The organism is Microcoleus sp. D2_18a_B4 (genome assembly GCF_036702475.1).
Classification (GTDB): Bacteria; Cyanobacteriota; Cyanobacteriia; order Cyanobacteriales; family Microcoleaceae; genus Microcoleus.
Genome location: NZ_JAUBTL010000027.1, coordinates 1 through 57,671 on the forward strand (window position 1 = coordinate 1; position 57,671 = coordinate 57,671).

Consider the following 57,671-nt stretch of genomic DNA (forward strand, 5'->3'; position numbering starts at 1 on the left):
GCCCGCCATCGAGGAGCAGCCCACTGATGAGCCCGCCATCGAGGAGCAGCCCACTGATGAGCCCGCCATCGAGGAGCAGCCCACTGATGAGCCCGCCATCGAGGAGCAGCCCACTGATGAGCCCGCCATCGAGGAGCAGCCCACTGATGAGCCCGCCATCGAGGAGCAGCCCACTGATGAGCCCGCCATCGAGGAGCCCGCCATCGAGGACACCGACACCAACGGAAACACCGACACCATCGGAAACACCGACACCATCGAGGACACCGACACCATCGGAAACACCGACACCATCGGAAACACCGACACCATCGGAAACACCGACACCAACGGAAACACCGACGCTAACGGGGACACCGACACCATCGGAAGCACCGACACCAACGGAAACACCGACACTATCGGGGACACCGACACCATCGGAAGCACCGACACCATCGGAAACACCGACACCATCGGAAACACCGACACTGTATCGACACCATCGGTAACGCCGACACCATCGGTAACGCCCACGGCATCGGTAACGCCCACGGCATCGGTAACGCCCACGGCATCGGGAACGCCCACGGCATCGGGAACACCGACTCCATCGGGAACACCGACTCCATCGGGAACACCGACTCCATCGGGAACACCGACTCCATCGGGAACACCCACGCCCACGGCATCGGGAACACCCACGCCATCGGGAACACCCACGCCATCGGAAACACCGACACCAACGGGAACACCATCGGTAACGCCAACACCAACAACCAACAACATCCCCAACGATGACTGCATCTGCGATGACATTGCTTATCCCAACTTAAACCAACCCAATGCAGTTGAAAACACCATACTTGGTGTATCGGGAATTCAAATAGGCACTGCCCAAAACGATGAATTTGTCGGCACTAACAACGGCAATATATTCGATGCAAAATCCGGGAATGACAACTTATATGGTGGTGCCGATAATGACATCTTTAATGGCAACCAAGGCAATGACTTCATCATCGGAGGCAAAGGTGACGACATCCTCTATGGAGATGAAGGAAACGACATCGTTCTTGGCGAATTGGGCAACGATTTAATCTTCGGAGGCAAAGGTAATGACTTGTTACATGGCCGCGAAGGCAATGACATCATTTATGGCAACAAAGATGATGACTTCATCGATGGTGGCAAGGATAATGACGTTTTATATGGAGGCAAAGGTGACGACATCATCCTTGGTAGTCAAGGTGATGACAATCTGTTTGGACAGTTAGGTTCGGATACTATCTGCGGCGGTGAAGGCAATGACTTAATCAACGGTGACGCCGGAGCAGATATTCTCGGAGGGTGCGAAGGAAATGATACTCTGTTCGGAGGCGCCGATAACGATACTCTCACTGGTGGCACAGGCAACGATATCCGGTTCTACCGAACCTCGTATGTAAAACTAACTAGCAAAATGCCAATGTAAGAAGCTCCTAAGAATAAAGTTGTCAAAATTTCTAAACCCATAGCCTTTTCTTTTGATGAGCTTTAATTTGTTATTAATTCCTTCCACAACTCCTTGAGTAGTCCTCCGAGCAAAATACGCAATAATTTCTCCAATCCACCTAATAATTGTCCCACAGCTTTTGGGGAAAACGGAAATTGCATCTTTTAACCAATCACTTAAACTCAATAATCCTTCTACCCAATCTTTTGGGGCTTCAAAACTTTGTCTAAACTCTTCTTTCATTTGATGCATTTTTTGTAATGTAGGAGCAACTTTTTTGAGTGATTCTAACTGCTATTTTTCGAGGTCAGTGAGATCCTCTTCATTTTTTAGTAAGACATATTTACTTTTTTTTATTCCGGAGAGTAGTCGATCTTTTTCCGAGTTATTTTTTAAGGCAACGGCTGCTTTCTTAATCTTTTTTCTAGCTCCATCTAATTCTTCATTTACTTGCTTCATAACATGAAATCTATCGGCCACAACTTCTGCTTGTGGCATTAAAGCTTCTGAGACATTTTTATAAGGTTTCCACATATCTATACTGACTTCTTCTATTTGGTCTAAAACCTCTTCTCCCCAGGCTTCTAGGTATTTTTGTATTTCCACTTGAGTTCGATTTTTGACCATTCCTACTATAATTTTTTTATCGATATCTACTAAAACTACACAATAATTTTTCTGTCCTTTTACTACAGCAATTTCATCAATTCCTAGCCTTTTTAATCCTGATGGTTTTTGTCCGAGCAATTCCTTTCCCCATTCTTTTAACATGGTTTCTATTTCTTGTTCGCTGACTCCATTCCTTTGAGCCACATTTTTAATATCGCTTTCTAATAATTCTGACAAAATCTTTTTTTTCAACCTCTCTGTATAGGTTCTAGTTTTTTTAACAAATTCTAAGTCTTCACTAAATTTTTTTGGGCAACCTTCACACCTCATCTGACGGCGATTTACTTGTAAATATACTTTTTGCTCTCCAAACGGCAAATCCCTCACTAGATAATAATGATTTTGATGGAGTTTATCAGTTTTCTGACCACAGTCGGGACAAATGGCTTTTTTGTTGTTATTATCTAAGTAAATCGTGATTCCTATATTTTCAATAATCTGATAACTTTTGACTGTCACTCCCTCAATATTAAGGAGTTTCGTCATTAGATGAAGTTGAGGATTGGAAGCCATAGGTATAATTTTTATCTTAATTTCTCTAAAATCTAACTTTATTATACTACAAAAAGCCCTGTAAGTCAATATATAACTGCTTTGCCAGCGCCTAATGTTTATATTTTATAGTTAATTTTTATAAAAATTATTAACTTTTTTACATACTAGGTTCGGTAGAGCCCGATATCCTTGACGGAGGCATGGGAAATGATAGTTTGATTGGCGGTAGCGGCAACGATATCTTTGCCTTAACAACTGGTCAAGGATTTGATATCATCGCTGATTTTACCATCGGTCAAGACTTGATTGGATTAAGCGGAGGTTTGAGTTTTGGTCAGTTAGCAATCACTCAAAATACTCAGGGAACTCTGATCAAAAATGTCTTGACAGGAGAGGAGTTAGGTGTGATGCTTGGAGTGAGTGCCAATGCGATAACATCCGCTAATTTCCGGCTGATTTAAGGAAATAATGAAAAGTACGATCGCCCCTTCGATCCAAAAGGGCGATCGCACTTCCAGAAAAGCCGATCGCAAAATTCGATCGCACTTGAAAACCCCGACTTCTTTAAGCAGTCGGGGTTCTCGCCTTCACAGCCAACCTTTTCTAAACTGTCTTAGCCCACTCGATCCAAGTTTCCATCGGGCGGAAACCGACTGATTTGTAAAGCTTGGTCGCCCCCGTCAAACTGTCAGCATCGACGCTGAGTTTCGCAGTATTTGCACCCGCCGCTTTCAACTTATGCAAACCAGCTAACAGCATCGCTTTTCCTAAACCCATTTTCCGAAACTCGCGCCGCGTACCCAACAATTCAATCCAACCGTCTTTTGTGCCGCTGCGGGCGTTTTTTTGGAGTTTGATCTGACAGTCGCAGAAAGCTGCAAATTTGCGATCGCCCGAAACAGCAATCAAATCTAATTCCGGCTGATAATTGGCGTCTTGCATCCAGTAACGCACCGTTTCCGCAGTTAAATCGTGGTGATTCCAGTGATCGATAAATGACTGGTTGAACATCTCTACCCAAGGTTGGATGTCTTGTTCTCCTGATACGTGTGTCAGCGCAAAATCTGCGGGAAATTCCGGTGTTGGTATTGGTTCTGCGAGGGATCGGGCCATTGTCCAAAAATAGCGATCAACCTCAAAGCCCTGTTTTCGTAACAGCCGCATCTCATCGGTTTTATCCTCCCGGCTGTAGGTACGCAATTTCGCGGGCAAATTCCGTTCTTTCGCCACTTCGCGCAGCCGCTTTTCTCCCCACTTAATTATGTCTTTTTCTAAACCTTCGCTACGGACATTTGGATGCACGTAAAACCAGAGAGAAGCGTCTATTTCCTCTGGAGAATCGGGCATATCTAGGAGTGACAAACCGATCAGTTTGTAATTACCATCTTCCCACAACTGCACGTCGCGGGCTTGGTCTAGTTTGGGTGCATCAAGTATTAGCTTGAGTTCAGTTGCGGAGACTTCTTCGCCGAGTCTATCCACTGCTTCGCAAGCATCGATTAAATTTGCGATCGCGCACCAGTCAGTTTCGCCCTTGTAGGAGCGTGTTGTCAAGATATTCATAAAAAACTTGCAATCCGTAATTTCGGACTGTTCCTCTTAATTGGTATGGGCAAACAAGTACAGTAATTCAGACATTTTGCACAAATGTCAGTAACAGGCAAGATGCCTGTTCCACAAGAAATAAATGTTCTTGTGGGGCGGGTTCGCGTGACCGCACCTAAACCGCTTTTAGTATTTGAGAATGGTGTCGATAAAACTCAGAAACCTGTTTATATCACCCAGGCTTTCAGGTTTTATCTTATAGCGCAATCATAAAAATTGGTTTGCCTTTTTGGGCTAGTTTTGTATTGGAGTTTATGGCTGGATGTCGATGAGTCGCGCTCTCTTTCGTTACCAAGCTTGGTGCTTCAGTAACTACTATTGTTTGAATAAAGTTTCTACAGCTAAGTAAAGAAGTTGTCACCCCCACCGGGTAGTTGATTTTTACTTTTGCTCTGTTTTACAATAAATCCTTTTTCATGGATTTTTGGCTCCTCCTGTTAACTCGCCCGATCGGGGGAGGGGAGAAATTGAACTTATTTAAAAGTTCCCTATTTCAACTATAACCTGAGCTGTTTTTTTTTGCAAGTTGGAAATCGAGGGATTCTTGCTAGTATTAACGAGGGTGGCATTTGATTGCAGGAGCGATCGGCTTTTAACCAGCCGTAACTGTAATTTTTATAACGTTTTCCCCTGAATTGAGGATTTAATTTTATCCAAACGTTAAACTAACGTTAAACTGTTTTTTACAGATTAATATGAGGTAAATATGCTCGACAACCTCGATTTAGATATTTCCCTGGATAAAGAAACCTATGATGCCAAGATAGAAATTTTAATGCAACAGTTGCGATCGCTCCAACTGGCCTGCAGGGAAAAAAAATTGCCCGCAATCATCGTCCTCGAAGGCTGGGCCGCCGCCGGTAAAGGCGCGCTGGTCAAAAAAATGGTGGGGTACATGGACCCGCGCGGGTTTGCCGTCCACCCGATTTGGCCGCCGTCAGATGCAGAAAGGGGCTATCCTTTCCTGTGGCGCTTTTGGCAGAAACTCCCCGCCCGCGGCAAAATTGGCTTTTTTTATCACAGTTGGTACACTCACATTTTAGAAGACCGATTGTTCGATCGAGTCTCCGACGCAGAAGTACCGACAGCCATCAGGCAAATCAACGCCTTCGAGCGGCAGATGGTAGATGACGGCGCCGCAATTGCCAAATTTTGGATTCACTTGAGCAAAAAAGAACTCAAGCATCGGCTCAAAAAACTAGAAGACGACACCTTACAAGCTTGGCGAGTGCGGCCCGAAGATTGGAAACAAGCCAAAAAATACCAAGAATACACAACTTTTGCCGAAGAAATGGTAGCCCAAACCGGCACGGGCCCCGCACCTTGGACGCTAGTAGAAGGCGATTGTCAACGGTGGGCAAGAGTCAAAGTTTTAACGCAAATGGCAGCGACAATTACAGAAGCCTTAGACAGACTGCCGACGCAATCTGCACCCGTGAAATTGCCACCTCAAGAAAGCTTGCAACCCACCGAACCAGACTTGCTGGCCCAAGTAGATTTAACTCAATCGCTGTCGCCCGACGAATACAAACAGCAACTTCGCGAGGAACAAACCCGTTTTGGCCAACTGCAACAAAGCATCTACGAAGAGGAAATCCCCGTGTTAGTCCTGTTTGAAGGTTGGGACGCGGCCGGTAAAGGAGGAGCAATCAAACGCTTGACAGACATATTAGACCCCCGCAGTTACATCGTTAATGCCTTTGGGGCGCCGACAGACGAAGAAAAAGCGCATCACTACCTCTGGCGGTTCTGGCAGCGGCTGCCAACGGCTGGTAAAATCAGCATTTGCGATCGTAGTTGGTATGGTAGAGTGCTGGTCGAGCGAGTCGAAGGATTTGCCTGCGAACCCGAATGGCGCCGAGCTTATCAGGAAATCAACGAATTTGAGGAGCAACTCACCAGTTTCGGTTGTGTTTTAGTTAAATTCTGGCTGCACATCAGTCCTGACGAGCAACTAAAGCGGTTTACAGAGCGGCAAAACAATCCATTTAAACAATACAAACTCACCGAGGAAGATTGGCGGAATCGCCAAAAGTGGAATTATTATGAAGTGGCGGTGAATCAAATGATTCAGCGCACCAGCACGCCGCTTGCTCCCTGGACGCTAATTGCGGCCGATAACAAGTATTATGCTCGTGTTAAAGTAATTCAAACGGTAACGCAGGCAATTCGGAATCAACTGAAGCGCCGATAAATTGGGATTGGTGAATCGGTAACAGGTAATGGGGAAAAAAGTAGGCAGAACAAAGCAGGCTTGAATTGTCAATTCCACCTGCGGCGTGCTCGATCCATTACCAATTACCAATCAACTATTACCAGTTATCAATTACCAATTAACTGTCAGCAATCTGTGACTCGAAGTAGCGGGTTTCACCCTGCAACCAATGGTTGATAGCTGACCGGAAGCGAGCATCAGGATAAATGCGATCGGACTGCGTTATTCGCGAAAGTTAAAAACCCACCGATGCCCGTATTTCCTCCCGCAGCTAAATTCGCGCTCGTTTCCAAACTTCTGTACTAATTTATGAAGACACAGAATATTGCAAGATGCCAGAACTGTTAGCTCGCATTCTATTTCTATTCCTCCTGTTCTCACTGATCAAATCGTGGTGGGATCAATCAGGAGGCAAAGACAATCCCTTATTAGACCGGCTGCGCGTTTTGCTGCTGATCAGCCTTTTGATCCTAGCTTTTTTTGCACCAGACACCCCGGTCGGAGCAGCGATTTTCGGGCTCATAGCCTTCTTCTTTAAGCCGCTGGGTTTTTCCATCACTCTGCTGGTGATTGCATCGGCGCTGATCACGAACGGGGGCATCCGCAACCCGGCGCCGAGAATGATCCTGGCAGCGCTGCTAGTTTTGATCCTTTCGAGTATGCCAGTTGTCGCTTACTGGTTCGCGGAGCAAGCAGAACGGGACGCCGCAGCAGCCGTCCGCACAGCTTGCTGCGATGAAACCGCAGCGGCGATCGTCCTCTTGGGCAAGGGAACCACTCAGCCTCACATCCCCAACCGAGTAGCGATTCAACTGACAGATACAGGCAATCGCCTGCCCTATGCAGCCGTTTTGTACCGCCAAAAAGTGGCACCGATGGTCATCGTTACCGCTGGCCCCAGACCAGAGTTGGAGGGTTATGTTGGCGAAGCTAAGGATATCGAGACTTTGCTGGCAAACAACATGGGCGTGCCGCGCAGCAGTATCGTTCTCGACGATAACGGCAGCAACATACGCACCAGCGCCCAAGAGGTGAGAAAGATACTCGACACCCGTGGCGCCCCCCGCAAAGTAATCCTGGTAACATCTGCGATTCAGATGCGCCGTGCCAGCCTCGCTTTTGCGAATATGGGAATCCAGGTGATTCCTAGGGCTACCGACTTCTACACTTTTCAACCCACATCAGGAGGGAAATCTAGTAGACTCCGCTTAGACGCGGGAGATTTTTTGCCTAGTGCAGAAGCTTTGGTAACTACGACGCGAGTATTCGATGAATATTTCGGGTCTTTCTATTACTATTTGCGCGGCTGGCAGGCTCCCAGAGCCTAAAGTGGCAAGTTGCTGGTGTTTTTCTGAGGCAACAGCGACTGCTCCCCAGATTGGTTTAACATCTGATGAGAATGAGACCTTTGTGGGGAGCTGTTTTTTCTCATTCCGGCGGGGTCGCCGACAATCAAGTTTGCCATGAATGCAAACAATACCCAAAAGATAACTGGCTCCCACTGGGATTTTTTGGGCGGTGCTTCTGCCGCTTTGACAGATTCAACATTGACTTTGATGTCTAGTTTGCCTTCAATTTCTTTGCCTTTGAGAACTCCGTCGCTGCACACACCCTTAAAAGTCATTGGAGCGGGTTTTGGTGCTTCTGGTTTAGCTTCTGCCATTTTTTTATCCTGGTTTTGGTAAATCCGGTTGGATAGTACATTCTCAGAGGTTCGGGGGTTTTCCGGACAGGATTTGGCCAACTCTGAAAGAATTAAGTTAAATATGCACCCCGCCCCTTGCTGGGGCTTAAATATAAGAATCTGAAGGCATTTCCAGCTAGTGCTGGTTTGTTTTGGCTAGCAGCGTTGCCTTGAAGCTGCCGTCGCAAAGTAAACGATTTCTGAGAAATTCTTTGTAAATCCTTGTAAAACCTTATATTCTCTACTGATAACAAAAATACCACCTAGCGATGACCAGATATGTCACACCGCCAGAAGCTTGCAAAATCCTGCAAGTCTCAGACAAAACCCTTAGAAACTGGGAGCTTGCCGACAAAATATCAGCAATCAGAACCCCCTCCAACCAGCGACGCTACGACATCGACAGCGTTCTCGGAACCGGACACGACCGAATTACAGCCATCTACGCCAGAGTCAGCAGCTACAAACAACGAGAAGACCTCGACAGACAAGTTAGCTACCTCCAAAGCCTCTATCCGCAAGCTAAAGTCTTCAAAGACATCGGAGGCGGACTCAGTTTCAAAAGAAAAGCGCTGCTTGCCCTTCTGGGACAAGTCATGTCAGGAGATATCTCAACAGTTGTGGTGGGACACCAAGACAGACTCCCAAGGTTTGGTGGAGATATCATCAAATGGATCTGCGAACAAAACAATTGCCAACTCATGGTTCTCCGCAGAAACGAGCTGTCTCCAGAACGAGAAATGGTTGAAGATATCCTTGCCATCATCCACGTCTTTAGTTGCCGACTCTACGGCTTGCGAAAATACAAATCTGCTATCAAAGAAGATTCGAGTTTACCCGGAAACCAAGCTAGCAGCAAAATGGAGGACTTGGATTGCAGCAAGTAGATGGTGTTACAACCAAGCGATTGCTATCCTTAAAAACGAAAAAATTGGCAAGTATGACTTAAGAAAGAAAATAATGGATTCGGCGCCTAATTGGGTGTCCGAGCAACCCTACAATCCGCGACAAATGGCAGTATTTCAAGCTTTTGAAGCACACAAGGCAGCTAAAAAGACAAAAGGAACGGCAAAATTCAGAAGCCGTTTTGATACATCGGAGACTATCCGGTTTCAAACATCTAACTGGAAGTTAGGGACTTTTTACCCACTTTCTACTAAAGGGCTAACATTTAAAGCCTCGGAACCCATCATCGAGGTAATGCAGCACGAACCAACACTCAGCTTGATTAACAGGCAGTGGTTTATCTGCTATGCAATTGATGTACCAAAAATAAAGCCGATTGATAGCGATTTGGTTATAGCCTTAGATCCTGGCGTTAGAACTTTCCTTACTGGTTTTGACGGCAGTGGCTTTGTCGAAATAGGAAAAAACGATATCGGTCGCATCTATCGGCTAGCAAGACATCTAGACAAATTGATGTCCCGTATTGGACTAAGTAAAGGGAGGCAATTCAAGCGACTGAGGTATTGTCTACGAAAATCAGCAGCAAAAATTAGAATCAAAATCAAAAACTTAGTCAATGAATTGCATAAAAAAACTGCAAAATATTTGACAGGTAAGTACAAGTTAATTTTCTTGCCAACCTTTGAGACACAACAAATGGTCAAGAAAGGTAAGCGCTCTTTAGCAACTAAAACCGCTAGAGCGATGGTCACGTTGAGTCATTATCGTTTTAAACAAATGTTGAAGCATCAAGCCACTAAGCACGGTGGTGTTGTAGTAGACGTAACGGAAGAGTACACATCAAAAACCTGCTCAAAGTGTGGACACATTCATACTAAATTAGGCGGGTCTAAAGTCTTTAAATGTCCAGGGTGCGGACACACCCTGGACAGAGACAAAAACGGTGCTTTCAATATTTTGTTGAAAGCTTTGAGAGATACCTCCTTGATGGGAGAGCTTGCTGCTTTCTCTATCTTGCCATACACGGTTATTCCTGGCGAGCGTCCGGGATTTACCGGGTTAAATGTATCTGCTACTTATATATCCGGGTGAAGGGGAGATTTTTATGCAAAGTACGGGTTTTTTATGAAAAATTTATTTGCTCCCGGCGGCCCCAAACGTCAATAGCCTGAAGTTCGAGCTTGGTTGAGATCCCCGAAGAAACCCAGTTTCTTCCCGCAGCAGGCCCAAGTGACGCAATTCGGTTAATAAACGGGGCTTATGGCTCAATATCGCGCCAGGAATGCCAATTTAAAATCTCCAATAATCGAAATAATCGAGAGTGAAAATATCCACCAGCCAACTATCTTCCTTGGAACCGGAACAACTGGCAGCTTGGGCAAAAGAGGCAATTAATCGCAGTAAATCCGGTCAAATCCCTGCGTACATACCTCTCCTAGCGCAAGCCGATAGACAAGGGTTTGCCGTGCAAATTCGGGCAATTGACGGTCAATTATTGAGCTGGGGTAGCATTGCTCAAACATTCCCGCTGATGAGTGTAGTCAAGCCCTTTGTGCTGCTTTATTTGCTGTGCGAATTGGGCGAAAAAACGGTATTTGACTGCGTTGGCTGCGAACCTTCGCAACTGCCTTTCAATTCCCTTACTCAACTCGAAATAGACCAAGGGAAGCCGAGAAACCCGATGATTAATAGCGGGGCGATCGCCCTAGCGTCTTTGATTCCCGGTCAAAATGCTGTTGCGCGCTGTCAAAACTTGCTCGATTGGCTGAATCAACAGGCAAACAGTCAGTTATTTGTTGACGAGTTAATGCTCGATTCAGTGCAGACAAATCCGAATCAAAACAATTGGAATCTCGCCTTGAAAATGGTAGAATCTGGTTGTATTCAAAACTCGAAAATTGCTTTAGAAACTTACAATCGCGTCTGCTGTTTGTCGGGAACTGTGGAGGATTTAGCTAAGTTGGGGATGGTTTTGGTAAATAGTGGCGATCGAGCAATGGGGGAAAACTGCCGTACTGTCAAAGCGCTGATGGCAACTTGCGGTTTGTATGAAGCATCGGGCCGCTTTGCGCTGCGGGTGGGACTGCCGGCTAAGTCGGGAGTTAGCGGGGCAATGCTTTCGGTAATTCCGGGTCAAGGTGCGATCGGCTTTTACAGTCCGCCCCTGGATAAAGAGGGAAATTCTGTCGGTGGCTTATTTCTGTTAGAAAAAATAGCTAAAACTCTGCGGCTAAGCGTATTTGATTAGATTGGGAATTGGGAATTGGGAATTGGGAATTGGGAAACAATATAATTCCGTAGGGGCGAGTTTTACGACAATATCTAATCAGTACAAACAAGCTTTATAAACCGGCCCCCACACCGCTAATAATCTACATCAACCAACAGGGGCGATCGCCTGAAAAAAATGTATATTTCGATTTACCGTGGGGCGGGGGCGGGTTTTTGAGATTATTTGTTTGAGGCGTAGATTGTCGAAAAACCCGCCCCTACAACCAATATTTTAATTCCCAAGTATGAAGTAATTGGGCCTAATTAACAAGACATAATATCACAACTAATGAGCAATGCCCCATGCCCCATGCCCCATGCCCCATGCCCCATGCCCCATGCCCCATGCCCCATGCCCCATGCCCCATGCCCCATGCCCATGCCCCATGCCCCATGCCCCATGCCCCATGCCCCATGCCCCATGCCCGATAACTAATGCTTTTCGCCCAAAATAGCATAAACCACAGTCTCTTCTTTTTTGCCGCGCAATTGAATCGAGCCTACTTTTTGGCCTTCGTAGCGATCGCGCACGTAAGCAAAAGTCCTCGCCGTCACCAACAAATTAAAAGGACTGTCAGAAACAATTTCCTTATTCATCGCCTCCAATCTAGCAGCAACGTTGACAGCATCGCCGATCACAGAATAATTCAAACGCCGGGAACCGCCCACGCTACCAGCAACTAACTGTCCGGTATGCAAACCGATGCCAAACTTAATTAAAGGTTTGTGTTCAATTCTAAGCTGCTGATTAAGTTGGTGCAGCCGTTCGTGCATCGCAATACAAGCCGCAACTGCATTCAAAGCATCTTGTTGAATTTCTCGATATTCGGTATGGCAAAAAGGCACTCCAAAAACTGCCATAATTGCATCACCGATGTATTTATCTACAACGCCGCCGTGATCCATAATACAGTCAGTCATCGCTTCCAAATAATTGTTCAACCAGGTGAGTAAATCTCGCGGCGGCATTTTTTCTGAAATCGAAGTAAAACTACGAATATCCATAAACAGCACCGTTGCTGTAAGTTCTTGAGGTTCCAGTTCTCCCTGTTCAAATATCTCCGCTTTGCGTTCCCAAATAAGCTGAGCTGTCTCTGGAGCGACGTGCTTTTCAAATAACCTCATCAACTGCTGCTTTTCGTACTGTTCCCGCAGTTGCAAAGCAGTCCCAGATAAAATGAGGGTGCCGATAGGTGCGGCAATCGGAACCCACCAAAAAAAGAAGCCAAATAACAATGCACCAGCCCCAATCCAAATTATAGGCAAACCGAGAGCGATCGCAATTCTCTCCTTAACACCTCGGTTGCCCAGAACCAAGGCCGTAAGCGACCCAATCCCCAACAATAACAAAATTTCTACGAGTACCGGCAGCCGCCGTAGCAAGCGTTGATTGAGCAAATTGTCAATCAACGCTGCATATAAATAAACCCCAGCCGTAGTCTTGTCGAGAGGTGAAGATATCGGGTCTAAACCGGTAGCAACTATGCCCACTAAAACTAACTTATTAGTCAGAGCATCTGCGGGAACTCTACCTTCTACGACATCAACAAAAGCATAGGTAGGTAGATTTTCTGTTTTCCCCGGCCAGTTAACCCAGACTTTTTTTTCCTGCTTATTTTTGGACTGTGGGAGCAATACTGGATCTTGGGGATTAGCAGCATTGTACCTGTGAATCATTGCTAAACCGAAATTAGGAATCCCGTTGAGAAAGATTTTTGACTCGCGGCTAATACCGTCGCTATCGGGTTCCTGGCCGATGTGGCCGACACCTGCGGCGGCTGCTATTAAAGATGCTACGGGTTCTTCTTTGGTGGTTCTAGCGAGTACAACTTTGCCGTTGGCGGCGATTGCAGCGGCTAAAATATCATCTTTCGGACTTGGATCGAGGAAAAGAATGTCAAAACCCACGGCTGTGGGGGGAGATTCTTTCAGTGCTTCTAGCAGTTGGGCGTAGCGGTTGCGAGGCCAAGGAAATTGACCGTATTCTTGCAAGGAATGCCGTTCGATCGCAATTACCGCAATTCTCGAATCCCATCCGGGATTTGGCAAAATTCCCGATTCTCGAATTTGAAATAGCATTTTGTATCCCAAATATTCAAGGGGTTTCCACATTCCAAATTGCAGCATGGCTACAGACATTATACCTACTACTGCCCCTGTCATCCAGGGAGGATTTGTGAATATATATTGCCGCAGGCCGAGCAGGTGATTTTGTTTGAGATTATCGATCCATTCTTTCAACTTCATGCAATTAATTTGACGCAATAATTGACATTCGAGTCCGAACTTAGAGAGGAGTGGGAGTCAATCGATTTTAGATTTTAGATTTTAGATTTTAGATTGACCCCACGGATAAATTCGGGGGCTCCTTTATCGGATACAGGTTTTTTATTTGTGGGTCCTGAGTCTGCGAAGGAATGAATCCGGGGGCTTGTATCCTGGATGCTTTCGGTCATGAAGTTTTACGATACCGTAAGGGCGAAGGGTGGGGGCAAAATTTATTTATTTTGACTACCGAGATTCCCGGCAAAATGCTTCGCACCTACACAAAATAATCGGGAGCATCTCAATGAAAGCAGCAAAGCTCGAAATTGGAATTAGGAGTCAGGAGTCAGGAGCCAGGAGAAAAGAGTTATAAGGAAGAAGAAAGAAGTGTTTTTGCAAATATGAGATGCTCCCAAATAATCAACCCAGATAGGACTTAGGATCTAACTCAAGTCCTCAGAGACTGCCCGCGTACATTACTCGCGACGATAGGTTGTTTAGCGAACTGCGAAGCTGTAATGCCTTTCTGTGACTGACGGGCCTCGCACTACGATTTTGAGGCGGCGACTTGGAGGTAAAATTCCTTGGATTTTGAAGTTGCCATTTCGATCGATCTTAATTTCTTCGTTGTGGACATAAACTGTGTCGATCGGGTTAATTTGACCGCTGAGGCGATAGATATTGCCACTGACTCTCAACAAACTGCGGACTTTGAGTTGAGCTAGGCGAGGGCTCGCTGAGGGCGCCACGGGCGGGGTTTGAGGGAAAATAGTCGTGGAGTTGCCGCTGTTGAGAACTACTTCCGAGTCGGTGTTGCCGGATACTACGACTTGACCTTCAATAGTTTCGACTGCGGTTTTGCCGCCGCCGACGCTGACGCCAAAGGAGGTACCGCGGACTCCGGCAACGCCTTCTGGGGTTTCAACCCTGACTGGGGCCCTTTTGGCAGAACGGGTTTTTTGGGCAATTTGACTGGATTTGCCGAGTCCGCTGAAGGTATTGAGGGCGACTATTTGGTTCGGCGGGATAATTGTTGAGGTGTTGGCTGCGGGAGTTGTCGCAGCAGTTTTGCCGATCGACAACCTGACTCGCCCCCTGCTGACAAAAATGGCTGTGTCTTTTTCGCCACCTGCACTGCTTGACAAATTGGATATTCTGACTGCGGTTTTTTCGGCAACTTCCACGGTGCCGATGTTGTTGTCGATGCCTAAACGGGCTGTGGAATTGGGGCCGGTGATGATTTCGTCTCCGGGGGCGAGGAGCCGATCGCCCACAACCGCTGGCCGCCCTTTAAAGCTGACTGTACCGCGAATTTCTTCTATTTCGAGCGATCGTCCCGTCGCTGTTCCCTGAGCCTTTATCGTCTCTGCTGGGGATGAATTCGCCGCCACTGTTGCCGTATTTGTTTGAGATTGGGAGGCGGTTGGCAATGCTGGCGGTCGATCGACTGAGACAATTTTAGTAGGGTTCGACGGCTGTTTGGGGGATGGAGAAGGCGGACTGGCGATCGTCCCACGAAAGGGCGACAGACTCGCGAGCACAGCCAAGGACAAACTTAGGAGCGGAATTTTGGTCGATCGCCCACACGTAAAAATTTTATTCATAATTTCAGTTTTGTGATCTTGAAGTTCCTTGACTTCCTTTCCTCTATTAGACTCCTTAAATCCGGCAATCGTTCCATTTTTTATGCCGTAACACAGCAGCAAAAATAAACTTTATCAGCCTGAAAGTTTAGCATTAAAAATTCTTTTTTTGGTCAGATTTTAGTAAACTGTTACAACATGGCATTTTACTAAAATCTGAGCTTCGGGAAATTTTGCCAACCCGACTCAAAGTCCTTTGCTGCATGAAGTTTCGCCGCTGTCAACATCAGAGAGGGCAGATTTATATATAGCCAACATAAAATTAATTACTGCTTTTGAATGCCTTTTGGCTTCTGCCTGAAGGATGACTAATTTGGGATAAATTCTGTAGTTGTGGCAATTAATAAAAAACTTCTTTTTGCGAAGCAATAAAAAATAATTATCTAAGTGGTGAACAGCCTCTGCCAGTGGAGCTTGCCGCTGTGAAACCTTATGAAGCAAACCCAAGCGAATCAGGGTAGACGATCGACGCACTCCGACTAGAATACCGTCTTTTAGGGAAAGTTGGTGGAAATTTCGATGGAAAATCATAGGGAGCGATCGACGGAGGGTGTTGCTGTTCCGAAGTAGACGCCAAACTGTAAAATAAACGGTTGTATAGAGCAGGAGAACAATTTCAGTGGCAATAGAAGTAGGTCAGAGAGTTAAGGTGCGCCGTCTCAGAGATCGGATACCTGCAAATATAGTGGGCAAGATAAAGGAGAATCCAGTAGGCACTGTTGACGGATTCAGAATGGTTGACGGTAGCGGAGTAGGCGTGGTTGTCAAGTTTGACGGTTTTGCGACTTGGTTCTTTGAAGATGAGCTAGAACCCGTTTAACAGATGTAGAAGGAAGAAGGAAGAAGGAAGAAGGAAGAAGGAAGAGGAAAAATTTTCCCAATTCTTCCCCTCTCCCACTCTCCAACTCACCGACTCTCCTCTTCCTCCACTCTGCCCCCTCCCCGACTCTGGCTGAAGGTTGCGCGTGAAATACCTAGCACTGACCTTCGGTGAGTGTGTAGGCTTCGTGTCTCGTCTGCCGTTGCTCTATTGGGGATCTCATTGCTGAGATTCGACATCTAAGCCGATCGGAGTCTTACACCGCATTTCTGGCTTTGCAGCCTTTATCCCTTCATAGGGAACCCACGCAGAAGTCCTGTTTCCCAAGACCAAAAAACCTTTCTTCGTACAGCAAACTTGGCTTATTTTTTACGGCGGGACTTACCTTACCAACCAGCGGTCTGCTTTTTCCTCCTTTCTCTGGCAGTTTCCCGGTAAGCATACTATTGCTACTATGACCGTTCTGTATTTCAGCCGAGTGAGTGGGTCGCAACCACTTATATCTTAAACGTTTTTGTTAGAAATTCAGGGAATTGGATATCTTTGTTATAGACCTTGCTTGGCTTATATCCCAACGCCCAATTGAGTACAATTACAGCGTGGGACTTACGCCAATTGAGTTAAATATTAAAGAGTAAGCTTTGGCAGTGAGAACAGAAAATGGCTTTGATTTTGACATTTTTGGGCAAAGGCGGCACTGGCCGCAGTACGATCGCGATCGCAACAGCTAAAAAATACGCGGCTCAAGGCAAGCGAGTTCTGCTGCTCGGCCAAGATCCGGGCCCTGCATTGGGTATTCTGCTAGGGGTTCCCCTGACTCTGTGCCCCCAGGAAATCGCCCCCAACCTCAAAGCAGTTCAGGTGCAAAGCGCGCCGCTGGTAGAACGCAGGTGGGACGAAATTAAACAACTAGAAGCTCAATATGTCCGTACTCCGTTTTTCAAGCAGATTTACGGCCAAGAATTAGGAGTGTTGCCGGGAATGGACAGCGCGCTGGCGTTGAACGAACTTCGGGAATACGAGGACAGCAAACAATACGATGTAATTGTTTATGACGGCAATGGCGGCATGGATACGCTGCGGATGCTGGGAATGCCGGAAATTCTGAGTTGGTACATCCGCAGGTTCCGTCAAGCTTTGGTAGATTCGGATTTGGGGAAAGCGCTTTCACCTTTTATTCAACCGGTTGTCAGTACCGTGTTGACTGTGGATTTGTCGGGAGACAATGCTTTTCAATCTACTAAGCAAGTCGATAATCTTTTGGATAAGGGTAAGGAAGCGCTGGCAGATCCGAACCGCACGGCGGCTTTTTTGGTGACGACTGGGGATGCAAGTGCGATCGCAACTGCTCGCTATCTTTGGGGAAGTTCTCAACAAGTTGGTTTGACTGTGGGCGGTGTCATTGTTAATCAAGCATCTGTTACAGAAGCTATTAATGCCGATTTTGAGCCTTTGACGGCTGTTTCGGTTCCGGCGCACAGTGACAATAATTGGCAGCCGCTAATTGATGCTTTGCCCGATTTTTCTCAGGCGGCAAAAGCTCCTCAACCTATTAACATCAACATTGCACAGCGTCAAGTTAGTTTGTTTTTGCCTGGGTTTGACAAGAAAGAAATTAAATTGATTCAATCCGGGCCGGAAGTGACGATCGAAGCGGGCGATCAGCGGCGCAATATTTTGCTGCCTCCGGCGCTAACTGGGAAGTCTGTTACTGGTGCTAAGTTCCTGAATGGTTACTTGATTATTTCTTTTTAGGGTAAGGAAGAAGGCACGACACGGATTTTGACACAAATACACGGATGAATTATCGAGTTCTCTAATATCATGTCTCGTTGATTCGCGATCGTATAATTTGTGCGATCGTAGATACTGTCTTGACCGGTCAAGACAGTATCTACAAACGAAATGTACATTGGAATTGTAATTTTAATCGCAATGTACATTCAGATTTACCGTGGGGCGGGGGCGGGTTTATTTATCCTTTGAATTCTTCCCAAGATGGTTGGTGAAACCCGCCCTTACAGCTTAACTTTTAGCGTTACCGTTTCCATTGCCGCCAGTCGTTAGCAAAACCCGCTTAGCTAAAGGTTCCGGCACTTCTTGCAATCGATCGAACTCCCAATTAAAAAATCCTACTCCCATTGTCTGCGATCGCAATTCTACGATCAAATTCTGCATTTCTGCGATCGGCAAATAAGCAGAAACTGCATCCCATCCCTTCCAGTCTTTCTTACCTTCGTAGCCGAGAATTTGGCCGCGGTGTCCGCTGACCAACTGCAACACCTTTGATGTACACTCGTTCGGAGCGCAAATTTCAACTTTGGCGATCGGCTCCAGCAATGCCGGTTCGCACTTGGCCATTCCCTCCTGCATCGCCAAACGCGCCGCTTGCTTGAAAGCTTGTTCGGAACTGTCAACGGTATGATAGGAACCGTTCGTCAGCGTCACCGCTACGTCTACCACCGGGAAACCCAGGGGGCCGCGATCCAAATACTCGCGCACTCCCACTTCCACGCCGGGAATGTACTGTTTTGGGACGACGCCGCCGACTATTTTGTCGCTAAAGGTGAAACCTTCTCCGCGAGGCTGCGGTTGAATGTCGAGGTACACGTCGCCAAACTGTCCGTGCCCGCCGCTTTGGTGTTTGTAGCGCCCGTGGATGGAAGATGCAGGTTTGCGGATGGTTTCTTTGTACGGCACTTGCGGTAAGTGAGTTGTCATCGGCAAATTATACTTGCGGCGCAACCTGTCTAAGGCTACTTTCAGGTGGATTTCGCCTTGACCCCAAAGTATAATTTCGTGAGTGTCGCCGTGCTGTTCCCAGACTAAAGATGGGTCTTCTTCTAGCAGTTTAGCTAAAGCGGAGCTCAGCTTAACTTCATCGTTGCGCTTTTCTGGGACGATCGCCCGTGCGTAGACAGGCGGGATGATTTCGGCTTTTGGCAATTCTTCCTCAGAACCCAGCGTATCGCCTGTTTTCAAGCCTTCTAGCCTTCCCAAAGCCACAATTTCCCCGGCGCTGACAGACTGCAAACTTTGCGTTTGCTGGCCGGTCAAGCGGTACAAACCGTTAACTCGAACGCCGTTCAAATTTGCTCCGTCTGCCAGCGTCCCCCGCCACATTCTCACTAACGATAGTTTGCCTCCTTGCGGTGTGTAATAGGTTTTGAGGATTTGAGCCAGAACTTTGTTTTCACTTTGTATAATGCCACGGCGATCGGCTGTAGTTTCCGGTGTCGGCGCTTCCCTCAGCAAAGCTTCCAGCAGAGGCCGCACGCCGAAATCTTGTTCGGCGATGCCGATGAATACTGGCACAATTAAATCTGCGCCTAATTCCATCTTTAAATCGCGGGTAATTTCTTCGGCGTCGGGATTGATTTCTTCTAGCAATTCTTCGAGTAAATGGTCGTCAAAATTCGCCAATTCTTCGAGCATTTGCTGCCGCGCTGCGCTTTCTTCTGCTTTGAGGTGTTCTGGAAGCGGGACGGGATCTGCGGCGGCGCCCGGATGGTAGTGGTAAGCTTGTTCGGTTACTAAGTCGATAAAACCGATGATTTGTTCGTTTTTGCCGATCGGATATTGGTGAGGTACGATCGGTCTACTGGAAACGGATTTGAGCGCGTCGATCACCTCGGTGAAGTTGCTGCCACAAGTAGTTTCGTCTGTGTAAGCTCGATCGATCTTGTTGATGAAAACTAAGTGGGGAATTTCCCAATCGTCGAGGAATTTAAACAGGGGTGCGAGGGTTAAAGTGCGATCGGCAACGGGTTCGCAAACAATTATCGCCGCATCCACACCTATGAGTGCATTGTAAGTTTCTTGGGCAAATTCTACCGATCCCGGACAGTCGAGAAATGTGAAGCGGACGCCTTGATATTCAGCGGTGGCGGCGTTTACTTCTACGCTCATTTGGCGATCGCGTGCTTCCGGCGAACTATCACCTATTGTGTTACCCTCTTTGACATTTCCTTTGCGGGTAATTGTCCCTGTCACCGACAGCAAACTTTCGAGCAGTGCGGTTTTCCCGCTTAAATAAGGGCCAACAATTGCAACGTTTCGCGTGGCCCCAAGGACTTTGTGGTTCATAATAGCCTCCAACAGAAAACTTGTTTTCTATTGCTCTTGGTGCAATCAGTTCTCTATCATTTTCTAGACTTTTTCTAGGTTAATTTTTATTGCAGTTTCGAGCAATTTCAGATTTTGGTATGATTCTATACTTTTGACGGTAGCGTGTTTTGAGTGACGCAAACACAAATTGTAGTTTTTCTTAATATTTGGATTTTTTAACCGCAGAGAACGCAGATCGGATTCTCGTTCCCAGGCTCGGCCCATTGGTAACAGCTTAAGACTGAAACTCATAATAAATGTCGCTTGTAGTTGAGTCTAGATCCCCCTAAATCCCCCTTAAAAAGGGGAGTAGGGGTTGACTTTGAGAAGAATCTTGTCCCCCCCTTGTTAAGGGGGGTTAGGGGGGATCTAGGCTTCGATATAAACAAGAGAGACGGTTAGTTTAACATTAAAGTGTCACCAATGGGCTTTGCCTGGAAACGAATTTAACTCTTGCTCTGCCTCGATTAAATCGCGGTTTTTTCGTGTTATCTAATTTCTCAGGAGTCGCAAACCGCTTAATGTTACTATTACTGTAGAGCCTTCGTGACCGATTACGCCGAAAGGCATGGTGATATTTCCGAAAAAATTAGCCGCCAATAACAGCACAATGCAACTGAGTGCAAAAACAATGTTTTGTTTGACAATTTTTTGAGCGCGGCGGCCTAAACTAATGGCTTTAGCTAGTTGCTCTAATTTATCTGCCATTAATACGATATCAGCAGTTTCTAAAGCAACATCGCTGCCGGAAATTCCCATCGCAATGCCGACGGAAGCTTGAGCGAGGGCGGGGGCGTCGTTGATGCCGTCTCCTACCATTGCTACAGTTTGATACTGGGTTTGCAGTTGTTTTATTGCCTGCACTTTGTCTTCTGGCAAAAGTTCGGCGTACACTTCTTTGATGCCTAATTGATGGGCGATGTGTTGAGCTGTTTTCTCGTTGTCGCCTGTTAGCATAATTATATGTTCTACGCCTAATTTTTGCAAGTGTTTTACTGTTGCTGCTGCTTCGGGGCGGAGGGTATCTGCTACTGCAATGATTCCCAAAAGCTGAGCGCCCTTTGCTACCCAAACAACGGTTTTACCTTCGGCTTGCAACTGCTGGCTGAGTTGAGCTAATTCGGAAGTTGCTTCGACAAATTCGGCTTTACCAATGGCAATAATTTGATTGTTGACTTTGCCGACAATTCCTTGACCGATTTTTGCTTGTACGTCGGTAGCGGTTGACAATTGTAATTGTTGCTGCTGGGCGGCGCTGACAATTGCAGAGGCGATCGCGTGTTCGGAATGAGCTTCTAGGGCCGCAGCCAATTGCAGAACTTCTGTTTCAGTATATCCGGCTGCTGGTACAATTTGGATAACTTCAGGTTTTCCCGTGGTGAGAGTTCCGGTTTTGTCAAAGGCGATCGCCCTTACTTTACCAATCATCTCTAATTGCGCGCCACTTTTAAACAAAATCCCTTGTCTCGCCCCGTTAGCAATTCCCGAAAGCAGCGCGGGCATAATCGAAGCCATCAGCGCGCAGGGGGATGCGACTACTAGGAAAATCAGCGCCCGATAGATTGTCTCTTCCCAATTCCAGCCCAAAACAAAGGGCGGCAAAGTTGCCAGCAGCAAGCCTAAACCGACGATTAATTTAGCATAACCGCGCTCGAATTTTTCCACAAACATTTGAGAAGGCGGCGCTGCTGTTTGCGCTTCTTGGACTAGCCGAATCACTCGCTGAATCAAGCTGCTTTCTGGAGTTTTATGAACTTCGAGTTTCAGCGCGCCGACACCGTTGATTGTACCTGCATAGACTTCATCGCCGCTGGTTTTTTCCACGGGCATCGATTCGCCGGTAATCGAGGCTTGGTCGATCGCACTGTAGCCTTCTATAATTATCGCATCTGTGGGAATGATTTCTCCGGGCTTGACTAAAATGTAATCGCCAATTTCCAATTTGTCGATCGCAACGAACCGTTCCCCGCCGTACATTACCACCCTAGCAGTATCCGCAGTCAAACTCATCAAACTGCGGATGCTGCGTTCAGTCCGCTGCATAGCATAACCTTCAAGCGCGCCGCTAATTGCAAAGATTAAAATCAACACCGCACCGTCAACAATTAAATGATATTCTTGCCGCCATAGCCCTAAACCGGCCGCGCCCAAAGCAGCGACTATCATTAACAAATCTACATCTAATTCGCGTTCTTGAAAAAGCGTAGTTAAGCCTTCGCGGGTACTGGAATAGCCGCCGATAACATAAGCTGCGGGTAAGATTAAGACGGCTACGCCCAGCCAGCCGAATTGCAGGGCTAGCGAACCCAAGATTACTAGAATTCCGCACAGGGCGGCAGTCACAGCATCTGGATGTTCTTCTGCGAGGCGCCAGATGCGAGAAATGGGGAGGGAATTGGGAGTCATGGGGGAAATTGATTTGGTAGATGACTCCTTTAGCCTAAACCTTGACATTAATGTCAATGTCAAGCTTTTGGCCCGGACTCCTTTCGGGTAGGAAAACAGCACTGCCGTGTCCTGTATTTCCTAGAATTGAAAACCCCTATTAACTGTCGGTAAAGTCGATCGCACTCAAAACAAGTTCTACCCTGGTATCTGTCCCAATCGAGCCCTCAATTCATCAGCCGATAACTGAGGCAGTTGTTGTAACAACAATGTCAATTCTTCGACAGGTAAAGCCAGTAAATTAGTAACGAGTGCAGGCAAACTCTCGCCCGATTCATTTAACCGCACTGCCAAGACATTTTCGGCTAATAATCTCACCGCTTCTTGCCTTCCTGCTGCATCCACTGTGAGCATAGATATTCCTAGTAAAATCATCGTAAACTCCGCAGCAGGTATCGTCGAGACTGGAGAGAGAAACGCTATCATCAGCGAGTCTAATTCTCCAAATCTCACTCGCAGAAAATTCTCTAAGATTAAGCGCTGTTGTTCTTCTTTACCTTGTTGCTGTGCCGCTTGTAACTGTTCTTGAAAAAGAGGTGCGATAGTCATAATTAACTCCCGGTCTTCTGTTTCTATTTCCTGTTCTAAATCTGCTACTAAGTTTGATTGCAGTCTGTACAGCAATTCTAACGCATTAATTCGCAGGGGATTATCTGTACTCAAAGCGCTCAACTGGGTAACTGCTCTTTGCTGCACTTTTCCTTTACCCAAAATCCTTAGCCACAAGGTTTCGGGAATTTCTGGCAACTGATGGATGACCACAATTGCCGATCGCAAATATTCCCCCAAAAAATAGATTCCCGGCATCCAATTGGGTTCGTCTGGTTGTGCGCGAAACCCGTTCACCAGGGATTCTGAGGCTGTCGGAGTCAGAATCCACAATTTAGGCAATTCACTTTCGTTAAATCCAGTATTTTCTCTTCGAGATTGTCGCTCTAGTTTACCGCGAACGTCCCACAATTTGCTGAGGCAACTGATAACTTCGCTGACACTTACCGGGTTGCGGAACGGTTCAAAGATTGCTGTCGAATTTGCCAGTCTTCCCAACAATCCCAAGCTTTCGATGTATTCTGGGACTGCGGCGTTCGGAGTAAAGTAAACATCGATTTCGCGCACTTCGGAAGTGACATCGCGGCCGATATCAACTATCCCTGCTGGAGAGAGCAGTTCTTCTAGGTATTCTTTGGCAAAGCGATCGTGAATGAATCGCGTCATTCGATTTTAAAGGGTAGATTTTAGAGGGATTTCCTCAAATAAATATTATCACACGTTAAAGAATTATGGCTGTTTTCAATTATATGAAATACCGTAGGGACACGGCACTGCCGTGTCCGGGCGGCAATAGGTCAAATAAAAACCGTTAGCTTGAAAATTTAGGAAAATTAAAAAAATGCTACCCTCATAAGTATTTTAATAATTATTAAAAATCGCCGATTCCCGCGCGGGACAGGACAAGGCCGTTTCCCTACATATCGCGTACAATCTATATTTATCTCTACTTTTTATAATTGGTATTATGCAACAAGAATATCTGACAATCAAACAACTTACAGAAGCGGTAAAAGGCACAATTACCCCTCGGATGGTGCGACATTATCACGCTTTGGGGCTGCTATCTCCGGCGGTACGATCGACCTCTAACTACAGATTGTACACCCGCAGCGATGTGCAAAGGCTGCAAAGAATAGTCGCACTCAAGCAGCAAGGCTTTCAACTGTCTCACATCCGCAAACTGTTAGAAACTGATGCGGATGCTTCGCCTGACGCGCTGATGGCGACTCTGCAACGGCAATATCTGTCGGTTATTCAGCAAATTGTTCGCCTCAGAGAAACGGCTTCGGCGCTTGAAGGATTGCTGGGGCGGGATATTTCCTGTCAAGCGGTGCAAGCGGACGCCTTGGCGCAATTAAGGCTGTTGCAGGCGGAAACTGAGGGGGGGTTGGATGAGTTGGAACAACTTTGGGAGGGTTGGGATGCGGGGGCGCACACTCACCCGGAGGTTTTTGGGGAGTCGTTGCAGCTTTTGTTGCCGGATTTGGCCGATCGCTCGGAAATTGAGGTAGACTTGCTTTCTAAACTGGTGTTAGCTTGCGGAGATTGTTCGCTGCTGCCGTTTGTGAAGTTGAGCGAAACGGCGATTAAATCGGCGCGGGATGCTTTGAAAAATCAGTGTCAAATTGTGGCTGATGTGCCGCCTGTTTTTGCGGCTTTGGATGGGACTAGATTGGCGCATTTGGGAACAAGTATTGCAACTTTAATTGATGACCCGCACATTAATGCTGCGGCGGAAGCGGAACAGGAATTCTGGCGGCAGGGTGAGTGGTTTGATAAGTTGTTGAAACTGGAAAAAGGATGTATATTGGTGATAGGATATGCGCCGTCTGTGCTGATGGCGGTTTGCGAGGCGATCGAGTGTGGGCAATTGCAACCGGCTTTGGTAGTGGGAATGCCGATCGGTTTTAGTCATTCTCCGGTGGCGAAACGGCGGTTAGTGCGATCGGGCGTTGCTTATATTACGACTGTGGGAACTTTTGGCGGCGGGTTGTTGGCGGCGGTTGCTTTGAATGCTTTGGTTGAGTCTTTGATTGAAAAGCCGAATTGTCATTGTCATCTTAAGTGAAGATGGGATTGAGGTTGGTTGTGGCGAAGAAGGAGTCAGGAGTCAGGAGAAGAATACTCTCTTTCCTCCTGTCTCCTCTTCTGGTGAATACTTCCGAAAGTTTCAATCCCTGATAGGGAGTTTGGTTAATTGCGGCGTTTATTGGAAGCAAAGGATTGGGTTTCCCGTTTAGAGTTTCAATCCCTGATAGGGAGTTTGGTTAATTGCGGCCGATATCTCCAGGCTTACCGGCTAGCCTAATGGTGTTTCAATCCCTGATAGGGAGTTTGGTTAATTGCGGCACGATTCGGACACATAATTGCCGCCAAGGGCTATGTTTCAATCCCTGATAGGGAGTTTGGTTAATTGCGGCTCAGATTTTACTGAACCGCTAGCCAAAGGCTTAAACGTTTCAATCCCTGATAGGGAGTTTGGTTAATTGCGGCTCCGGGCGATCGCTCGATAACTTTGTCGCCATCGTTTCAATCCCTGATAGGGAGTTTGGTTAATTGCGGCTAACCCAACAGCCTTCAGATGCTACCGTGCATGAGGTTTCAATCCCTGATAGGGAGTTTGGTTAATTGCGGCTCGACTGCCTTACGGCTGGAAATGGTTCGCGAAAGGTGTTTCAATCCCTGATAGGGAGTTTGGTTAATTGCGGCGGTTCTTTGTACCCCAACGCGGGGAAGTTGAGTTTCCCCGTTTCAATCCCTGATAGGGAGTTTGGTTAATTGCGGCCATCATCTTCAACCTCCGTTCAAGAAGCTTTTAGTTTCAATCCCTGATAGGGAGTTTGGTTAATTGCGGCTCTACCGCATAATATACCAATCTTTAATATTTCTTGTTTCAATCCCTGATAGGGAGTTTGGTTAATTGCGGCAATTTCGGAATTCAAGGTAACAAAGCTGCCCGTGACGTTTCAATCCCTGATAGGGAGTTTGGTTAATTGCGGCTCTTTCTCTAGATTTTGCCTTTCTGTTGGCGACATCACTGGGTTTCAATCCCTGATAGGGAGTTTGGTTAATTGCGGCTCGCTAAGACCTCCCCATATTGCAGTTATCCAAATGGTTTCAATCCCTGATAGGGAGTTTGGTTAATTGCGGCCAATGTGCGGATCTGCTGAGTCACCCAAATCCGAAGTTTCAATCCCTGATAGGGAGTTTGGTTAATTGCGGCGGGTAAAATGCTTGGATCGAACGCTGTAATTTTAGTTTCAATCCCTGATAGGGAGTTTGGTTAATTGCGGCTCTACGCCTTCTGCGTCGTTCCCGTACCCAATTCGCCTAGTGTTTCAATCCCTGATAGGGAGTTTGGTTAATTGCGGCTCACCATCGAAAACCGTCGTAATAATTGCCATTAAGTTTGTTTCAATCCCTGATAGGGAGTTTGGTTAATTGCGGCCATTCACCTCTATATCCTAAGCACATTGTGTGAGGGTTTCAATCCCTGATAGGGAGTTTGGTTAATTGCGGCGTACTTGCTCCGGCTTGACATCCAAGTAGCGCTGCGTTTCAATCCCTGATAGGGAGTTTGGTTAATTGCGGCTTGCTCACCCTTCAAGCGCGCACCATCCCAAATTGATTTGTTTCAATCCCTGATAGGGAGTTTGGTTAATTGCGGCTCAAGCGGCGATCGTCTGGATGTGGGCATTGCCTACTGTTTCAATCCCTGATAGGGAGTTTGGTTAATTGCGGCTTTCATTATCAGCAAGTTATTGTAAAATAAGGATTTACCAAGTTTCAATCCCTGATAGGGAGTTTGGTTAATTGCGGCGGTGCTACAAACACCCAGGGCTGACCGTTAATTCGTTTCAATCCCTGATAGGGAGTTTGGTTAATTGCGGCTATAGCCACTTGGTATTTTATAGGATTTCGGATCTGTTTCAATCCCTGATAGGGAGTTTGGTTAATTGCGGCTCGTTTAATTCCCCGAATGGAAATAGATACTCTGTTTCAATCCCTGATAGGGAGTTTGGTTAATTGCGGCAGGCTGAGTATAAGCGCTTAGTCGGGGAGAACTAGGTTTCAATCCCTGATAGGGAGTTTGGTTAATTGCGGCGCGCTGCGCCCTGGTTACGCGCGCCTTGGACTTGGCATCGTTTCAATCCCTGATAGGGAGTTTGGTTAATTGCGGCGTTAGGGGAGTCAGCCAAAGTGCGATCGCAGTTCCCGTTTCAATCCCTGATAGGGAGTTTGGTTAATTGCGGCGCTAGTCCAAGACACTGTAATGGGATTAGAAGTAGGTTTCAATCCCTGATAGGGAGTTTGGTTAATTGCGGCAGCTACCATCAAGAAAAAGTGCTGCAACTATTAGTTTCAATCCCTGATAGGGAGTTTGGTTAATTGCGGCTAGAACTAAAAGACCTCTAGAAGATGGCACAAGTTTCAATCCCTGATAGGGAGTTTGGTTAATTGCGGCTTGATAGAGAGTGAAATCAGTGCAGACAACAGCTTAGGTTTCAATCCCTGATAGGGAGTTTGGTTAATTGCGGCTCTAAAATCAATAAATTCTTGTACTCAATACCTTTATGTTTCAATCCCTGATAGGGAGTTTGGTTAATTGCGGCTAGGCTGTTTAACCGGGTTCAGGGTAGCTAGCGGACAGATGGGTTTCAATCCCTGATAGGGAGTTTGGTTAATTGCGGCCAAAGAATTTATCCTTATGTGGGATTAAGTAATGTGTTTCAATCCCTGATAGGGAGTTTGGTTAATTGCGGCAAAAGTAGTATTGCTTGTACTATATACAGGACTATTCAGTTTCAATCCCTGATAGGGAGTTTGGTTAATTGCGGCTGATCCAATTTCTTCTTGATGAAGGGATCGAAGTAGTTTCAATCCCTGATAGGGAGTTTGGTTAATTGCGGCTTTGACTAGAGACGAATTAGTTATCTACTACGGAAAAGTTTCAATCCCTGATAGGGAGTTTGGTTAATTGCGGCGCACTAACCCAAAGGAGCCGATCGAGAATCAAGTTTGGGAGTTTCAATCCCTGATAGGGAGTTTGGTTAATTGCGGCTGAGGATCTAAAACAATTACTTCATGCCCAAGTGCTGTTTCAATCCCTGATAGGGAGTTTGGTTAATTGCGGCAGTTACTCCAAACACAAGCTAAAGCTTAGGAGTTAGTTTCAATCCCTGATAGGGAGTTTGGTTAATTGCGGCGAAAATCGGATACTCGCTGGCGGGGTAGGCCGTGGAATTCGTTTCAATCCCTGATAGGGAGTTTGGTTAATTGCGGCCCGAGAACGCACACAGCAAAGCCAACCGATGCCAAGCTGTTTCAATCCCTGATAGGGAGTTTGGTTAATTGCGGCGCTAATTTTTTTGTCAAGCGCGGTGAGTGGAGTTGTTTCAATCCCTGATAGGGAGTTTGGTTAATTGCGGCATCCGAGGCCAGAGACCGAGAACACACACAGCAAGTTTCAATCCCTGATAGGGAGTTTGGTTAATTGCGGCATTGACACTGGCACACAGCAAAACAGAAAGTGGTTTCAATCCCTGATAGGGAGTTTGGTTAATTGCGGCTTCAGTCTGTAACTGGTTATCTGCAACCGTGGGTGTTTCAATCCCTGATAGGGAGTTTGGTTAATTGCGGCGCGGAATTAACCCGGTTTGCTCATCCCAATCTGTGTTTCAATCCCTGATAGGGAGTTTGGTTAATTGCGGCTTGGGTTCTGGTTTCTTCAATCCTGTGCTTAATAGTTTCAATCCCTGATAGGGAGTTTGGTTAATTGCGGCAAAACCCCCGCAACTCCCAACCGCTGCGGGTTTCGTTTCAATCCCTGATAGGGAGTTTGGTTAATTGCGGCGGGTCGTTAGTCGCAGATAATTTGCCCGCAGCGGTCTGTTTCAATCCCTGATAGGGAGTTTGGTTAATTGCGGCTTCAGCAGCAGAATTACCAGTCCCGCCGATGCTGCTGAGTTTCAATCCCTGATAGGGAGTTTGGTTAATTGCGGCTTACCGCCCTCTAGCTCTATCAGCCCCTGTATGTTTCAATCCCTGATAGGGAGTTTGGTTAATTGCGGCCTTTCCATCAATAGTGCAGTCATTTAAGCACTCAAGTTTCAATCCCTGATAGGGAGTTTGGTTAATTGCGGCATTATCCGCTAGCAATGATGGCTCCCACGCGATCGTTTCAATCCCTGATAGGGAGTTTGGTTAATTGCGGCTTTACACTCTCGCCCACTCCCACAGAGCCCACACACAGGTCAGTTTCAATCCCTGATAGGGAGTTTGGTTAATTGCGGCGATAGCGGCTGCAATTAGTTAGTTCGATGTTTTGTTTCAATCCCTGATAGGGAGTTTGGTTAATTGCGGCATTGCACCAGCAGCCGATCACTCTCACCGTTATTGATGTTTCAATCCCTGATAGGGAGTTTGGTTAATTGCGGCTCAGATTGTAGCCAATTTGTCCCATTACTTAATTCGTTTCAATCCCTGATAGGGAGTTTGGTTAATTGCGGCTCTACCCGCAAACAGAAAGCGATCGCCTCCACAAATAAAAGTTTCAATCCCTGATAGGGAGTTTGGTTAATTGCGGCCAAAATACGCTTTTCGATTCCTTGCTCACACTCAATGTTTCAATCCCTGATAGGGAGTTTGGTTAATTGCGGCTTAGGAGTATAGTGTGCTTCTGGGTACGTAAAGTAGTTTCAATCCCTGATAGGGAGTTTGGTTAATTGCGGCATGTCGGAGGTTTTGATATTTGTATTCGGGTCGCCCGTCAAGTTTCAATCCCTGATAGGGAGTTTGGTTAATTGCGGCAAGCATGGATTTAGTATGAAGCCCCCAACCAAAGTTTCAATCCCTGATAGGGAGTTTGGTTAATTGCGGCCCAAAGATGTTAGATTCAATGGGCTTACCCCACATCCTAGTTTCAATCCCTGATAGGGAGTTTGGTTAATTGCGGCTTGAGTCAATGGATTGTCATTTGGTGTAGCAAATGTTTCAATCCCTGATAGGGAGTTTGGTTAATTGCGGCTTTAGGAGAAAAGGTCACCGAGGGGCTTGCGGGTGTTTCAATCCCTGATAGGGAGTTTGGTTAATTGCGGCTAAAATTTTCACCCTAAATTCTGGACTGTCATCGTTTCAATCCCTGATAGGGAGTTTGGTTAATTGCGGCGTTCCCGGAATTAACAGCGCTTCACCAGTACCGGGATCGTTTCAATCCCTGATAGGGAGTTTGGTTAATTGCGGCCTTATATCCCCGATGACACCCCGCCCGATGTATTACGTTTCAATCCCTGATAGGGAGTTTGGTTAATTGCGGCTTAGCAGGCCCTCCACCAACCTTGCAGCCGAGTTTCAATCCCTGATAGGGAGTTTGGTTAATTGCGGCTCTGGCTGGAGCCCCTTGATTTCATCCAGTGACTCGTTTCAATCCCTGATAGGGAGTTTGGTTAATTGCGGCCGCCCGTTCCAGAAGCTTTGCTGTATTTGGTTTTCAACGTTCATTTGCGTCTGCATAAAACAAAAGTACCATTTCAGCCTTCGACTTGTCAATACCCAAATTTTCAGACAGCCCTCAAACCATTGTCCCGCATACATTTCAGCGATTGCGTCTACCATTTTATTGCTTGAAGTGCCTCTAACCCTTAGAGCATCTACATTATAGCCCCCCAATTTAACACCTCGATTTTTACACCTACTCCTAGACGCATTTTCCACCCAAAAACAGACATCAACCGAATCACCACTTACCCAAAGCCCCCCAAACAGTACCCGAAACCACGCCCCAAATCGCCCCCAAACCAGCCCCCACGATCGCCCCCGCCACAGGCCCCAACTGCACCGGCACCCCAGCGCTAACAGCCGGAAACATCGCAGACACCAGCGCCCCCAACACAGCACCCGCAAAAGTCCCCAAAAAACTGCCCCAAATGGCCCCCAAAGCCCCACCCTTCAAGCCCGAAGGCTGAAACGAAATCGGCAACTTCGGCGAAAACCCGCCAAAACCCAACAAACCCCCAGAAACCACACCTCCAACAGAACCCACACCAGCCGCCACGATCGCCACACCCAGCAGCAAACGCGCAAACTCATCCACCGGCCGCATCTGGACACCGTATTGCTGCCAAACCACCAGCCCAGCCCCCAAAAAAACACCAGCCAGAGTCCCCACAAACGAGCCCCAGACCGCCCCCAAATACCCTCCCCGCCGGCCCCACACCCTCCCCGCCGGCAGCGCCAGAGGAGGCCGAAAACTCGCCCAAACACAGCCCCAGACAGTACCAACCCCCGCCCCAGCCAAAATCCTCTCCCCGATTCCCGGAGTGCTATTAATCGCCCCAAACACCGCACCGCCGATCGCCGCCAACAAAAAAGCCCCCCAAGCCGCCCCCACCAAAACTCCCCCCCACTTTCGCCAAATCTGATTCGGCGGCAAAGTAAAAACGCCCCACATCATCCCAAAAAAACAGCCCCAAATCGTACCAACAAAAATCGCCCCCAAAATAGCCCCGCCGCCCTCAGCTATTACCGAATAAATCCCCCCGATCGCCGCCAAACACAAACTACCCCAAACACCTCCCCAAGCAGCATCCTGAACAATGCGCTCAAACTTGCCCACGGGAAGCTGAGGCGCAGGAGTCCGACTCCGAGAAGACATCGGCATCGGTAGCAACGGCACTGCGTACTGGCCGATTGGGCGCGAAAGCCCCGTGGCGGGCTGTTGCCGGCGCACTGCGGGCTGGGGTACGACAGGGGGTGGTTGGGGCTTTTTACGCTTGATTTTCGCGGGCTGCAAGTGCAATCCGTTGCTGACTGCTTGCCGCGAAGGAAACGGATCGCGGCCTTTGAGGAGTTTTGCCCGATCGCACCAAGGGCACCGACTGAGATGATTTCCGTACTTATGCTGACTGTTTTTGCTGCAAGTTACCAAAGCATCTTCCGCTTCCCGAATCGCATTCACCCAAGTTTTCGCATCCGGGCGCGCGGAAGGATTGCCGTGCCCTTCCTCAAAACAGCGGATAAACATCTGCCGCAGCCGCGGATGCAGCATCTCGAAAGGAGGCGCAGCCGGCATCGGGCGGTAGCGGGCGGGCACGGGGGCACCGCCCCTACTGCATCCGGGGACATGGCCCGATCGAATTCTCGCTTCCAAAGACGGCGGTTCATCGCTACCGAGATAAACTCCCGAAAACGGATGCGTACCTTCCATCAGCAATTGAAAAATTAATACCGCTAAACCGAACAAATCGTGCTCTGGAGATCGATCGATATCGCGGAAAGTCTGCCCCTGCAACTCCGGCGGCGTAAACTCCGGTTTCCCCACGGGACACCGATAAACGTAACCCGTATAAGGATCGCGCACTTGAAACGAATCGGTGTCTACCAGCGTTACCAACGCCGTATCCGTCACGAGAATGTTCGACTCGTTTACGTCGCCGATGACGTAACCCCTGACGTGGAGGGCGTTTACAGCCGAGGCGAGATTTCTGGCGGTACGGTGGAGGTAAAGATAGCTAAATAGCGGTTTTTGTTCGCGCCTGGTTTTGGGAGTGTAGAAAGTGTGTACCGGCATCACTTTGTTGACGCGCGGCATCACAAAACCGACGATTTTTTCTCGCCCGCCGACAGTATGCAGCAAATCGATCGGCCAAGCAATGGAAGCGTGTCCCGGTTCCGCGATCGGCGCATCCGGCGGCATACTGAACATGACTGTGAGTTTGTCGCCGTCTTCGTCTGTCGGTTTGTGGTAGATTTTTGCTACAAGGGACGAGTCTTGGGCGATCGGGTAGATGCGGCCTTCACCCCCGCTGGCGATCGCGGTTTTGGTGTCGATCGCAATCAGTTGTCCGCTAAATTGGCGCTGCAACTGCATAGAATTCGCTTAGGGTATGGGGGCATCAATCGATTTTAGATTTTAGATTTTGGATTTTAGATTAAAGAAAGCTACCCCACTGATAGATCCGTAATTCTATTTTATTGTGGGGAGTAGGGCTTGGGCAGGAGAGCCCGCCCTGGAAAATTCAGCAACAGGCTACGAGGGCCTGTTCCACGATAATTCTATTTTATTGTGGGTTGGGCAGGAGAGCCCGCCCTGGAAAACTCAGCAACAGGCTACGAGGGCCTGTTCCACAATAGTTCAATTTTGCAGTTTTGCTTACAATTGATTGGGATCGATGCCCATTTCTCGGAGTCTTGATTCCAAAGCTTGCGATCGCGATCGTTCTTGTTCCAGCAGCATTTCTGCCTGTTCGGCCCGCGCCTCGGCTTGCTGGATCTGTCGATCGAGTTCCACAAAACTCCTAAACGGTTCTCCAGATGGCCCGAACATTTCGAGTCCTGTTTCTGATAATTGAAACCGCACTCCCAGTCTGGGACTTACCCAACCGTCCATTTGTTCGATCGCTTCTAATTGTGACTCAACCCGCAACCATCCTGTCAGTTCTAATGTTTGCGGGTCGTACAAATAGTATTCTTCCACGCCGTAGCGTTCGTAGAATCTGAATTTTTCAATCATCGGAGTCAGACGATTTCCCGGCGACCAAATTTCAAACGCGACTTGCGGTGCAATATTATCTTCATGCCACTGTTGGTAGGAACCTCGATATCCTTTTGATCTGCCCAAAACTACCATCACATCTGGTGCTTGGCAAAGTTTATTATTTCCTTCCACCGGATACCAAAGCAAGTCACCTGCTACAAAAACATTTGGATCATCGGCAAACAGCAATTCTAAGTTTTCTTTAATCCAAACAATTAATCGAAACTGATCCGTATTGTTTGACATCGGTTCGCCGTTATCGTCGGGGTAGATGATATTTGATTTTTCGGGAGATTGCAGTTGTGTAACCATTGCTGTTTCCCCAATTTTTTTGACAAGTTGATTTTATTTTAGTCGATCGCCTGTTTCCTCTTCCAGTTCGTCAACGGCGGTTTGGATAAAGTTATCCACCAACCAGTCGCGGGTACGCGAGAAATTGCTTCTCAATTCCAGGTACTGACTGCCTAGTTTTGCCTTAAAGTCTTTGGGGAAAATCTCTTTGGCCACTAACATATTTTTCCAGCGAGTTAGCTGGCTGGCGTTGCGTTCGGGAAAGCGGTTGTACAAATAGTCGATCGCGATCGCATCTAGAATATCCGCACCCAGGATTTCCCGCCGTTTCACCTCGTTTTCAGGCCCAATTTGTCGCCGCTGAGTTAGATCCCGATGCTGGCTAATGTTTGGTTCAATCAATTGCTGAATCAGCCAGTTTCCCCCACTGCAAAAATCGCGATCCAACTCCAAGTAAATCGCGCCCAACAAAGCCTCAAAAGTCTCCGAAAAAACTCTCTTGTTTTCGCTTTTGTCTGTTTCTATTCCATTCCCTACGCGCCAACCGAGTTCGTTTAATTTCAGATTTTGTGCAAAATCCGCAAGTTTTTTCGGATCTGCCAAACGAGCTTTTAAGGTTGAGATAGCATCTGGATCGAGTTCTGGATATTCGCGGTAGAGGTAATCGGTAACAACAGCACCGAAAATCGCTGCGCCTAAGAGTGACAGCCGTTTGTACTTAACCTCTTGCCAAGCGGGAGACTCCTGGGGGCGATCGGAGTAATAGCTGGTAGAGTAACGGCAATTCAAGGCAATTTCCAGCAGTTTTGTCTGCTGAAAGCTGGAAAGGTCGATCGCTGCTTTGACTGCTTCAATATCTACCTTTTTATTTTTTATTAGCTCTAATTCTTCTTCACATTTTCCCCACTTTTCCAACCAATCACCGCCAGCATCTTCCACATACAAATCCACAAAATCTACCCCGTAATTCATCCAGTCATCCTGCATTTTTCTGGCTGCTTCCAGTTCTTCCCAGACTTTTTGCAAGTTATTTTCAACGATGCTCGTACCTTGTACAGTCATAGTATTTGATTTTGATGTAATTTGATTTTTTTTCCCACAATTCCACGGCGATTAAATCAAATCTCAATTCAATTTAGGCCGAGTTGCTAGTTATTTAACAAGATTGATTGCTGCGGTAAATCTTCCCTGCTTAGCCTTGGTATCAAGCACCTGTTGTCGCCGTCTGGCAGACCCCTCCCGGAACCAGAAAAGGGGAGGAAGAATCTTGCTCCGCCTTCCCTTTTGCGGGAAGCTGTCTGGGGACTAGGCTTTTGCCATTGTCGAGAATTGTGCAATATGTGAGTTAGTCAAATTTTTTTTTTCACGGAGTTTGGAGCAGTCGAACTATTCTCAGCAGCATATCTGCTTGATTTACGGGAACTTGAGGTAACGACCTGCGGGCAAATTATCACTATTATATAATGCAATGTTAACTAACTGGTTCAAGAAATTTGCATCATTTTTATCATAACTTAAGAATAATCCTCTGTCAATCCCCCAAGCTTGAAGAGTTTGTTGCCAATTTTGATATTTTAGTTCAGAAAACTCATCCGAAAGAGTAGTGACTTGAATGCAGAGGGGCTGCTGTTGGCGGTTGCTAACGATGGAATCGGTTGCCATAGAAAGGTCTGCAACATATCGATACAAAACAGTGCCTTGCCGATCGACAATTCGGGCGGCGATCGCACGAATCACGAGATCATCTCCCGGATCGAATTGGCCGGCCTTGAGTTTTTGTTTCCAGATGTAAAATTTGCGATCGTTTTCGCTCAGCCATTTAGGAAATAGATAGCTGTACCAATACCTTTCTCCCGGCGTCATTAACTCAAACGCGGCTTGCTGTTCTCTTTCCGAAGGTAGAGATTGAACTGCCAGCCAAACCTGAGAATCTCGGATAAGCTGCAGCAAAAAAGCCATCACAAATTTTTTAGCCGTTAGCGAACCGGGTTTAATATCTTTCACCCAGCGATTGATTTCATCCAATCTTCTCGCTAAACTCGGATCTATTAGATCTGCGTCGCTAATTAGGGAGTTGAGCTGATCCTTAATCTCTTGTGCTTGCAAATGACGACCTACTGTACAAACTAAAGCAAAATTGTTGACACCTCGATTTTATTATAGAACCGCGCCAAATTTTCACCGCTCGCGAGACAGCGCTAACAATTTTTGTGGGGTAGGTATCCTGACAGCCCTTGACTTGATTTTTCGGAGATGTCTATTGAGTAGCTGCTGCTGATTCCCGCAGCCGCTGGTACAATAAAACCAAATAAACATTCATCAGTAGTCCGGCTATAAATCCCAGTACATTACCCACAAGCTGAGTTACTAGCAAATTTTGCCATCTTAAACCGATTAATTCAGAAATCCATCTTACTGGTACAAAAAATACCAAAAATATCAGTAACATCGAGCGAAATACCAACCACCAGCGCCTTTTAGTTAATTGCCAACTGCTCTTAAAACTATCCAACACCGAATTGTTATTAATGACGATAGCATATAATAAAAACATTAAGCGGTATGACACATAAAGCCCCGGAATTAGTATTATTTGTATAATTATTAACCCTACAAAAGGAAAAGCCCGCAGACACCACGTAAGACCTGTAAAAATCAGCACCACAGACAAGAAACAAACCAAAAGAAGTGGTAGCAATCTTCTTTTTGCTTGAATAAAAGCATCAATCACAGTTACTTGATTTCCGGTCAAAATTCGATAAGTGTATAAAGTAGTAGCTCCAAACAAGAAAGGAACTGCCAAAGACCAGTAAAAAATGCCCCCAAAAACACTTGCTGCCGCTAGTTCATGTTGAGTCATACCATAAATATTCAGCATTACCTCTCCGCCAAAAGTATTCACCACGAAATATATCAAATGGGGATAGTTTATCCTGAACAGGGCTGGGTATATAGAGCCCACAAGATCCAAGGTGTCTCGCAACAAGTTTATGGCACTAACTCGTCGAGCTGTCATAACTTTTTATCCGGCTCTTGTAAGTGGATTGGAACAGATCAGACATTACTCGAAAAAGTTGCTAATAATAATGTTAAGTCATCATCGGTGCGTTCGGAAACGCGGGGCGATCGCAAAAATGACTCTAACTGCTGTTTCGCATCTTCCTCTTCTTTCCACTCGCCAGAGAACCGAAACAAAGGCGCAAAAAACGGCTTGTGCGGCGTGCCTTCTGGGATTTTGAGAGCTAGCATTTGCAAGCCGTCGGAAAAAACGGCTAAGTGCGGCAGTTTTTCCCGCAGTACCTGAAATTGGGCTGTTTCGATCGCATTCGGCGAAATCAAAAAGATAGTTTCGTTGATGTATTCGCCGCAGGGGGGTACTGTCAGGGCGATCGCATTTCCTGCACTATCACCTGCTACCGCCGCACCGTCGCCGATTTGAGCAACTGCGATTAATTCCGGTGTAGCAACAACCGCAATTAAAGTGCAGGCTAAATCTCTCGCAGCCACTTCCCGCACTGCCGCTTCTGCTTCCACCTGTGCCCGCGCAACTTGCAGTGATGCTGTCAAGAATACCTGCCATTCGTCGTCAGTTTCAGGCAGCCTTTCCTGTTGCTGGGAAATCGTTTCGACAACCGCTTCCACAGCAATTTTTGCCCCAACTTCTGCGAGTGCTGCCGATCCCGCACCATCGGCAACTGCTGCCGCTAAAACACCGTTTGGCAAGAGACGCCAGCAGTGGGCATCTTGACAAGGCTGCGCTCTTTTTTCGTGGCTCGTACCTATCACCGATGCCGCCACAACTTGCCAATTAAAGGATGAATTCTGCATTAATAACTCTTTAACTCAAAACTTCGTAAATTCACAACTATGCAAAGTCTGGACGGGTTTATTTATCCCTAATTACAGCACTTTTCTGGGTTCGTAGGTACTAGCCCTTGTAGGGACACGACAGTGCCGTGTCCCTACGGCACTCTCACTAATGACTAATGACTAATGACTAATGACTAATGACCAATGACTAATGACCAATGACTAATGACTAATGACCAATGACTAATGACCAATGACTAATGACCAATGACTAATGACTAATGACTAATGACTAAACAGTTCCCCATCCGGGTGGCGGCAGTGCTACTTGTTCGTCAATTTTTGAGTGAGAAACTCTCTGCATACTAGCCGACAGCCAGATGAACATCTCTCTAAAGTCTAATCCTTTCAATTTTACAGGCGTGCGATCGACAATTTGCGCGAGACGGGGAATATTAGCACCTTCCACTCCGACTGCAAAAAATGCCACGCGCTTGTTAGTTTCTTCCTCTTTAATCCGCTGTGCTGCTATTTCCACAACATCGTCGGATTCACCTTGAGGTTCGCCGTCGGTAATCATAAATACCCACGGGCGGTAGTAGGTAATGCCGTTGTTGCGGTATTCGGATTTGCGGGCGGCAATGGTATCTAATGCTAGCTGAATGCCTGCGCCCATGTGGGTTTGTCCTTGAGCTGTCAGCAGTGGCGTCTCGAACTGGTCGGCGGTAACGAAGTCTTGCACGACTTTGATCTGATTGTCAAACGAAATAATCGCGACTTCGACTCGCTTTTTAGCTAGTTCGTCTTTAATTAGGTCATTCCTAAAAATTTCCAGCCCCTCATTCAAGGCATCTATCGGTGCGCCTTGCATGGAGCCGGAGGTGTCCAGCAGGAGGACGCAGGGACAGCGCGGCTCTGGGTTTTCGGCAAATTCTACGGCTTCGTCTAGTCTCATGGTTCGGGGTTGACCTGGGAGTGGCTCGATTTCTAGGTTTGTTACTTTCTACCCTAGCAACTAGGTGACATATTTAACTCAATCTGCCCGCTGGCGCTCGTATTTTACCATTTACCTGAATCGATTTGAGATTTTTAATTGTAGATTTTAGATTTTATAATTGGATGTCTGGGGTCAAAAAAACAAATTCATTCCTGCCTGTGGTAATATAGACTAATAGTATTACTGCAAAATAAGGATAAATCTTATGATTGCAACAGTCACGCAAAAATTAACCTTTGACCAATTCCTTGTAGAATGTCCAGAAGATGGACTCTATGAACTGGTAAATGGAGAAATTGTAGAGATGAATTCCACAAGAAATCATGATGATATTGCTGATTTTACGTCTGACTCGTTTAAAGATGAAATTAAACGGCTAAGTTTAAATTATGTAGTCAAAAATACCGCCGTTATCAGAACTGTAACTAAAGCCGGAATCGAACAAGGGCGGAGACCGGATGTCAGCGTAATCGATCGCGATTTGTGGCGATCGAACCGTTCTGCTTATGCTGCAATGCGGGAACCAATTCAATTGGCAGTGGAAGTAACATCAACAAATTGGGAGGACGATTATATAGACAAATTGGACGAATATCGGCGCCTCGGAATTCCTGAGTATTGGATTGTCGATTATTTAGCAATTGGCAGCAGGGAATTTCTGGGAAATCCCAAAGTTCCAACTGTATTTGTTCACCTTTTGGATGCAGATGGTAACTATCAAAGAAGCGCGTTTAAAGGCAGTGAACGAATTGTGTCGCGAACTTTTCCCGAATTAACGCTGACAGCAGAAGAGGTGATGAATGTTTAACTTCGGTTAATCCAGCTAGCCCGACTATTCTCCATAAACAATCACTAAAAATATGAAATCTCTTTCTGATAAAAAACTTTCTAATCAAAAAGCTATTAGTCCTTGGAGTTACAAACCTTGGTGGTGTCAACCTTGGTCGATTCTTTTGACAGGTACTAGCCTGATTAGCGGTAGTTGGTTTTTATTAAAAACTGTTTGGATAACTGTTTTAGTCGCGATTCCTTTATTAGCTTGGATGGGTTTTTTCTTGTTAGTTTGGCCGAGGTTGATGCTGTCTAGCGGAGTTTTGGATTCCGATGCAGATTAGGTTTTGGTGGCGCGCACCTTATGTTTAGGGTAAGGTGCGCGACCATTGGTGTCAACTTAACGTTAAACCCTCAGTCCGGCAGGGGTTAAAACAATAGCCTCAAAGCGAAAGTCCTCGCTATGAGGACTAATGAGTTCTTCAGTCCTCTTCGAGAGGACTTTCGCTATAAGACAGGGAATTCATTCCCTGGCGGGCTGCCTGGTTAGCGAGAGGACTGTTTCATTCTCTTGTAGGGGCAATCCCCCCGTGGTTGCCCCGATGTCTTAAACCCCGACCTGCTCGTCTATGGGCTGGGCGGGCACGGCAGGGCGGTTTCATTCTCTTGTAGGGGCAATCCCCCCGTGGTTGCCCCGATGTCTGAAACCCCGACCCGCTCGTCTATGGGCTGGGCGGGCACGGGGAATAGGGGTCGCACCGCCCCTACAAAACCCTGGTTTTTCTGAGAATGAAACAGTTCTGGGGTGAGCGAGAGGACTGGCGGACTAAAAGCTTCAGTTGACACTAATAGTGCGCGCTGCACACCCTAAACATAGGGTGTTTCGCCCTCTAGGTTTGCGGGTAATAGTCTTGAATTGCTTTTACTTCCATTGGGTAGGATTTTAGCGATCGAATTCCCGCTGCTGTCGCTTTGGCACCGGCTATTGTAGTAATAATCGGGATTTTGTAAGTCAAAGCTGTGCGGCGGATAAAGATTCCGTCGGCGCGGGATTCTTCGCCGGAAGGCGTGGTGATAATTAGTTGAATTTTCTCATTCTTGATCGAATCCAACAAATTCGGCCGCCCTTCGTGCAGTTTCAATTCTAAATCTACCTGTAAACCTTGCTCTTGCAAAACTTTGCGTGTCCCGTGGGTTGCGACTACTCTGAAACCCAATTCTAAGAATTCCTTGACAACGGGTACAACTGCTAGTTTGTCCCGATCGCGCATCGAAACCAGCACAGTTCCAAACAGCGGCATCATTTGTCCAGCACCGAGTTGAGCTTTGGCAAATGCTTTGCCAAAATCGGTGTCAATTCCCATGACTTCGCCGGTCGATCGCATTTCTGGCCCTAACAAGGTATCAGCTCCCGGAAACTTAGCAAAGGGCAATACAGCTTCTTTTACCGAAACATGAGTGGGTATAATCTCTTCAGTAAAACCCAAAGCTTCTAGAGTTTTGCCCGACATGACTCGCGAGGCCATTTTTGCTAAGGGAACTCCGATCGCCTTGGAGACAAAAGGCACTGTTCGAGAAGCGCGCGGGTTAGCTTCCAAAATGAAAACTTCTTCCCCTTGAACGGCAAATTGAATATTCATCAACCCGATCACTTTCAGCGATTTTGCTAATTCTACAGTCCAGCGGCGGATTGTTGCCAAAGCTGCATCAGAAAGCGTTTGGTAAGGGATAGAACAAGCAGAGTCGCCGGAGTGGATTCCCGCTTCCTCGATGTGCTCCATAATACCGCCGATCGTCACATTGCCAGTAAGATCGGCGATCGCATCGACATCCACCTCGATCGCATTCTCCAAGAACTTATCAATTAAAATCGGATGCTCCGGTTCTACTAGCACGGCATAGGTCATGTAACGTTCCAATTCCGTATCGGAATAAACAATTTCCATTGCTCGCCCGCCTAACACGTAACTCGGTCGCACCACTACCGGATAACCGATGCGTTGAGCTACTATTAAAGCATCCTCAAAACTACGGGCTAAACCGTTAGCAGCTTGCTGAATATCCAATTTCCGCAGAATCTTTTCAAATCGCTCCCTGTCTTCAGCAGTATCAATGGAATCCGGCGAAGTTCCCCAGATTTTTGTTTGTACATCGGGGTGATTTTCGAGAGCTTTTTGTAAAGGCAGCGCTAATTTCAGCGGGGTTTGTCCGCCAAACTGAATAATTACTCCCTCTGGATTTTCGGCTTCGATGATGTTGAGAACATCTTCTTTTGTTAGCGGTTCAAAATACAGGCGATCGCTCGTATCGTAATCCGTCGAAACCGTTTCCGGGTTCGAGTTGACCATAATTGTCTCAAAGCCGTCTTCTCCTAGGGAATAGGAAGCGTGACAGCAGCAGTAATCAAACTCAATTCCCTGTCCGATCCGGTTCGGCCCGCCACCTAAAATCATCACTTTTCGTTTGGTAGAAGGCAAAACTTCCGACTCCGGCGCGAGACTGTGGCCCACAGGCGAAACTTTCTTTTCTTCATCGCCCAATTCCCAAATTGCCGCTCCCGCTTCGTAGGTGGAATAATAATACGGTGTAAACGCTTCAAATTCAGCGGCACAGGTATCGACGGTTTTGTAAATCGGAATTACGCCTAACTGTTTGCGGTAAGCGCGGACTTGATCTTCCGATGTTTTGGTGGCGTAAGCAATTTGGCGATCGCTAAAACCCAACTGCTTTACTTCAAACATTGTCTCTTTTGTCAACTGTTCCAACCGCGTTCGTTTCAAGAACTTCTCAGTTTCCAGCAATTCCTGCATTTTATCCAAAAACCAAGGATCGATTGCTGTGAACTCGAAGATATCTTCCACCGACATTCCCATCATCATCGCGTGGCGAACTGTAAAAATGCGATCGGGATTTGGCGTCCGCAATCCGGCGCGAATTTGTTCCAAACTCGGCAACTTTTCCGGTTTGTCGCACCCGTAACCCGCGCGGCCTGTTTCCAATCCCCGCAGCGCTTTTTGGAAGGATTCGTTGAAGCTGCGCCCGATCGCCATTACCTCCCCAACTGACTTCATTTGCGTTGTCAGAGTCGGTTCGGAACCGGGGAACTTTTCAAAGGCAAATCGGGGAATCTTCGTCACCACGTAGTCAATTGTCGGCTCAAAAGACGCCGGAGTTTTCTTGGTGATATCGTTGGAAATTTCGTCTAGGCTGTAACCTACCGCTAATTTTGCCGCCATTTTTGCAATAGGGAAACCAGTTGCTTTCGAGGCCAAGGCGGAGGAACGGGAAACCCGAGGGTTCATTTCAATAACGATGAAATCTCCGTTGACTGGATTGACGGCAAATTGAATATTGGAACCGCCGGTTTCAACTCCGATTTCGCGAATAATTTTCACCGAAGCATCCCGCAGGCGCTGATATTCTTTGTCTGTGAGAGTTTGCGCCGGGGCGACGGTGATAGAATCGCCGGTGTGGACGCCCATCGGGTCGAGATTCTCGATCGAACAAATAATCACCACATTATCTGCCAAATCTCGCATTACTTCGAGTTCGTACTCTTTCCAACCAATCAAAGATTGTTCGATCAAAATTTGCGATACTGGACTGGCATCAATCCCGCCTTGTGCCATTTCTTCAAATTCTTCTTGATTGTAAGAAATGCCGCCTCCCGTGCCGCCCATTGTAAAAGCAGGACGAATAATTAACGGATAACTGCCGATTTGGTGACCAATTGCTTTGGCTTCGTCGAGAGTGTTGGCAATTCCCGAAGGGCAAACGGCGACCCCAATTCGGGCCATCGCTTCCTTAAATAATAGCCGATCTTCTGCCATTTCAATTGCGGGCAACTTAGCACCAATCAACTCGACGTTGTATTTTTCTAAAACGCCATTTTTAGCGACTGCCACTGCTAAATTTAGCGCCGTTTGACCGCCCATAGTCGGTAAAACTGCTTGAGGTCTTTCTTTAGCGATGATTTGTTCGAGGATGGCCGGCGTTAGAGGTTCGATGTAAATGCGATCGGCAGTTTCCGGATCGGTCATAATCGTTGCCGGGTTGGAATTCACCAACACTACTTCAAAACCTTCTTCTCGCAAAGCTTTGCAAGCTTGTGTTCCTGAATAGTCAAATTCGCACGCTTGACCGATAACAATTGGGCCGGAACCAATAAGAAGAATCTTTTTTAAGTCTTGACGACGGGGCATAGGTTCGTAATTAGTAATTGGACAAGGTGGAGGATTAATTTGATATTTTGCATCAGTCTTAGAAACAGGCTTTCTAAGCTGTTCCCCCCAAAGCTTACTCAAAATAGTGCAAGTTTTGTTGTTAATTTGAAATTGTGCACCATTATCAGCCTTTTGGAAGCAGAACCTCCCAACTCCGGCCCACAGACACCCCCAGCTAACCAGAAATATTGATGAGAAAAGGGTGCAGTCGATCGGTAAATCAAGACTATTTTAAGTGTTGCGGTCAAATCGTGTTCTAAAATACACAATCCCTGTATTCCGCCTGATTAATCATTGTAGAGACTTGGGCCAAGGCGTGTCCTGACTGTGGGGAACGGATAAAATTAACGGGGATGGATGATGAAATTTCCCGTAGCACGGGCGAGGGCGGGACGCCATCGCCCTCGGAGGATGTGACAATCACAGATCCAGCCATGTAGCCACGGCGATGGAGGACACGGCAATGCCGTGTCCAAAGCGTGTCAACTTAAGCCCATCGTCCGCCAGTCCTGCGACCCGCCCGTCAGTCCGCCAGGGAATAAATTCCCTGTCTAATAGCTAAAGTCCTCTCAAGAGGACTAATGAGTTTAAAAGTCTTCTTCTGAGTCCTCATCGCGAGGAGTTGAGTTTTGAGGCAGGGGTTTCAAGCCCTGTCGGACTGCGGGTTTAACGTGTTTGTTGACACGAGGAAAGGCACGGTGTCGTGTCCCTACCGTATTTCATCCTATTTTTAGGCTTTGCGCGATCGGCGAATGAGTACGCTTATAACTTGTCCCGGCTGTGCGCCTCGCTGCGGCGGGCTCCAATCCCCGACTTGGGCAAATCCCAGTCGGTACAAGGTGTGGATGGTGTCTAACACGGCGGCGCGGGAACCGACAACCGTTATCCGCACGACTTCCTGTTCCGATACTGCTGAGCCGTCATTTGGACGATCGGAAAAGTTATCGTCAGGCACGAATTCCTGTGACATAATATGGTCTCCTGGTTTTTGGTTTTTTCTAGGAAAACCCAAAAACCCAGCCGCCCCGCACGTTAACACAGAGCAGGGCGGCTACAGAGAGTGTTAGAATTCTCCATTAGCCTCCAGACTGGTTAGCTCAGTTTGGCGGTTAGCTGTCTATTGCTGTTGGCGCAGCAATGGGCAGTGCAACTAGATTTTTGAGCGACGCGGGCTGCTTCCTCCTTGAGGAAAGCAGCCTTATTTTCACAGCGTAGCCGCAGATGGGGGCCGCCGTCAATCGATTTTAGATTTTAGATTTTAGATTTTAGATTGAGATTTTCCTGCAACAACTCAATCGATTTTAGATTTTAGATTTTAGATTGAGATTTTCCTGCAACAACTCTCTGGTCTCTCCCACCCTCCCCTTCTCCCCAGGGCTGTTTCATTCTCAAGAAAACGATGATTTTGACTCTTGTAGTGCTACCCCTACTCCCCGTGCCTACCCTCCCCATCCACGATTTGCTCGTGTTTCAGAGATTGGGGCAGCCACGGGGGGCTGCCCCTACAAGAGAATGAAACAGCCCTGCCCGTCTCCCCTTCTCCCCCTCTCCCCCTCTCCCCCTCTCCCGTCTCCCCCTCCCTCAACCCAACCTACTAGATGAGGGAATGCGCCGAGGAAGATGTAAAATATGGAATCGTTCCAAAAGCTTAAAATCAAAAATCAAAAATAAAGATATGCCTAGAACACAAGTGCGAATATTCCTTGCACCTGCTGCTTGAGGGCAAACACATCAATTTTAGATTTTAGATTTTAGATTTTAGATTGTCCTCCAAAAACTCTCCCCATCTGCTATGCCTAGAACACCCAGCGAATATTCCGTGCACCTGCTGCTTGAAGGCGGCCATCGCGAAGAAGTACGTTTCGCAACGCTGCAAGATTTTCAAAAGTGGTACAGCAGTACGCTGGTGCCGAAACAAGATTCAAGAGAATTTCTTAATGTCCCGATTAAAAATATTCAAGGCGAATACATGGTAGTTCGGCCTACCAGCGTTCTCGCAATTCGCGTAGAACCGATATTTACTTCTAGCGTCGAACGATTCGATGAATAAGGAAAATAATCAATTCAGTAGGGAAGATTGGAAATTGAGCAAGATTTTTCGCTATCAGCTATTAGCCATTGCCTGTTGCGTTTTGGCGATCGCTTTTTCGGTGCCCGCCGTTGCAGTTCCATCGCTGCAACCAATGAGTGTAAATCAATTACAAGCGAGTGAGTTGGAGTCGATCGCCTTTGACGCTCAAATCTGGGGCGAAAATGGCAAACCGGGCGATAAAGAATTGCTGTTAAAGTCGATCGACCACAGCCTCCGCTATCTCAATACATCGGCCGCCGCCACTGCTTACAGCCGCTATCCAGTAGCAGGAGTTACGCGCGATCGAGTCCGCCGTTCCCTCGATCGATTCCGCCAATTAGTTGTCAGTTCCACAACCCCAGCACAACTTCAGGAATCTGTCAAGCGCGAGTTTGTATTTTACAAATCCACGGGCAAAGATGGCAAGGGAACAGTCGCATTTACAGGTTATTTCGAGCCGACTTACGCAGCATCTCGCACGCCGAATTCCGAATACCGTTATCCCCTGTACCGGATGCCGCCAAACATGGCATCTTGGCCGAAACCTCACCCGACAAGATTGCAATTAGAAGGCGCAGATGCTTTGCAGGCAAGTAAAGGATTGCTGCGAGGATTAGAATTAGTTTGGTTGCGCGATCGATTCCAAGCATTTCTCGTGCACGTCCAAGGTTCTGCGAGATTGCAACTAACAGATGGTAGCGAGATGACCGTCGGTTTTGCAGGCAAAACCAGTCACAGTTATACAGGAGTCGGGCGAGAATTAGTTAAAGACGGAAAGTTTACTTTAGAAGAGTTAACTTTGCCGAAACTAAGGGAATATTTTACCAACTTTCCCGCAGATATGAACAAATATTTGCCGAAAAATGAAAGCTTTGTATTCTTCCGGGATAGTAATGGAGCTCCAGCCACAGGAAGCATTGGAGTGCCAGTAACTGCCGAAAGGTCGATCGCCACCGACAAAGCTTTAATGCCACCCGGTGCACTAGCATTAATTAGTACAAAACTCCCTTATCCGAATGCGGCGGGACAACTCGAACAAAATGCCGTGAATCGGTACGTTTTGGATCAGGATACTGGCGGCGCAATCAAAGGCGCGGGGAGAGTTGATGTATTTATGGGAACGGGGGATTTAGCGGGCGATAGGGCCGGTTATATCAACTCAACTGGAGAACTGTATTATCCGCTTTTAAAGTAGATTAATTCTACTTCACGTGATTGTTAGTTGTGCGTCGCAATCCCGGACACGGCACTGCCGTGTCCCTACAGACATCGCCGACAATCTCGATGTAATCCTACTTTTGATAATTGCTATAAAATAGAAAATACCCCACTCCTCCCAACCCCACAAATGCTAAACAAAATTCTGCAATTCTTCAAACGACTAATTCAGCGGCTGTTCGGAACCCCAACCAAACCCTCCCCGCCTTCGGAAAATACCGCCATCCGCCCAACATTAACTGACGCGGAATACGAATCGAAATTCATGGAAATTCTAGAAGGGGTGAATGCTGGCTGGAGTCGAGGGGATGTAGCGGGATTCTTAATCGCAAAACGCCTTAAAGATGGTGAAGTGGCTGCTTGGCTGCGACGGTTTGGGCAAAGATTGTTAGAGGGGGAAAACCTGCAGGGCGGGCACGGGGGCACCGCCCCTACGGATGCGGTGGCATCGCTTCAGGAATTAGCGCAGCGGCTGGTATTGTTAGGTAGAATTGGCAGTGGGGAATTGTCAGAGGTGGCGCGGCAAATTGGGCGGGAGATATTGACACGGTTTCCGCTGCCGGAGGTTGAGGAAGAGGAGACAAAGGGGAGGGTGATTGAGGCGGTGTTTGTTGGGGATGGTTTGGGTTTTTCTGGGGAAGTGAACCGCAGAGGCGCTGAGGCTGCGGAGGCAGAATCGGAAGTTAATGTAGAGGCGAAAGCGTGGTGCGAGAGAGGGAATGAGCAGTATAATTTAGGAAGATTTGAAGAGGCGATCGCATCTTATACCCAGGCAATTGCTCTCCAACCAGATTATCACGATGCTTTGCACAACCGAGAGGTAGCGCAACGTAAGTTAGGCGAAATTAAATAGGCGAACTCGCTTGTCTCCCTAATTTTTGCTAGGTATTGCGATCTGTATGATACTATTGAGAATTAAGCGCAGTTTTCGTCGCTAATTATTATACACTAAAATAGGACTTTTAGGACTTCAGTCCTCACTAAACACTGAATTTGTAAGGTGCCAAGGCGGATAACACAAAATATTTATCCTATTAGGATTAATCGCAAATTCTTCCATCCCAAACCCAAATTGAATGACACAAGTAATCGGCATTGACTTAGGCGGAACCGCAATTAAACTCGGCAGATTTAGCGAAGACGGCATTTGTCACCAATCCTTAACTGTCCCCACCCCTCAACCCGCAACGCCAGAAGCCGTTTTAGCTACAATGACCGATGCTATTTTACAACTTAATCCGGTCGAAAATGGTGTAAGTGCGATCGGCATCGGTACTCCAGGCCCCGCAGACGCCGCCGGCCGCATAGCGAGAGTAGCAATTAACCTCAAAAACTGGCATAACGTCCCCCTAGCTGACTGGTTGGAAGCTAAAACCGGACTGCCGACAATATTAGCAAATGATGCCAACTGTGCCGGATTGGGAGAAGCTTGGTTGGGCGCAGGAAGGCAATTTAAAGACCTAATTTTAATAACTTTAGGTACAGGAGTCGGCGGCGCAGTTATCCTAGACGGCAAACTATTTGTAGGTCATCAAGGCGCGGCCGGAGAACTAGGATTGATTACTATAAATCCCGACGGCCCGGAGTGCAACAGCGGCAATCGCGGTTCTTTAGAACAGTACGTTTCGGTGCAAGCAATTCGCCGAGAAACGGGTTTGGAACCGCTAGAATTAGCAAATCTAGCTAAGTCGGCAGATGCCAAAGCTTTAGAATTCTGGCAAAATTACGGGCGCTATCTGGGTATCGGTTTGGCAAGTCTCATTTATATCTTGACGCCGGAAGCTATTATTATCGGCGGTGGAATTAGTGCAGGTGCAGAATTTTTCTTGCCGAAGGTTCGAGAAGAAATTGAGCAACGTGTACTGCCGAGTTCTCGCGAAGATTTGCAGTTATTGGTTGCTGAATTGGGCAATCAAGCAGGCATGGTAGGGGCAGCCAAATTAGCTTGGCAGCTTGTTCAATAGTTAAAATTTAAAAAAACAGCGCATTTTACTGCGCTTTTTTACTAAAATTAGAGTGCAACCTAAGCACTTTAGCTAAAAAAAAATAGAAGGAAGGTGAGGAGTTACTAAACATAGTCTCCTTCATTGTTCATGCTTCTAAACTAATGACTAATGACTAATGACTAATGACTAATGACTAATGACTCATGACTAATGACTAATGACTAATGACTACTGACTACTGACTACTGACTACTGACTAATGACTTCTTCATGGCAGAGATTGTCCAGTCGTATTTTTAATGTATTCCTGAATTTCTTGATAAGTTTCCGGGTTGCTTTGGCGCAGGATAATAATATTAGTTGCGCTGTCAGGCAGGCAAAAGCTTAGCCGACCGTTCTGTTCGCAAGCAAAAGAGCTAATTCGACTCATATCGATCGCAAATTCTTTGCGGTCATAATTAATTTTAATCCACGAACCTCTAGAATTGCGATCGATGGTTTTTTTTAGGTAATCGAGAACTTGCTTGTAAGCCTCAGAATTGCCTTGGGGATTGAGGATAATCGGCTGACTGCTATTAGGCAGCCAAAAGGTGATACGCTTGTTATCCAGTTCGCTAGAAAAAGCACTTATAGTGTCAAGGTCAATTATGTATGTACTTTTCTCATAAGTAATTTTGCTCCAATAAGCCACAAAGCCTCCTCAAACCGGTGTTTCCTGGTATTTTAGGATAATTTGACAACTCATACCATTTTAGATTTTAGATTGTAGATTTTAGATTGGGCATGACTGATGACTATCTGGGTTGGGAAGTTGCCTAAAGTTGCATTTTTTGGGGAAACTGGTATCACCCTGGAAATCCGTAAAAAGTTAAGTAAAAATATATCAGCATTTTTACCTTCTGTCTTCTGCCTTCTCCCTTGTGGTACTAGCCCCCCAGCCCTAGCATAGGGTTGGGGGGGAGGTTTTTCACTCGTTGAGAATGCTGCCCGATATCTAGTCCGGTAAGTGCGACCCCTATCAAATCCTATTGGTCTGTTGGGTGGGTTTTGTAATGTCGATAGTCGGGGCGATTTGAATATTGTCTACTCGGAACCGCCCCTACAGACATCTAATATATCAGAACTAATCGATCGCACATGATATGAGATCAGTTTGCGACAACTTTCCCAGCCACCAAGTCGCGACCCTCATCTTCTAAAACATCCTGCTTTCCCTGGATGCTAGCGGCCTGGATAAACCCTTGAAACAATGGGTGGGGGGCGCTAGGTCGAGATTGGAATTCGGGGTGAAATTGGCAGGCTATGAAAAAGGGATGGTTGGGAAATTCGATCATTTCTACCAATCGGCCGTCTGGAGATGTACCGGAGACTGCATAACCTGATTCTAAGAAAAGATTGCGGTAGGCGTTGTTAAATTCGTACCGATGGCGGTGCCGCTCGTAAATCACTTCTTTCTGATAAAGTTTGAAAGCTAGCGTGTCTGGGTTGACACGGCACGGATACAAACCCAGTCGCATTGTACCGCCCAAATCGACTACATCTTGCTGTTCTGGCAATAAATTAATTACCGGATTTGCTGTATCTGGGTTAAATTCAGCGCTGTTGGCATCCTGTAGTTGGGCGATGTTGCGCGCCCATTCAATCACAGCACACTGCATCCCCAAACACAATCCCAAAAATGGAATTTTGTGGTGTTTAGCATATTCGATCGCCGCTATTTTGCCGTCAACTCCCCGAACCCCAAAACCTCCCGGTACAACAATGCCGTTGATACCTTTGAGATAATTATCGAGGTTTCCCGATTCTAAATCTTCTGAGTTAATCCAGTGTAAATTCAGGTCGCAGCCGATCGCAATTGCCGCGTGCCGCAAAGCTTCGACCACCGAAAGATAAGCATCGTTCAACCGCACGTATTTGCCAACTAAAGCAATATCAATTTTGTGATTGGGACTGTAAAGCCTGTTGACTAAAGTTTGCCACTGATGCAAATCTGGCTGGCGATGTTCGAGTTGCAGCAAATTGAGGGTTTGTTGGGCCAAACCTTCCTGTTCCATCATCAGCGGCACTTCGTAGATACTTTTAGCATCTTGAGCGGTGATGACACATTCTTCGGGGACGTTGCAGAATTCCGACAATTTCTGTTTCATGCCCAAAGACAGCGGGCGATCGCACCGACAGACTAAAATATCTGGTTGAATGCCGATCGATCGCAATTCCTTCACCGAATGCTGAGTCGGTTTAGTTTTCATCTCCCCAGCCGAAGGAATCCAAGGTATCAGCGTGACGTGCATATACACAACATTTTGCCGGCCGACATCCTTGCGAAACTGGCGAATTGCCTCCAAAAACGGCAAAGATTCAATATCTCCCACCGTTCCGCCAATTTCCGTAATCACCACATCGGGATTAGTATTTTTTGCTACCCGGTGAATTCGCTCTTTAATCTCGTTAGTGATGTGCGGAATCACCTGCACCGTGCTCCCCTGATACTCACCGCGGCGTTCTTTGTTGATCACCGCTTGATAAATGGAACCCGTGGTGACGCTATTGAGGCGAGACATGGAAGTATCGGTAAAACGCTCGTAGTGCCCCAAATCCAGGTCAGTTTCCGCACCGTCTTGCGTGACAAAGACTTCTCCGTGCTGAAACGGGCTCAGAGTGCCGGGGTCAACGTTAATATAGGGGTCTAGCTTCAAAATCGAGACAGAATAGTCCCGCGACTTTAATAGGCGGCCCAAGGAAGCACCGACAATTCCCTTGCCGATGCTGGAAACCACGCCGCCAGTCACAAACACAAATTTGCTCATAGGATTTTCGACTTTAGATGCTTCAATGTCAGGTCAGACTCAAATGTGACATAGGTAATCCATAAGGGCAACCACGGGGGATTGCCCCTACACCCATTTGACCAAATTATTGACGATTGTTATGTGCTTGCAACCAAGTTGTCAAATCTGACAAGGTGGCAAAGTCTAATACAGCCTCTCCTAAACTCTCTAATTCCTCAACGGATAACTGACTTATACAGGCTTGGATCTCCGGCGACAGTGCGCCTACACTACGTTCCAACTGGCGAGTAATTAATCGCAAATTCCCTTGTTTGATACCTTGCTCGATACCTTGTTCGATACCTTGCTCGATACCTTCTGCAAGGGCTATTTTGGTAGCTAGACTAATGGAGCCACGCTGGTCTTGAATGAAGATTTCTCGCTTCTCTAAATCATCTAGTTCCTGAGCATTTAGATTCGCTCTATTGGCAATTTTAAAAGCCTGTTTCAGTTCCTGTACATTTTCCAATTCTTCTGGAACAGACTGTAAAGCTTGAGCTGTTTTCATGAAGTATATCCACTTATCGGTCAAGGTTTCTAATTCATCTAGTCCCTTGTTGAATTTTGGTAACTCCACAAATACCAGCTCAAATTGATCCGCTAGATAATCTACTAAAAATGTCTTTTCTTTGAAGATGAAGTGCGAAATCACTGTGTCCATATTCTCAAACATTTTAAAATCTGTAATTGTCAGAGCAATCACAGGGTTTAAATTGCTGTAGCCACTTCCTGTGCTTAGCTGCATTGAATAAGTTTTAGTTGCATTATACAAAACCCGCTGCTGAAAGTATTCTACATTCAAAACCTGCATTTCAATAATCACAGTTTTGTCACCAGTAATCTTGGCTTTAACATCCAAGTAAGTATCTTTGATGCCTTTAATGTTTGGAGCTAAATAGGGGTCGATAATTTCTAAATCTTCGATAACGGGCTGTGCTTCGTAGAGGAGAGCATTTAAGAAACTAATCAAAATGTCTTTACTGTCATCCGAGCCGAATATTTTTTTAAAGGCAAAGTCGGTTTTGGGGTTGATAAAATTCATGGTAATTACAATTTATTAGGGTTTCAGGGGTTTCGGTTAGAGCTATTTAACTGTCGTCTAACTTAATTATACAATCTTGCAGGTTGGGCTCGATCGCCCGTTGGTGAAGCCCTCGAAGAGGATCGACCAAACCTGCTCGTTTGTGCAGCCCGTTTCTTCATTTTTCCCAAAAAGCTAACTCAGGAACGTTTTGCAAAGGGTAAAGTCATGGTAAACAAAGCACCTCAAGTCTGCTAAAAACAACAGCTATGAAGTTTGTCTGCGTTCTATCCCCTCAACGGTTGCTTTCTGCTGGTATCGCATTGCTCGCTGCGATAGAGTGTGGCGCGTGGCTTGCTCCCCATGCAGCGCGGGCAAAAGATCCTGGGGAAAATTATTCGTCTGTGTCGCCGAAAATCCTCGCTAGTAACGATGTTAATTGCAATGGCGGACGATCGCCCGAAACTCGATGTCCTGTCGGCGGTTTGTTCGTCAAAACTCCCAATACGACCTCAGAACAAGTCTTTCCTCTCAAGCAGACGGAAGTTAAAGCCAAAATAGCTGGCAATATCTCCCGCGTCGAAGTTGTTCAGAAGTTTGAAAATCCTTTTCCCGAATCTATAGAAGCTGTTTATGTATTTCCTTTGCCCGATGAAGCGGCGGTGGATGATATGGAAATTAAAATAGGCGATCGAATTATTAAAGCTGATATCAAACGCCGCGAGGAAGCTTTGGAAATGTACGAACAAGCCAGAAAGCAAGGCCGGAGTGCAGGTTTGTTGGAACAAGAACGCGATAATATTTTTACTCAGTCTCTGGCTAATATCAAACCGGGAGAAAAAATTGAAGTTACGATTCGCTACACCGAAAGTCTCAAGTTTGTCGGCGGCGATTACGAATTTGTGTTTCCAATGGTGGTAGGGCCGCGCTATATTTCGAGAAATTCGACCCCCCCCAACTTAGTAAGGGGGGGCGATCGTTCTGGTGCCGATCGCATTAACCCGCCTGTTTTGCCTCCGGGAGCGCGATCGGGTCACAATATTGCTGTTTCGGTAGAAATAGATGCCGGAGTTGCGATCGGCGATGTCCGCTCTACTTCCCATCAAATTACAACTGACCGCAGGGGAAATATTGTGCAAGTACAATTAGCCAATTCTGACACAATTCCCAATAAAGATTTAATTTTGCGCTATCGAGTGGCGGGCGAAAATACGCGCTCAACTGTCTTGACTCAATCCGACCAGCGGGGCGGTCATTTTGCTACTTATTTGATTCCGGCATTAAACTACCAAACTAATGAAATTGTACCTAAAGATGTCGTGTTTCTGATGGATACTTCCGGTTCTCAAAAGGGCGAACCACTAGCAAAATCTAAGGAGTTGATGCGCCGCTTCATCCAAGGACTGAATCCCAACGATACTTTTACTATTATTGATTTTGCCAACACTACGCAAGCGCTTTCAACTACTCCTTTAGCGAATACGGCAGAAAATCGACAAAGCGCAATTAATTATATCGAAAAGTTGCAGGCTAACGGAGGAAGTGAACTGCTTAACGGGATTCAAGCAGTGATGAATTTTCCGGCGGCGGCTACGGGAAGGCTGCGGAGTATTGTATTAATTACGGATGGTTACATTGGTAATGAAAATGAAGTGCTGGCTCTGGTTCAGCAGAGTCTGAAACCAGGAAATCGACTTTATAGTTTTGGTGTCGGCGGTTCGGTGAATCGGTTTTTGCTCAACCGTTTGGCGGAAGTGGGAAGAGGCACGTCTCAAGTAATTCGTCAAGATGAACCGTCAGCAGAAGCAGCAGAAAAGTTTTTTAGTCAAATTAATCGTCCGGTATTGACTAATATTCAAATTAGTTGGGAAGGAATGGGGGAAAAACCGGAGATTTATCCGATCGCACCGCCAGACTTGTTTGCGAGTCAGCCACTGGTTTTGTTTGGCAAAAAGACCGATCGAGCCCCCGGCCAACTTCGCATCCGCGGCACTCTTGCCGGCGGCAAAGCTTACGAGCAAGTTTTACCGGTTAATTTTGCTCAATCCGGCGGGCGGCAGCGGGAGTCTACTTCAGTCGCCGCAACCGCTACGGATTTTGGCAATCCGGCGGTAGCTCAACTTTGGGGGCGATCGCGCATTAAAGATTTAATGAATCAAATGTTTGGTGGCGAGACTAAATCTCTAGTGGAAGCTGTGACTAATACTGCTCTGACTTATCGCTTGCTGTCGGAATACACGGCTTTTGTGGCTGTGAGCGAAGAAGTGCGAGTCGAAGCAGATGGAACTCGTCGTCGAGTGCAAGTGCCTGTAGAATTGCCGCAGGGTGTCAACTATGAGGGTATTTTCCAGTCGGAGGGGGCAGAGCCAACTAGAGGCGGCACTCGCAGCGTTACCTCGACTCCCCGCCCGGCACCGGTGAGTCCAGCTCCTGCTATGGCGCCGCCGCGAGATTACGGTGAGTTGCAACCATCGCAGCCAAAGGCTTCTCGCCTGCAAGTAGTTAGCGTCGAAGGGTTGGATGCAGGGGCGATCGCGGATTTGACTCAATACCTGCAATCTGTTAATCTCCCGGCGGGGGTTAGCGGTGAAACGGTATGGAAGTTATTGGTACAAGACGGCCGCGTTGCCCGATTGGCGATCGACACTAAAACCTCGACGCTGCAAGCAACAGACGCCGTAGAGGCTCTCAAGAGGGCCTTGAGTTCCTGGCAACCTCCCGCAGGATTCAAGGGCACGCTGCGCCTGAAGTTGCGAATAATATCATTTCCGGTTACACCGGAATGATGTTGACGGTTGACGGTTCACTGTTGACAGTGAACAGTCAACAGTGAACAGTGAACTGGAATTTACTATTCCGATGCTAACGGATTTGATATAACGGTCGATCGTTAAGCAATGACTATCTATGTCAAGAAACATTAATTTTTAATTCAAAAATACCGAAAGCGGGATCGCTACCGCGTGGAAGATATAAAATCTTTATTAAGAGATTGCCTTAAAACAGAAAGTGATGTTATTGGGATTTATACCGTTTGAGGCAAACGCTGGAACAGTCTAATTTCTGAAACAGTCTAATTTCTGAAACAACCTTAAGATTAGAGATTTCTCGATCGAAACCCCCCCAATCATAGAAGGTATCACGCCCTATGGAAGTTAGCGAACTGCTCAACAATTACGAAAAAGGAGAAAGAGACTTTACTGGAGCCGACCTCAGCGGGAAAGACCTCAGCGGAGCAATCTTAATCGGAGTCAACCTTTCGCGAGCTAATCTTTCCGGGGCGAACCTCAGTAGGGCGTTTCTCACCAAAGCAACACTCAAAGGTGCACTGCTGCACAGAACAAATCTGAGTTTTGCCAAAATGGGTGAAACCCAACTCTCAGGTGCAGATTTGACAAAAGCTAATTTGAGTGGAGCTTTTTTGGTAAAAGCAAAAATGCCGAGAGCAAAGTTAAGCGGCGCAACTTTAACTGGCGCAAACCTGCGGGGTGCTGTGTTGTGGAATGCGAATTTGTGCAGCGCCGACTTGCAATTAGTTAACTTGCTGGGCGCTAATCTGACTGCAGCTAATTTTAAGTGGGCCAACCTTTACGGTGCAAGGCTCAATAGTGCAAAACTTTTTGGAGCTCAATTAACAGGAGTCAGTTTGCGGCGAGCGCAGTTGGCGGGGGTGAATCTCTGCGGTGCAGATTTAAGCGGTGTTAACGTGAGTGAAGCTAAACTAATGGGAGCTAATTTGGAAGGCTCGAATTTGGCGGGGGCGAATTTCAGCGCGGCTCAGTTGCGGGGGGTGAAGTTGGCGGGTGCAAACTTAACCGGGGCTAAGTTGAGGGGAAGTTGTTTGAGAGGGGCAAATCTGAATTGGGCAAAGCTGTGTCAAGCAGATTTGATGGCTGCAGATTTGAGCGAGGCGACGTTAATAGGAGCTAATTTAGATAATGCTTTGTTGGCGGGAGCTATTTTGCCGGAATCTACTAGGCGCTATTTTTCATTAGCTGGGGCTGGCAGAGTCAATTCTTGGGAAGTTAATGAGATTAACGGTTGATTGTTGATTGTTGACTGTTCACAGTTCACTGTTCACTGATGACTATGACAATTAATTTTGGGGTGGTTCTGGTAACTGCGGCATCGGAGGCGGAGGCGGAGAATCTCGCGAAATCTCTAGTTGAACACAAGCTGGCTGCTTGTGTGAGTTTGTCGCCAATTCGCTCTATTTATACTTGGCAAGGCGAGATTCATGCCGAGTCAGAGTGGCAGTTGCTGATTAAAACTGATTTGGCTAAATTTGAGGCTTTAAAAACAAAAGTTCAGGAACTCCATTCCTATGAAGTTCCCGAAATTATTGCTATTCCTATTATCGCTGGCAGCGATGCTTATCTGAATTGGCTGGGACAATCTTTAAGTTTGTAGTCAAGACTTTAGTCCTAAATTATCCAATGAAGAGGGAGTGAAGTCCCTACTACAAATGGTCAGAAACCTAGGAATTATGACTGGTAGGGCCAATGACGCCGATTTTGTGGCGAAAACTTAGTTCGCCGCCGAACCAGCCTGTAATGCCCAGCAAGGCTGCCACGACGATCGATATTGCTAAACCTGTATATACGATCGGCTCAGCCGGATTTCCTTGTCGCAACACCAGGTTAATCAGGGTAAGTACCATAACCGCCACATTGCCGCCCATGTGCAACCAACCGGCACTGCGATCGCGCACTCTTTTAACTTTGAAAAAATCTAAAAAGCCTGTGATTGCGGCCAAAATCCCCGCAGCAAAACCGACACCCATCAGCCAAACCGAAGCTCTCGCCCAAAA

General features: G+C 46.8%; 42 protein-coding genes, 2 pseudogenes and 1 CRISPR repeat array (1 of these 45 running past the window's edge). Of the genes and pseudogenes, 19 read left to right on the forward strand and 25 right to left on the reverse strand.

The window, feature by feature from the left end; all coding sequences use genetic code 11:
• Positions 1-1,453: pseudogene (locus QUB04_RS16795) on the forward strand (calcium-binding protein); the annotation flags it as partial.
• On the opposite strand, the pseudogene QUB04_RS16800 reads toward QUB04_RS16795, so the two are convergent.
• Positions 1,430-2,656 (reverse strand): annotated as a pseudogene (locus QUB04_RS16800) (ISL3 family transposase). The pseudogenes QUB04_RS16795 and QUB04_RS16800 overlap by 24 nt on opposite strands.
• Before the next feature lie 182 nt (positions 2,657-2,838).
• On the opposite strand from QUB04_RS16800, the gene QUB04_RS16805 reads away from it, so the two are divergent.
• Positions 2,839-3,099: a hypothetical protein gene (locus tag QUB04_RS16805; RefSeq protein WP_445301064.1), complete on the forward strand. Its 261-nt coding sequence runs from the start codon at positions 2,839-2,841 to the stop codon at positions 3,097-3,099.
• Positions 3,100-3,241: 142 nt separating this feature from the next.
• On the opposite strand, the gene QUB04_RS16810 is transcribed toward QUB04_RS16805, so the two are convergent.
• Complete coding sequence (locus QUB04_RS16810; RefSeq protein ID WP_333286003.1) at positions 3,242-4,201, reverse strand: GNAT family N-acetyltransferase; 960 nt, start codon at positions 4,199-4,201, stop codon at positions 3,242-3,244.
• Between the two features lie 748 nt (positions 4,202-4,949).
• Between QUB04_RS16810 and pap the strand changes: the two genes are divergently transcribed.
• Both pap and QUB04_RS16820 read left to right on the forward strand, forming a co-directional pair.
• Positions 4,950-6,437, forward strand: a complete 1,488-nt coding sequence (gene pap / locus QUB04_RS16815) for a polyphosphate:AMP phosphotransferase (protein WP_333286005.1) — start codon at positions 4,950-4,952, stop codon at positions 6,435-6,437.
• A 353-nt stretch (positions 6,438-6,790) separates the two neighbouring features.
• Positions 6,791-7,786, forward strand: a complete 996-nt coding sequence (locus tag QUB04_RS16820; protein ID WP_333147803.1) for a YdcF family protein — start codon at positions 6,791-6,793, stop codon at positions 7,784-7,786.
• Here QUB04_RS16820 and QUB04_RS16825 read toward each other — a convergent pair.
• Positions 7,783-8,121 (reverse strand): hypothetical protein, encoded by a 339-nt coding sequence (locus QUB04_RS16825; protein ID WP_333286007.1) that lies wholly within the window; start codon positions 8,119-8,121, stop codon positions 7,783-7,785. The genes QUB04_RS16820 and QUB04_RS16825 overlap by 4 nt on opposite strands.
• A 290-nt stretch (positions 8,122-8,411) precedes the next feature.
• Here QUB04_RS16825 and QUB04_RS16830 point away from each other — a divergent pair, with 290 nt between their 5' ends.
• The 3 genes from QUB04_RS16830 (at position 8,412) to glsA (ending at position 11,296) form a co-directional block, all read left to right on the forward strand.
• Positions 8,412-9,029 (forward strand): IS607 family transposase, encoded by a 618-nt coding sequence (locus tag QUB04_RS16830; protein WP_333286009.1) that lies wholly within the window; start codon positions 8,412-8,414, stop codon positions 9,027-9,029.
• Entirely contained in the window at positions 8,968-10,140 is a 1,173-nt protein-coding gene (locus QUB04_RS16835) for a transposase (RefSeq protein WP_333286099.1), read from the forward strand. The genes QUB04_RS16830 and QUB04_RS16835 overlap by 62 nt, the downstream gene beginning before the upstream one ends.
• Positions 10,141-10,369: 229 nt before the next feature.
• Positions 10,370-11,296 (forward strand): glutaminase A, encoded by a 927-nt coding sequence (glsA, locus tag QUB04_RS16840; protein WP_333286011.1) that lies wholly within the window; start codon positions 10,370-10,372, stop codon positions 11,294-11,296.
• Between the two features lie 283 nt (positions 11,297-11,579).
• Here the strand turns inward: glsA and QUB04_RS16845 are convergent, their stop codons facing one another.
• From QUB04_RS16845 to QUB04_RS16860, 4 genes are all read right to left on the reverse strand, one after another.
• Positions 11,580-11,777: a hypothetical protein gene (locus QUB04_RS16845; protein ID WP_333286013.1), complete on the reverse strand. Its 198-nt coding sequence runs from the start codon at positions 11,775-11,777 to the stop codon at positions 11,580-11,582.
• Positions 11,752-13,566 carry an adenylate/guanylate cyclase domain-containing protein gene (locus QUB04_RS16850; protein WP_333286014.1) on the reverse strand — a complete coding sequence of 605 codons (1,815 nt, stop codon included), beginning with the start codon at positions 13,564-13,566 and terminating at the stop codon, positions 11,752-11,754. The genes QUB04_RS16845 and QUB04_RS16850 overlap by 26 nt, the downstream gene beginning before the upstream one ends.
• A 515-nt stretch (positions 13,567-14,081) precedes the next feature.
• Positions 14,082-15,188, reverse strand: a complete 1,107-nt coding sequence (locus QUB04_RS16855; protein ID WP_333286016.1) for a FecR domain-containing protein — start codon at positions 15,186-15,188, stop codon at positions 14,082-14,084.
• A 225-nt stretch (positions 15,189-15,413) separates the two neighbouring features.
• Positions 15,414-15,758 carry a hypothetical protein gene (locus tag QUB04_RS16860; protein ID WP_333147579.1) on the reverse strand — a complete coding sequence of 115 codons (345 nt, stop codon included), beginning with the start codon at positions 15,756-15,758 and terminating at the stop codon, positions 15,414-15,416.
• Between the two features lie 88 nt (positions 15,759-15,846).
• On the opposite strand from QUB04_RS16860, the gene petP reads away from it, so the two are divergent.
• Both petP and QUB04_RS16870 read left to right on the forward strand, forming a co-directional pair.
• Complete coding sequence (gene petP, locus QUB04_RS16865) at positions 15,847-16,047, forward strand: cytochrome b6f subunit PetP (RefSeq protein WP_172186826.1); 201 nt, start codon at positions 15,847-15,849, stop codon at positions 16,045-16,047.
• Between the two features lie 660 nt (positions 16,048-16,707).
• Positions 16,708-17,802 carry a Get3/ArsA fold putative tail anchor-mediating ATPase NosAFP gene (locus QUB04_RS16870; RefSeq protein ID WP_333286018.1) on the forward strand — a complete coding sequence of 365 codons (1,095 nt, stop codon included), beginning with the start codon at positions 16,708-16,710 and terminating at the stop codon, positions 17,800-17,802.
• On the opposite strand, the gene QUB04_RS16875 is transcribed toward QUB04_RS16870, so the two are convergent.
• From QUB04_RS16875 to QUB04_RS16895, 5 genes are all read right to left on the reverse strand, one after another.
• Positions 17,799-17,960: a hypothetical protein gene (locus QUB04_RS16875; protein WP_333286020.1), complete on the reverse strand. Its 162-nt coding sequence runs from the start codon at positions 17,958-17,960 to the stop codon at positions 17,799-17,801. The genes QUB04_RS16870 and QUB04_RS16875 overlap by 4 nt on opposite strands.
• 112 nt (positions 17,961-18,072) lie before the next feature.
• Positions 18,073-20,133 (reverse strand): elongation factor G, encoded by a 2,061-nt coding sequence (locus QUB04_RS16880; RefSeq protein WP_333286022.1) that lies wholly within the window; start codon positions 20,131-20,133, stop codon positions 18,073-18,075.
• 63 nt (positions 20,134-20,196) lie between these two features.
• Complete coding sequence (locus QUB04_RS16885; RefSeq protein ID WP_333286024.1) at positions 20,197-20,406, reverse strand: hypothetical protein; 210 nt, start codon at positions 20,404-20,406, stop codon at positions 20,197-20,199.
• Positions 20,407-20,646: 240 nt separating this feature from the next.
• Positions 20,647-22,560 carry a heavy metal translocating P-type ATPase gene (locus tag QUB04_RS16890; protein WP_333286026.1) on the reverse strand — a complete coding sequence of 638 codons (1,914 nt, stop codon included), beginning with the start codon at positions 22,558-22,560 and terminating at the stop codon, positions 20,647-20,649.
• A 177-nt stretch (positions 22,561-22,737) separates the two neighbouring features.
• Positions 22,738-23,814 carry a flagellar assembly protein H gene (locus tag QUB04_RS16895; RefSeq protein WP_333286028.1) on the reverse strand — a complete coding sequence of 359 codons (1,077 nt, stop codon included), beginning with the start codon at positions 23,812-23,814 and terminating at the stop codon, positions 22,738-22,740.
• A 301-nt stretch (positions 23,815-24,115) separates the two neighbouring features.
• On the opposite strand from QUB04_RS16895, the gene QUB04_RS16900 reads away from it, so the two are divergent.
• Positions 24,116-25,219, forward strand: coding sequence for a precorrin-8X methylmutase (locus QUB04_RS16900; RefSeq protein ID WP_333286030.1), 1,104 nt, complete (start codon positions 24,116-24,118; stop codon positions 25,217-25,219).
• 99 nt (positions 25,220-25,318) lie between these two features.
• Positions 25,319-30,607: a CRISPR direct-repeat array (repeat unit 37 nt; unit sequence GTTTCAATCCCTGATAGGGAGTTTGGTTAATTGCGGC).
• Between the two features lie 279 nt (positions 30,608-30,886).
• On the opposite strand, the gene QUB04_RS16905 is transcribed toward QUB04_RS16900, so the two are convergent.
• The 7 genes from QUB04_RS16905 to QUB04_RS16935 form a co-directional block, all read right to left on the reverse strand.
• Positions 30,887-33,019 (reverse strand): DNA-binding protein, encoded by a 2,133-nt coding sequence (locus QUB04_RS16905; protein WP_333286032.1) that lies wholly within the window; start codon positions 33,017-33,019, stop codon positions 30,887-30,889.
• 282 nt (positions 33,020-33,301) lie between these two features.
• A complete protein-coding gene (locus QUB04_RS16910; protein ID WP_333286034.1) occupies positions 33,302-33,997 on the reverse strand; it encodes a Uma2 family endonuclease in 696 nt (231 codons plus the stop codon).
• A gap of 33 nt (positions 33,998-34,030) precedes the next feature.
• Positions 34,031-35,038, reverse strand: a complete 1,008-nt coding sequence (locus tag QUB04_RS16915; RefSeq protein ID WP_333286036.1) for a ribonuclease III domain-containing protein — start codon at positions 35,036-35,038, stop codon at positions 34,031-34,033.
• 351 nt (positions 35,039-35,389) lie between these two features.
• Positions 35,390-36,082, reverse strand: coding sequence for a hypothetical protein (locus QUB04_RS16920; RefSeq protein WP_333143201.1), 693 nt, complete (start codon positions 36,080-36,082; stop codon positions 35,390-35,392).
• 151 nt (positions 36,083-36,233) lie between these two features.
• Positions 36,234-36,854, reverse strand: coding sequence for a glycerophosphoryl diester phosphodiesterase membrane domain-containing protein (locus QUB04_RS16925; RefSeq protein ID WP_333286038.1), 621 nt, complete (start codon positions 36,852-36,854; stop codon positions 36,234-36,236).
• 176 nt (positions 36,855-37,030) lie between these two features.
• Complete coding sequence (locus tag QUB04_RS16930; protein WP_333286040.1) at positions 37,031-37,804, reverse strand: PP2C family serine/threonine-protein phosphatase; 774 nt, start codon at positions 37,802-37,804, stop codon at positions 37,031-37,033.
• Between the two features lie 274 nt (positions 37,805-38,078).
• Positions 38,079-38,741 carry a VWA domain-containing protein gene (locus tag QUB04_RS16935; RefSeq protein WP_333143204.1) on the reverse strand — a complete coding sequence of 221 codons (663 nt, stop codon included), beginning with the start codon at positions 38,739-38,741 and terminating at the stop codon, positions 38,079-38,081.
• 247 nt (positions 38,742-38,988) lie between these two features.
• On the opposite strand from QUB04_RS16935, the gene QUB04_RS16940 reads away from it, so the two are divergent.
• Together QUB04_RS16940 and QUB04_RS16945 are read left to right on the forward strand one after the other, a co-directional pair.
• Complete coding sequence (locus QUB04_RS16940; RefSeq protein WP_333286042.1) at positions 38,989-39,591, forward strand: Uma2 family endonuclease; 603 nt, start codon at positions 38,989-38,991, stop codon at positions 39,589-39,591.
• A gap of 52 nt (positions 39,592-39,643) precedes the next feature.
• Positions 39,644-39,898 carry a DUF6737 family protein gene (locus QUB04_RS16945; RefSeq protein ID WP_333244344.1) on the forward strand — a complete coding sequence of 85 codons (255 nt, stop codon included), beginning with the start codon at positions 39,644-39,646 and terminating at the stop codon, positions 39,896-39,898.
• 546 nt (positions 39,899-40,444) lie between these two features.
• Here QUB04_RS16945 and carB read toward each other — a convergent pair.
• The gene (gene carB, locus QUB04_RS16950; RefSeq protein WP_333286100.1) at positions 40,445-43,756 is read right to left on the reverse strand and encodes a carbamoyl-phosphate synthase large subunit; all 3,312 of its coding nucleotides are present in this window, start codon (positions 43,754-43,756) and stop codon (positions 40,445-40,447) included.
• A 751-nt stretch (positions 43,757-44,507) separates the two neighbouring features.
• A complete protein-coding gene (locus tag QUB04_RS16955) occupies positions 44,508-44,747 on the reverse strand; it encodes a hypothetical protein (protein ID WP_333286044.1) in 240 nt (79 codons plus the stop codon).
• Between the two features lie 822 nt (positions 44,748-45,569).
• Here QUB04_RS16955 and QUB04_RS16960 point away from each other — a divergent pair.
• The 4 genes from QUB04_RS16960 to QUB04_RS16975 all read left to right on the forward strand — a co-directional run bounded on the left by QUB04_RS16960 (position 45,570) and on the right by QUB04_RS16975 (position 49,030).
• Positions 45,570-45,827 (forward strand): hypothetical protein, encoded by a 258-nt coding sequence (locus QUB04_RS16960; protein ID WP_333040861.1) that lies wholly within the window; start codon positions 45,570-45,572, stop codon positions 45,825-45,827.
• Positions 45,820-47,043 carry a murein transglycosylase A gene (locus QUB04_RS16965; protein WP_333286046.1) on the forward strand — a complete coding sequence of 408 codons (1,224 nt, stop codon included), beginning with the start codon at positions 45,820-45,822 and terminating at the stop codon, positions 47,041-47,043. Before QUB04_RS16960 ends, QUB04_RS16965 begins: the two co-directional genes overlap by 8 nt.
• Positions 47,044-47,196: 153 nt before the next feature.
• Positions 47,197-47,919 (forward strand): tetratricopeptide repeat protein, encoded by a 723-nt coding sequence (locus QUB04_RS16970; protein WP_333286048.1) that lies wholly within the window; start codon positions 47,197-47,199, stop codon positions 47,917-47,919.
• 223 nt (positions 47,920-48,142) lie between these two features.
• The gene (locus QUB04_RS16975; RefSeq protein WP_333286050.1) at positions 48,143-49,030 is read left to right on the forward strand and encodes an ROK family protein; all 888 of its coding nucleotides are present in this window, start codon (positions 48,143-48,145) and stop codon (positions 49,028-49,030) included.
• A gap of 250 nt (positions 49,031-49,280) precedes the next feature.
• Here the strand turns inward: QUB04_RS16975 and QUB04_RS16980 are convergent, their stop codons facing one another.
• From QUB04_RS16980 to QUB04_RS16990, 3 genes are all read right to left on the reverse strand, one after another.
• The gene (locus tag QUB04_RS16980; RefSeq protein ID WP_333104639.1) at positions 49,281-49,703 is read right to left on the reverse strand and encodes a hypothetical protein; all 423 of its coding nucleotides are present in this window, start codon (positions 49,701-49,703) and stop codon (positions 49,281-49,283) included.
• A gap of 457 nt (positions 49,704-50,160) precedes the next feature.
• Positions 50,161-51,819, reverse strand: a complete 1,659-nt coding sequence (locus tag QUB04_RS16985) for a CTP synthase (protein ID WP_333143212.1) — start codon at positions 51,817-51,819, stop codon at positions 50,161-50,163.
• Positions 51,820-51,925: 106 nt separating this feature from the next.
• Positions 51,926-52,882, reverse strand: a complete 957-nt coding sequence (locus tag QUB04_RS16990) for an Rpn family recombination-promoting nuclease/putative transposase (protein WP_333143213.1) — start codon at positions 52,880-52,882, stop codon at positions 51,926-51,928.
• Between the two features lie 248 nt (positions 52,883-53,130).
• Between QUB04_RS16990 and QUB04_RS16995 the strand changes: the two genes are divergently transcribed.
• From QUB04_RS16995 to cutA, 3 genes are all read left to right on the forward strand, one after another.
• A complete protein-coding gene (locus QUB04_RS16995) occupies positions 53,131-55,647 on the forward strand; it encodes a VIT domain-containing protein (protein ID WP_333286052.1) in 2,517 nt (838 codons plus the stop codon).
• Between the two features lie 362 nt (positions 55,648-56,009).
• Complete coding sequence (locus tag QUB04_RS17000) at positions 56,010-56,906, forward strand: pentapeptide repeat-containing protein (protein ID WP_333143215.1); 897 nt, start codon at positions 56,010-56,012, stop codon at positions 56,904-56,906.
• A gap of 44 nt (positions 56,907-56,950) precedes the next feature.
• The gene (gene cutA, locus QUB04_RS17005) at positions 56,951-57,271 is read left to right on the forward strand and encodes a divalent-cation tolerance protein CutA (RefSeq protein ID WP_333286054.1); all 321 of its coding nucleotides are present in this window, start codon (positions 56,951-56,953) and stop codon (positions 57,269-57,271) included.
• Between the two features lie 67 nt (positions 57,272-57,338).
• Here the strand turns inward: cutA and QUB04_RS17010 are convergent, their stop codons facing one another.
• On the reverse strand, positions 57,339-57,671 hold the 3' portion of the coding sequence (locus tag QUB04_RS17010; RefSeq protein WP_333286056.1) for a DUF2231 domain-containing protein. Its footprint extends 207 nt past the window's final position; only the last 333 of its 540 coding nucleotides appear in the window; the start codon falls outside the window, past its right edge; its stop codon occupies positions 57,339-57,341.

Bases quoted from the DNA above. Each gene is read 5' to 3' on its own strand.
- QUB04_RS16910 (WP_333286034.1), bottom strand. From the start codon at position 33,997: ATGGTTACACAACTGCAATCTCCCGAAAAATCAAATATCATCTACCCC.
- QUB04_RS16955 (WP_333286044.1), bottom strand. From the start codon at position 44,747: ATGTCACAGGAATTCGTGCCTGACGATAACTTTTCCGATCGTCCAAAT.
- cutA (WP_333286054.1), top strand. From the start codon at position 56,951: ATGACAATTAATTTTGGGGTGGTTCTGGTAACTGCGGCATCGGAGGCG.
- QUB04_RS16970 (WP_333286048.1), top strand. From the start codon at position 47,197: ATGCTAAACAAAATTCTGCAATTCTTCAAACGACTAATTCAGCGGCTG.
- QUB04_RS16930 (WP_333286040.1), bottom strand. From the start codon at position 37,804: ATGCAGAATTCATCCTTTAATTGGCAAGTTGTGGCGGCATCGGTGATA.
- carB (WP_333286100.1), bottom strand. From the start codon at position 43,756: ATGCCCCGTCGTCAAGACTTAAAAAAGATTCTTCTTATTGGTTCCGGC.
- QUB04_RS16925 (WP_333286038.1), bottom strand. From the start codon at position 36,854: ATGCTGAATATTTATGGTATGACTCAACATGAACTAGCGGCAGCAAGT.
- QUB04_RS16850 (WP_333286014.1), bottom strand. From the start codon at position 13,566: ATGAAGTTGAAAGAATGGATCGATAATCTCAAACAAAATCACCTGCTC.
- QUB04_RS16985 (WP_333143212.1), bottom strand. From the start codon at position 51,819: ATGAGCAAATTTGTGTTTGTGACTGGCGGCGTGGTTTCCAGCATCGGC.
- QUB04_RS16825 (WP_333286007.1), bottom strand. From the start codon at position 8,121: ATGGCAGAAGCTAAACCAGAAGCACCAAAACCCGCTCCAATGACTTTT.
- QUB04_RS16900 (WP_333286030.1), top strand. From the start codon at position 24,116: ATGCAACAAGAATATCTGACAATCAAACAACTTACAGAAGCGGTAAAA.
- QUB04_RS16990 (WP_333143213.1), bottom strand. From the start codon at position 52,882: ATGAATTTTATCAACCCCAAAACCGACTTTGCCTTTAAAAAAATATTC.
- QUB04_RS16820 (WP_333147803.1), top strand. From the start codon at position 6,791: ATGCCAGAACTGTTAGCTCGCATTCTATTTCTATTCCTCCTGTTCTCA.
- QUB04_RS16830 (WP_333286009.1), top strand. From the start codon at position 8,412: ATGACCAGATATGTCACACCGCCAGAAGCTTGCAAAATCCTGCAAGTC.
- QUB04_RS16810 (WP_333286003.1), bottom strand. From the start codon at position 4,201: ATGAATATCTTGACAACACGCTCCTACAAGGGCGAAACTGACTGGTGC.
- QUB04_RS16890 (WP_333286026.1), bottom strand. From the start codon at position 22,560: ATGACTCCCAATTCCCTCCCCATTTCTCGCATCTGGCGCCTCGCAGAA.
- QUB04_RS16960 (WP_333040861.1), top strand. From the start codon at position 45,570: ATGCCTAGAACACCCAGCGAATATTCCGTGCACCTGCTGCTTGAAGGC.
- QUB04_RS16940 (WP_333286042.1), top strand. From the start codon at position 38,989: ATGATTGCAACAGTCACGCAAAAATTAACCTTTGACCAATTCCTTGTA.
- QUB04_RS16845 (WP_333286013.1), bottom strand. From the start codon at position 11,777: ATGCTATTTTGGGCGAAAAGCATTAGTTATCGGGCATGGGGCATGGGG.
- QUB04_RS16880 (WP_333286022.1), bottom strand. From the start codon at position 20,133: ATGAACCACAAAGTCCTTGGGGCCACGCGAAACGTTGCAATTGTTGGC.
- pap (WP_333286005.1), top strand. From the start codon at position 4,950: ATGCTCGACAACCTCGATTTAGATATTTCCCTGGATAAAGAAACCTAT.
- QUB04_RS17000 (WP_333143215.1), top strand. From the start codon at position 56,010: ATGGAAGTTAGCGAACTGCTCAACAATTACGAAAAAGGAGAAAGAGAC.
- QUB04_RS16995 (WP_333286052.1), top strand. From the start codon at position 53,131: ATGAAGTTTGTCTGCGTTCTATCCCCTCAACGGTTGCTTTCTGCTGGT.
- QUB04_RS16870 (WP_333286018.1), top strand. From the start codon at position 16,708: ATGGCTTTGATTTTGACATTTTTGGGCAAAGGCGGCACTGGCCGCAGT.
- QUB04_RS16915 (WP_333286036.1), bottom strand. From the start codon at position 35,038: ATGACTGTACAAGGTACGAGCATCGTTGAAAATAACTTGCAAAAAGTC.
- QUB04_RS16965 (WP_333286046.1), top strand. From the start codon at position 45,820: ATGAATAAGGAAAATAATCAATTCAGTAGGGAAGATTGGAAATTGAGC.
- QUB04_RS16895 (WP_333286028.1), bottom strand. From the start codon at position 23,814: ATGACGCGATTCATTCACGATCGCTTTGCCAAAGAATACCTAGAAGAA.
- QUB04_RS16885 (WP_333286024.1), bottom strand. From the start codon at position 20,406: ATGAGTTTCAGTCTTAAGCTGTTACCAATGGGCCGAGCCTGGGAACGA.
- QUB04_RS16905 (WP_333286032.1), bottom strand. From the start codon at position 33,019: ATGCAGTTGCAGCGCCAATTTAGCGGACAACTGATTGCGATCGACACC.
- QUB04_RS16975 (WP_333286050.1), top strand. From the start codon at position 48,143: ATGACACAAGTAATCGGCATTGACTTAGGCGGAACCGCAATTAAACTC.
- QUB04_RS16855 (WP_333286016.1), bottom strand. From the start codon at position 15,188: ATGAATAAAATTTTTACGTGTGGGCGATCGACCAAAATTCCGCTCCTA.
- QUB04_RS16860 (WP_333147579.1), bottom strand. From the start codon at position 15,758: ATGATTTTCCATCGAAATTTCCACCAACTTTCCCTAAAAGACGGTATT.
- QUB04_RS16805 (WP_445301064.1), top strand. From the start codon at position 2,839: ATGGGAAATGATAGTTTGATTGGCGGTAGCGGCAACGATATCTTTGCC.
- QUB04_RS16935 (WP_333143204.1), bottom strand. From the start codon at position 38,741: ATGAGACTAGACGAAGCCGTAGAATTTGCCGAAAACCCAGAGCCGCGC.
- QUB04_RS16945 (WP_333244344.1), top strand. From the start codon at position 39,644: ATGAAATCTCTTTCTGATAAAAAACTTTCTAATCAAAAAGCTATTAGT.
- QUB04_RS16875 (WP_333286020.1), bottom strand. From the start codon at position 17,960: ATGTACATTTCGTTTGTAGATACTGTCTTGACCGGTCAAGACAGTATC.